We start from the raw sequence: 57,044 nt of genomic DNA, 5'->3' as shown, positions 1-57,044 counted from the left end.
CCCCGCCGCGCTCGCTGCGCGCCGCCGGGGCGAGCGGCGCCATGGCCCGGGCCCGCACCTGCTACGACCATCTCGCCGGCCGGCTGGCCACCGAGATCACCTCGGCCCTGTTCGCCCGCGGCCTGCTCCAGCAGGAGACCGGGTTCGCGCTGACCGACGCCGGCATGGGGTGGTTCGGCGAGCTGGGCATCGATCTGGCGGCCGCCCGCGGGCGCCGGCCGCTGGTGCGCAGCTGTCTGGACTGGACGGAGCGGAAGCCGCACCTGGCCGGGGCCGCCGGGGCCGCGCTGTGCCGTCACGCGCTGGACACCGGCTGGTGCGTACGCATCGGCAGCCGGCGGGCGCTGCGGGTGACGGAGGAGGGGCGGCGGGCGTTCCGGGAGCTGCTCGGCGTGCGCGTCCCGGACTGATCCGGCCGCCCGGCGCGCGCGTTCCCAGAGCTGCTCGGCGTCCGCGTCCCCGGCCCCTCCGTCCGCCCGGCCCGGAGCGGGGACGACCGCCCGGGCCACCGGACCCGGTGCCTCCGCCCGGCACGGAGCCGGGGTGAACGACGGGAACCGGCCATTAACATTGCTCCGATTTCCTCGAACACCCCCCGAACGGATGAAGTGGAGCAGTCATGGGCCTGGGCGTGCGCTGGACCCTGCACGGCGACGGGCGCACCCCCGCCCCGGGAGCCGTGGTCCGGCCCGATGAGCGGCTCTCCTGGCCGCGGACGGCGGGGCTGGGCGCGCAGCACGTGGTCGCGATGTTCGGCGCGTCGTTCGTCGCGCCGGTGCTGATGGGCCTCGACCCGAACCTCGCCATCATGATGTCCGGTGTGGCCACCATGCTGTTCCTGCTGGCCACCCGGGGCCGGGTGCCCAGCTATCTGGGCTGCAGCCTGTCCTTCGTGGGGGTGGCCGCGGTGATCCGCGCCCAGGGCGGCGGCAGCGCCGCCGTGACCGGCGCGATCCTGGTGGTCGGCGCCGTGCTGCTGCTGGCCGGTCTGGCGGTGCGGAAGTTCGGGGCCGGCATCATCCACGCCACCATGCCGCCGGTGGTCACCGGCGCGGTGGTGATGCTGATCGGCTTCAACCTGGCGCCGGTCACCGCCAGCACCTACTGGCCCACCGACCAGTGGACCGCGCTGCTGACCATGCTGTTCACCGGGCTCGCCGTGGTCTGCCTGCGCGGCTTCTGGTCCCGGATCGCGATCTTCCTGGGCCTGGTCTTCGGCTACGTCCTCTCCTGGGTGCTGGACCGCGTCTTCGGCCGGATCCACTCGGTCAACGGCGGCCCCGAGGCGGTGGACCACTGGCGGCTGGACCTGTCCGGTGTGGGCGAGGCCGACTGGATCGGGCTGCCGTCGCTGCACGCCCCGAGCTTCGAGTGGTCCGCGATCCTGGTCGCGCTGCCCGTGGTGATCGCCCTGGTCGCCGAGAACGCGGGCCATGTGAAGGCGGTCGGCGAGATGATCGGCGACCCGCTGGACGACAAGCTGGGCACCGCGATCGCGGCGGACGGCGTGGCCACCGTGCTGTCCACCTCCGTCGGCGGGCCGGCCAACACCACGTACTCGGAGAACATCGGCGTCATGGCCGCCACCCGGGTCTACTCCACCGCCGCCTACTGGGCCGCGGCCTGCTTCGCGCTGCTGTTCGGCCTCTGCCCCAAGTTCGGCGCCGTGGTGGCGGCGATCCCCGGTGGAGTGCTGGGCGGCATCACGGTGATCCTGTACGGCATGATCGGCCTGCTGGGCGCGCAGATCTGGGTGCACAACGACGTGGACCTGCGCAACCCGCTCAACCTGGTGCCGGTGGCCGCGGGCGTCATCATCGGCGTCGGCGGGGTGAGCCTGAAGATCAGCGACAACTTCGAGCTGGGCGGAATCGCGCTGGGCACCATCGTGGTCATCACCGGCTACCACGTGCTGCGCGCCCTGGCCCCGGCCCACCTCAAGCGGCAGGAGCCGCTGCTGGATTCGGGCACCAGCGCCTACGACGACCAGGAGGCGGCCGGCTCCTGACGCCGCCCGCTCCGGACGCCGCCGCCCGGCGGCGGGGCCGCCCCCGGTGCCCCCCGCCGCCCGCGGTGGCGTCCGTCAGCCCGGCCCCGTCCGGTTGGCCCTTTCCGGGGAAGCGGCGGCGCGCGGCCGCCGGAAGGCCGGGCGGCGCTGGGACGCTGGCCGGCATGACTTCGACCGGGGAGCGGATCCGGCCGCCCGTCGCGGCCCACGGGCCGGCGGCCGTGGACCGGGTGGTGGCGCGGATGCGCGGGATCGGCGCGGCGCTGCCCGCGCGCGACGGGGTGGCGGTCTTCAACCGGGTGTACCTCGAGGTCACCGAGGAACTGGGCCGCCGTCTGGACGGCGGGTACTTCCGGGATCCGGCGGCCGCCGGGGAACTCGCCGAACGGTTCGCGACGCGCTACCTGGACGCGCTGGACGCCGTGGCGGCGGGCCGGTCGGCGCCCGCCTGCTGGCGCCCGCTGTTCGAACTGCGGCGGCACCCGTCGGTACGGCCGCTGCAGTTCGCGCTGGCCGGCGTCAACGCGCACATCGGCCATGACCTGGCGCTGGCGCTGGTGGACACCTGCCGGGCCCGGGATGCCGAGCCGGCCGCGCTGGAGGCCGACTTCGACCGGGTCGGGGAACTGCTCGCCGGGATGGAGGAGCGGATCCGGGAGGAGCTGATGCCCGGCCCGGACCTGCTGGACGTCGCCGATCCGCTGACCCATGTGGTGGGGACCTGGAGCCTGGAACGGGCCCGGGAGGCGGCGTGGGCGGCGTTCCGGACCCTGTGGGGCCTGCGCGGACTGCCGGAGCTGGCCGCGGAGTTCACCGAACGGATCGACGCGGGCGTCGGGATGGTCGGCCGCCTCCTGCTGACCCCGCTCCGCTGAACGGCCCCGCCGGAGCGGCTGAGGCGGCTACGGCTACGGCTACGGCTACGGCTACGGCTACGGCTACGGCTACGGCTACGGCTACGGCTACGGCTACGGCTACGGCGGAACGCTATGGATCCCACGGACGGTACGCATCCGGCGGACGGTGTGCGGTGGACGGTACGGATCCGGCGGACGGTATGGATGCGGGCCGCTGCCACGCGCCTTCGCGGCGTGGCAGCGGCCCGGGTCGGGGGCCCGGCGGGCGGGCGGTGCCGTCAGTCCTCCGGCAGTTCCACCGGGGCGATGGCGTCGTAGACGTCGCCGGGGCCGGGGTTGGTGGCGTCGGTCGAGCCGCCGAGCTGGTGCATCACGCCCCACACCGCGTTCAGGGCGGTCTGCACGGCGCCCTCGGCCCAGCCCGCGGTCCAGGAGATGTCGTCACCGGCGAGGAAGATTCCGCGCTTGTCGGCCGGCAGCCGGTCCTGCATGAAGTGCGTGAACAGGCGCCGCTGGTAGCGGTAGTGACCGGGCAGGTTGGCCTTGAACGCGCCCATGAAGTAGGGCTCGTTCTCCCAGGAGACGGTGACCGGGTTGCCGATGATGTGCTTCCTGATGTCGACCTTCGGGTAGATCTCGCCGAGCGACTTCAGCATGACCTCCATCCGCTCGTTCGCGGACAGCGGCAGCCACTTCAGGCTGTCGTCGCACCAGGTGTAGGACAGGCAGATGACGGCGGGCTTGTCCGGGCCGTCGTCGAGGAGGTAGGTCCCGCGCGTCATCCGGTCGGTGAGGGTCATCGACATGACGTCCCGGCCCGTCTCCTCGTCCTTGTCCAGCCAGAACGGCCGGTCGACCGGGACGAACAGCTTGGAGGACTCCATGTAGTGGGTCCGCTCGATCGCCGTCCAGTGGTCGATGGGGAAGAGCGAGTCGTCGCACTCGATCTTCGACAGCAGCATCCAGGACTGCGCGGTGAAGATCGCCGCCGGGTAGGTGCGGATGTCCCCGGAGGCGTCGGTGACGGTGATCCGGTTCCCGGCGGTGCGGTGCAGGCGGGTGACGGCCGGACGCGGGTCGCCGCCGTGCAGCTTCGCCAGCGAGGTGCCCTGCTCCCAGTGCACGATCTTGCCCGGCTCGCGGTCCCACAGCCGCAGCGGGAGCTGCTGGCTGCCGCCGACGATGCCGCGGTGGTGGTCGTCGGCCTCGGTGTAGACGACGCGCAGGATCTCCAGGATGGAGTTGGGGAAGTCGGTGTCCCAGCCGCCGGTGCCGAAGCCGACCTGGCCGAAGATCTCGCGGTGGCGGAAGGACTTGAACGCGGTGGACTCGCAGAGGAAGCCGTAGAAGGTCTGGTTGTCCAGCTTCTCGACCAGCCGTGCCCAGATCTCACGGATCCGGGGCACGTCGCGCTCGCGCAGCGCGCGGTTCATGTCGGAGAAGTCCGCGCCCTCCTCCAGGCAGGCGTTCCACGCCTCGGCGACCTGGCGGTAGACCTCGGGGAGGTCGTCGATGGTCTCCGCGTAGTGGCTCTCGCCCTTGAGGTCGACCACGGTGGACGGGGTGTCCGGCGCCAGCGGGTTGGGGAACGGCCGGGTCTCCAGGTCCACCAGGTCGATGTAGTACTGCAGGGCGGTGGAGCTCGGCGGGAACCGCATCGCGCCCATCTCGGCGGTCAGCGAGTCGTCGCAGCCCTCGAACCCGATGGTGCGGAGCCGGCCCCCGATCCGGTCGGCCTCGTAGACGACCGGCTTCAGGCCCATCTTCATCAGCTCGTACGCGGCGATGATGCCGGACAGACCGCCGCCGATGACGGCGACCTCGGTGCCGTGCTCGGTGGCGGGGACCTGGCCGAGGCCCGCGGGGTGGGCCAGGTAGTCGTCGTAGGCGTACGGGAAGTCCGGGCCGAACATGGTGATCGGCGGCAGGGCGGTCTCCTGCTGCCGCTCGTGCTCGTCGTGGACGGCGGTGGGCACCGTGGACGTCATCGGGTACGGACTCCTTGCGAGGTGGTACGAGGGGGGAGGCAGGCGGGGACGGCGCGGGCGGGCCGTCAGGTCAGGGAGGTGTAGAGCCCGGGGCGGCGGTCGTCCAGATAGGGGTTCGCGGCGCGCGACGCGCTCAGCAGTTCCGGATCCACCTCGCCGAGCAGCAGTTCCTCGCCCCGCCCGGCCCGGGCGCGGGTGGCACCGTCGGGGCTCGCCAGGCAGCTGAGTCCGACGAACTCGAACTCCTCCTCCGGGCCGGTGCGGTTGACGTACGCGATGTACATCTGGTTCTCGAAGGCCCGGACCGGCACCAGGGACTCGGCCACGAACTGGAAGGGGTGCATCTGCGCGGTGGGCACCAGCAGCAGGTCGGTGCCGGCCAGCGCGTGCGCCCGGACGTTCTCCGGGAACTCCACGTCGTAGCAGATCATGACGCCCAGCCGGACGCCGTCCAGCTCGGCCTGGACGACCGGGTTGTCGCCGGGCGTGAACCAGGTGCGTTCGAACTCGCCGAACAGGTGGGTCTTGCGGTAGCCGGTCAACCGGCCGCCGTCCGGGCCGATCAGCTGGGCGGCGTTGTAGACGGCCGCGCCGTCCCGCTCCGGGTAGCCGTAGAGCACCGCGATGCCGTGCTCGGCGGCGATGGCCGCGACGGCCCGGGCACCGGGGCCATCGGCGGCTTCGGCGAGCCGGTGCACGCCGTCGCCGATGGCGTAGCCGGTCAGGAACATCTCGGAGGTGACCAGCAGGCGCGCCCCGGCGGCGGCAGCGGTGGCGGCGGCCTCGCCGAGCGCGGCGAGGTTCGCGGCCACGTCACCGGGGTGACCGGAGCTCTGGAGCAGGGCGGTGCGCAGCGGCATGGCAGACCTCGGATGGGACCGTCGGGGGACGCTTCGAAGGTACGGTCCGGCCCGATTTCCGGACAAGACGTGACCATTGCGGAGCGGCCGTCGATTCGTTTCGTGATCGCGCCATGCGGCGGTGATTCATTGCGTGGGGGCGGTCCGGGGTGGTGCGCGCCACACCGGGGGCCGGCCCGGACGGCCGCCCGGAGCCGCCGTCCGGGTCGGGACCCGCATGCGCCGGGCCTGTGCGCGGGGTCTGCACGCGGGCCTGTGCGCGGGCCTGTGCGCCGGCGCCAGGTGCCCGCGGGCCGGGGCGAAGGCGACGTCGTGGGTGCGGTCGGCGCGCGACGTGCGGGTGCGCGTCGGGCTCCGGGTCCGGCCCGGGCGCGGCTGCGGCTGCGGGCGTCGGGGGGCGCGTCGGGCTCCGCGTCAGGGAGGGGAGCGGCCCGGGTCAGGGCATGCGACTGCGCGTCGGGCTCCATGTCACGGCGGGGCGGCCCCAGCCGAGGGCATACGGGTGCGCGCGCGTCGGGCCCCGGACAGGCCGGGGAGCGGCCCCGGGTCAGGGCGTGCGGGTGCGCGTCGGGCTCCAGGTCAGGGCCGGAGGGGCGGCTCCGGCTGAGGGTGGGGAGCGGCTCCGCGTCAGGCCGGGCGCGTCAGGCCGGGCGCGGTCGGGCCGGGCGCGGCCCCAGCCGAGGGCCGGCATGCGGGGGCGCGGCGGGCTCCGCGTCAGAGCCGAAGGGGCGGCTCCAGGGCGTGGCGCGGCTCCGCGCCAGGACGCGGGGGCGCGGGCGAGCCGGACGGACGGGCCACGTCACCGCGCTCCCGGCCGCGGCGCCCCGCGCACGGGCCGGCGCCGCCGGGAGCGCGTGACCGGTTCGGCCCGGCCCGGGGAAAGCGCGGGCGCCGGGTGGACGGCGGGCGGTGGCCGGCGCGCCGGCCACCGGGGCCGCTACCGGCCGGGCCGGTCGCCCCGGCCGTAGTCCATACCGGGTTCGCCGGTGTCCTTGCCGTACTCCGTGCCGCGTGCGCGGCCGCGCCGCCCGCCGCCCCCGCGGGTCCCCGGCGGGGTCTCGTCCGTCTCGATGTCGATGCGCTCCCGGCGGACGTCGCCGGCGACCGTCTCCTCGGTGGTGTGCTCCTCGACGCGCAGGCGCACCCGCTCCTTGGGGACCACCTCGGTCCGCACGACGGCCCGCTCCCGGTGCAGGACGATCTCCTGGTCGCTCTCGGAGAGCTTCTGGGCACCGGTGACGCTGCCGCGGTTGGCGTCGGTGATCTCCTCCCGTTCGATCAGCAGCTCCTCGTGCCGCAGCGGGACGGTCCGCTCCACGTGCTCGGTCTCCACGTACCGGTGCAGCCGGGCCCGGCCCGCCTCGGTCTGCTCGACGCCGATGTGGAGCTCCTCCTCGGAGCGGGTCATCGACTGCTCGGCCTCCAGGTCCGCCCGGCCGCGGCGGCGTCCCGCGGTGGGCCGGCCGGCGCCGGTGCCCAGGTCGGCGGCCCGGCCCTCGTCGGCGGTCATCGCCGACCTGGTGCCGGTGTCCATGCCCTTACCGGTGCCCTCGGCGGTGCCGCGGGTGCCCATGCCGGCTCCCGGGTAGGGCTCGCCCATCCGGCCACGATCGCCGCGGCCGGCGGCTCCCGCCGCGCCGGTGCCCGTGGTGTCCGCCGGGCCGGTCCGGCGGCCGCCCTCGCTCCAGTCCATGTCGTAGTGGCGGTACAGCTTCCGTTCCTCGTCGACCGACAGGTGGCCACCGGAGTCCACATCCACGTGCGGCGCGTCCTTCACCTTGCTCTTCGTGAAGGGCACTTCGAGGTGATCCTGGACCAGCCTGGCGTCCTGGACCGGTACGAAGCTCTCGTTCATGCCGAAGAGTCCGGTACGCACGCTCACCCAGTCCGGCTTCCCGGTGACGTCATCGAGGAAGACGTGCTTCGCGTCCCCGATCTTGGTGCCCTCGGTGTCGTAGACAGGATGATCGAGCACCGCCGGGATCTGCTCCTTCGTGATCACTTCGTCCTCCTTCGGTCGGTTGTACTCCACCGATCGAGTTACCGCCCGCCCCACAACAAAACGGGATGAAGGGAGCGAGCAGTGACGAAACGATCTAGGCTGCCGCTACCCGGGAGCGCCCGAGGTGAAGCGGCGGAGCAGCGGCGACAGCACCAGCACCGACTTGGTCCGTTCCACGAACGGCTCGCCGGCGATCCGCTCCAGCACCCGCTCGAAGTGCCGCATGTCGGAGGCGAACACCTGCACCACGGCGTCCGCGTCGCCGGTCACGGTCGACGCGGACACCACCTCCGGGTAGCGGGCCAGGCCGCGCCGGATGTCCTCGGGCGAGGTGTTGTGGCGGCAGAACAGCTCGACGATGCCCTCGGTCTGCCAGCCCAGCGCCGCCGGGTCCACCCGCACGGTGAACCCGGTGATGGCGCCCTCGGCGCGCAGCCGGTCCACCCGGCGCTTCACGGCCGGGGCCGAGAGCCCGACCTCCGAGCCGATGTCGGCGTAGCTGCGCCGGGCGTCCTCGGCGAGGGCGTGCACGATGCGTTCGTCGAGTTCGTTCAGTCGCACTGCGGAGGGATCACTTCTCTGCTGGGGTCGCTGCCTGGACGGCGCCTCCGGTCGCCAGGCGGGACCGCCGGATGCCGTATCCGAAGTAGACCACAAGGCCCACCGCCATCCAGACCCCGAACACGATCCAGGTGATGGTCTCCAGGCCGTTCATCATCCACAGGCAGAGCAGGAAGCCGATGGCCGGGAAGAGCGGGGACAGCGGCACCCGGAAGGTGCGCGGCATCTCCGGCCGGGTCCGGCGCAGCACGATCACCGCGATGTTCACCAGCGCGAACGCGAAGAGGGTGCCGATGCTGGTGGCCTCGGCGAGCCGACCCAGCGGGACGGCGGCGGCCAGCCCGCCGCAGAACAGCGAGACGATCACGGTGTTCATGCGCGGCGCGCCGGTGCGGGGGTGGACCCGGGAGAAGACCCGGGGCACCAGGCCGTCGCGGGACATCGCGAACAGGATGCGGGTCTGGCCGTAGAGCACGGTCAGCACCACCGAGGCGATGGCGACCACCGCGCCGGCGGCCAGCAGCACCGCCCAGAAGCTCTGTCCGGTGACGCTCTCCATGATCCCGGCGAGCGCGGCCTCGGAGCCGTCGAACTGCTTCCACGGCAGGGCGCCCACCGCGACGGCGGCGACCAGGCAGTACAGCGCGGTGACCACGATCAGCGACAGCATGATGGCGCGCGGCAGGTCACGCTGCGGGTTCTTGGCCTCCTCGCCCGCGGTGGAGGCGGCGTCGAAACCGATGTACGAGAAGAACAGGGTGGCACCGGCGGCGCTGACGCCCGCCATGCCCAGCGGCATGAACGGCGCGTAGTTCCCGGCCCGTATGCCGCTGAACGCGACGGCGCAGAACAGCAGCAGCGCGGCGACCTTCACACCCACCATGACGGCGTTCGCCCGGGCGCTCTCCTTGGCGCCGCCGAGCAGGAAGGCCATCGCCAGCAGGACCACCAGCAGGGCCGGCAGGTTGAAGATCCCGCCGTCCTCGCCCGGCGGGGCGGCCAGCGCGTTCGGGATGGTGACCCCGATCGTGCCGTCGAGCAGCTCGTTGAGGTACTCCCCCCAGCCGACGGCGACGGCGGCCACCGACACCCCGTACTCCAGGATCAGGCACCAGCCGCAGATCCAGGCGATCAGCTCGCCCATGGTGGCGTAGGCGTAGGAGTAGGAGGATCCGGAGACCGGGATGGTGCCCGCCAGCTCGGCGTAGGACAGTGCCGAGAACAGGGCGGTCAGACCGGCGATCACGAACGAGATCACCACCGCCGGGCCGGCCTCCGGCACGGCCTCGCCGAGCACGACGAAGATCCCGGTGCCGAGGGTGGCACCGATGCTGATCATGGTCAGCTGCCACATGCCCAGGGTCCGGCGCAGCGAGCCGCCCGCCCCCTGGCCGCCCTCGGCGACCAGCCGCTCCACGGGCTTGCGCCGCATCACCTGGGAGGTGAGCCGCTCCGGCGCACCTCCCGGCCGGTCGCCGCCGGGCGGGGCCATGTCCTGGTCCAACAACACTTCGGGGGGCTCCTTCTGCCGATCAGGTTCTTCGGCGACGGCGCCCCACGACGGACGCGCGGGCGCGGCAACTGGACCACACAACCTTCGGACCGCCGAGCTGACGGTCTCCGCCACTCCACGTACAGCGCAAGACCCTACGATCTGGGTTGCCGCGCTCGTAATGCATCATTGTTGCGCATACGTGTACGAACATTGCGCACCGGGGTGACATCCGGGGAATCATTGCAGATCGCTCACACACGCGAATCGGCACGTTATTTCACCCGAATGCTTCGAAACGCCACCATTTTGGCCGTCGTTGGTGTGACGTGACGACGAAAGACGGCCGGCGGCACGAGGACCGCCACCACCCCATCGGAACCGGCGTCACCGGGCGCCGCACGACGACGGAACCAGGCGTGTGAACCATGACATACCCCCCACCGGGACAAGCCGGTTACGGGTCCTATCCCACCGGTCACGGGCCCGGTCCCGACGAGCGGCTCGACCTCGCCGCCGACTACGACCTGCACAGCCTGCCGCTGCCGGACCCGGAGACCCTGGAGGGCCGGTGGGACCTGGAAGGGGACCTGGCCCGGCTGCTCCAGAGTTCCGCCGAGGACCCGTCGGGCCTCGGCGATCCGCTGCGGCGGGCCGACCCGGTGACGCGGCCCGATCCGCTGCGGCACGAGGAGGCGCGGCACCCGGACGACCTGCTCCACCCCGACGAGGCACCGCGCCCCGGGGAGACGCTGCGCGCCGAGGCGGTACGGGCGCACCACGCCGCGGTCCGCGGGCGGGGGCGGCGCCGCCGGGTCCGCTTCCGGCTGCCCACCATGCCCTGGCTCCAGCTGGCCAGTCTGATCTTCGCCGCGACCACCGCGGCCATCGTCGCCATGCTGAGCGTGCTCAGCGGCATGATCTCCTACGGTCCGCTGCGCTTCCTGGCCACCCCGAGCACCACCGAGTCGCTCGCCGACTGGTGGCCGCTGCTGGTCTACGGGCCCTGGCTGGTCGCCTCGCTGTCGGTGCTGCGCGCCGCGCTGCACCACCGGGGCGCGGCCCACTCCTGGGTGGTCGTGGTGCTGTTCTCCGCCATCGCGGTGCTGCTGTGCGTGGCGCACGCGCCCAAGACGCTCGCCGGGGTCACCGTCGCCGGTCTGCCGCCGGTGGCCGCGCTGGTCTCCTTCCACCAGCTCGTCCGGCAGATCACCCTCAACAACCCGCCGCGCCACGCGCTGCCCCGGCAGCGCGGTACCCAGGCGCGCGGCTGACCGCTCCCCCGGTCCGGGCCGCGGCACGCCGCCGCGGCGACGATGGCTCCCGCCCCGCGGTCGCGGGGAACGGGAGCCATCGCGCCGTCCGGGAGGGGCGCCGGCGCACCGGCGGGGCCCGGTGGGACCCTCGCCGGGGCCCGGCCGCTCACCCCGCGGCGGCCGTCAGGTCCAGCTGGCGTGCAGCGGCTTGCCCTCGGCGTAGCCGGCCGCGCTCTGCACCCCCACCACGGCGCGCTGGTGGAACTCCTCCACGGAGTTCGCGCCCGCGTAGGTGCAGGAGCTGCGCACCCCGGCGATGATCGAGTCGATCAGGTCCTCCACCCCGGGCCGGGCCGGGTCGAGGAACATCCGGGAGGTGGAGATGCCCTCCTCGAACAGACCCTTGCGGGCCCGGTCGTACGCGGACTCCTCGGCGGTGCGGTTGCGGACCGCGCGCGCCGACGCCATGCCGAAGCTCTCCTTGTAGGGCCGTCCGTCGGCGGTGTGCTGCAGGTCGCCCGGGGACTCGTGGGTGCCCGCGAACCAGGAGCCGACCATGACGTTGGAGGCGCCCGCCGCGAGCGCCATGGCGACATCGCGCGGGTGCCGGACGCCACCGTCGGCCCAGACGTGCTTGCCGTACCGGCGCGCCTCGGCGGCGCACTCCAGCACCGCGGAGAACTGCGGCCGGCCGACACCGGTCATCATCCGGGTGGTGCACATGGCGCCGGGTCCGACGCCGACCTTGACGATGTCGGCGCCGGCCTCGATCAGGTCGCGCACCCCCTCGGCGGCGACCACGTTGCCCGCCACCACCGGCACCTGCGGGTCGAGGCCGCGCACCGCCTTCAGCGCGGCGATCATGGACTCCTGGTGGCCGTGGGCGGTGTCCACCACCAGGGTGTCGACACCCGCCTCCAGCAGCGCCCCGGCGCGCCCGGCGACGTCGCCGTTGATGCCGACCGCGGCGGCGATCCGCAGCCGCCCGGCGGCGTCGACGGCCGGGGTGTACAGGGTGGCGCGCAGCGCGCCCTTGCGGGTCAGGATGCCGGCCAGGCGGCCGTCCCGGTCCACCGCGGGGGCGAGCTTGCGGTGCGCGGCGTCCAGTCTGCCGAACGCCTCCCGGGGGTCGATGTCCGCGTCGAGCAGCAGCAGCTCCTTCGACATGACCTCGGTGAGCTGGGTGAAGCGGTCCACCCCGGACAGGTCCGACTCGGTGACCACGCCGACCGGCCGGCCGTCCTGGACCACCACGCCGGCCCCGTGCGACCGCTTGGGCAGCAGGGCCAGCGCGTCCGCGACGGTCGCCGTGGGGGCGAGCACGATCGGGGTGTCGAGCACCAGGTGGCGCTGCTTGACCCACGAGACCACATCCGCGACGACGTCGAGCGGGATGTCCTGCGGGATGACCACCAGACCACCGCGGCGGGCGACCGTCTCGGCCATCCGGCGTCCGGCGATGGCGGTCATGTTGGCGACCACCAGCGGGATGGTGGTGCCGGTTCCGTCGGGGGTGGACAGGTCCACGGCCTGCCGGGAGCCGACAGCGGAGCGGCTCGGCACCATGAACACATCGTCGTACGTCAGGTCGTACGAGGGCTTGGAGTCGTTCAGAAAACGCATGCTAACTCTCTCACCTGCGGTTTTGCTGGGTCAGCGGGCGGGAAGTCAGCTCAGCCGCGCAATGCGGATCAGGCTGCGGCTCCTGGACCAATCATCCACGATCCCCGCCCTTCCCCGCAGGGTCGGCGGATTTTTCCATGGCTTCGTCCAAAACGCTCCGGACCCGCCCGTAGCTTCCCCCAACACGATCGTCGCCGGGGGGACGGGGCCCGGGGGCGGCGTGCGGCGCCGCCGGCCGCCCGCCCGGTCAGGCGCCGTCCGGGTCGGCGCGGTCCAGCGCCGGACGCGGGCCCGGCCCGGTCTCCAGCAGCAGGTGGTCGGCGGCCGCGGTGTCCGTCACCAGGCTCGTCACCAGCCCGGAGCGGAGCACCGCGCCGATCGCCGCGGCCTTGCGGCGGCCGCCGGCGATGGCCACCACCTCCGGGATGCGCCGGAGCCGGTCGGCCTCCACGGTGATGCAGCGCTCGCCCAGGTCCCGGCCGATCCGGCGGCCCTCGCTGTCGAAGAGGTGCGCGGACATCTCCGCGGCCGCGCCCAGCGAGGCGTAGTGCGCGCGCTCCTCCTCGGAGAGCATGTCGTAGACCGTGGAGATGCCCGCCTCCCAGGAGCCGATGGACACGGCGGCCACGGTGACCTTGTCGAAGTACTCGAAGGCCCGCGCGATGCCGGTCTGGCCGCGCAGCGCGGCGGCGGTGGCCGGGTCGGGCAGCAGCATCGGGGCGTAGATGGGGTGCGCCTCTCCGCCGGAGACCGCGGCGGCCCGGCGGACCGCCTCGACCGAGCCGCGCTCGGCGGTGCCCGCGTCGTAGACCCCGGTGAGCTGGACCACGGTGCACGGCGGCAGCCGGTGCAGGGCCGCCGCCATGTGGATGGTGGACCGGCCCCAGGCCAGCCCGAGCACATCGCCCTCGGCGACCAGTTCGCCGAGCAGGTCGGCGGCGACCTCGCCCAGGTTCTCCGGGTCCGGGGCGTCGTCCTCGGCGTCGGCCGGCGCCTCCACGACCACGGCGTGCCGCAGGCCGTAGCGGGCACGCAGCGCGTCGGAGCGCTCCGCGTCCAGTTCCGCGGGCACCCGGATCTCGATGCGCACCAGATCGCGCTCCAGCGCGGTCTCCAGCACCCGCGCGACCTTGAAGCGGCTGACGCCGAACTCCTCGGCGATCTGGATCTTGGACTTGCCCTCGAGGTAGAAGCGGCGCGCCATGGCGGCCGCCTGCACCAGTTCGGCGGGTCCCATCCGCGTGGCTGAACGGCCGCCCGTCGACACCGCGGTCTCCTCACTGTTCACGTTCTGGACTCACCGTCATCCTGTCAGAAACGGCGGCCCCCGATGGACCTTCACCCATGCGTTCACCAACCGGTGACTCAATGGCCGCACGCCCAGCCGGCGGTGGCCGTCGCCGCCTGCGCCTGCGCGCGGAGCTTGCGGACCGCCTCGGCCGGATCCTGCGCCCCGTACACCGCCGAGCCGGCGACGAACACATCGGCACCCGCCTCAGCACACCGCTCGATGGTGGAGGCGGAAACCCCGCCGTCCACTTGCAGCCACATCTCCAGGCCGTGCTTGGCGATCAGCTCCCGGGTACGCCGGATCTTCGGCAGCATGATGTCGAGAAACGCCTGGCCGCCGAATCCGGGCTCGACCGTCATCACCAGCAGCATGTCCAGTTCCGGGAGCAGGTCCTCGTACGGCTCGATCGGGGTGGCCGGCTTGAGCGCCATCGCCGCCCGGGCGCCCTTGGCCCGGATCTCCCGCGCCAGCCGCACCGGGGCCGCGGCCGCCTCCGCGTGGAAGGTGACCGAGCCGGCCCCCGCCTCCACGTACCGCGGGGCCCAGCGGTCCGGATCCTCGATCATCAGGTGCAGGTCGAGCGGGGTGCCGGTGGCCCGGCTCAGCGACTCCACGACGGGCACGCCCAGCGTGAGGTTGGGGACGAAGTGGTTGTCCATCACGTCGACGTGCAGCCAGTCCGCACCGCGTACGGCTTCTGCCTCCTCCGCCAGGCGGGAGAAGTCCGCGGAGAGGATACTGGGGTTGATCTGAACGGCCATGGCGCCAAGGGTGCCACGGTCGTGGGCCGCCCGTGGCAGCGGGACTGCCGCAGCAGGTCTGCCGGCGGCCCGCACAGCGGATTCTCAGGTCCACTGTGGGTGCGCGGGGCCGCCGGGGACGCCGCCGTCCGCCCCCTGGCGCGAGGGATGTCGATGGCGGACGAACGGGACCCCGCGGCCGGCGCTCGTCGCCACGCCCCGGACCACGGGCGCGGCCGGGGGGTCGCCCGGCTGGTCTGCGGGCGCCGCACCAAGTGGCTCACCCTGCTGCTCTGGCTGGTGGTGATCGTCGCCCTGGCCCCGCTGGCCACCAGGCTCACCGACGCCCAGGACAACGACGCCCAGTCCTGGCTGCCCGGCAGCGCGGAGTCCACCCAGGTGCTGGAGACCTCCAAGGAGTTCCGGCCGGAGGTCGTCCACGCGGTGGTGATCTACGCCCGGGACGCCGGGCTGACCGCGGCGGACCGGGAGCGGATCGCGGAGGCGGCGGTGGAGATCCGCCCGCTGCGGGACCACGGCATCCGGGGCTGGGAGACCCGCGGCCCCTTCTTCGACCGGCCGCGCGACCCCCGCGCCGCGCAGATCTCCGTCCCGATCACCATGGACGAGCAGGGCTGGGAGCGCATCTCGCCCGCCGTGGACTCCATCCGGGAGGTCACCGGACGCGGGGGCGGCGGGCTGGCGGTGCACATCACCGGCCCCGGCGGCACCGCGGCGGACTTCGCCGAGGTGTACGAGGGCATCGACTCCACGCTGCTGCTCGCGGCGCTCGCCGTGGTGGTCGTGGCGCTGCTGATCACCTACCGCAGCCCCACCCTGCTGCTGGTGCCGGTGATCTCCGCGGTCGCCGCGCTGCTGGCGTCCCAGGCCATCATCTACCTGCTGGCGGAACACGCCGGGCTGACCGTGAACGGGCAGAGCGCCGGCATCCTCACGGTGCTGGTCTTCGGCGCCGGCACCGACTACGCCCTGCTGCTGGTCGCCCGGTACCGCGAGGAGCTGCGCCGCCACCACGACCGGCACGAGGCGATGGCGCTGGCCCTGCACCGGGCCGGCCCGGCGATCCTCGCCAGCGGCTCCACGGTGGGCATCAGCATGCTGGTGCTGCTGGTCGCGGAGATGAACTCCACCAGCGGTCTCGGTCCGGTCTGCGCCGTCGGGGTGGCGGTCGCGCTGCTGGCGATGCTGACCCTGCTCCCCGCACTGCTGGTGATCTTCGGCCGGTGGCTCTTCTGGCCGGTGGTGCCGCACGAGGGGTCCCCGGAACCGACCGAGCGCGGGCTGTGGGCCCGGGTGGGCAACCGGATCGCGCGGCGGCCGCGCACCGTGTGGCTGGTGACGGCCGTGGTGCTGGCGGGCCTGTCGTTCGGCATCATCGGGCTGCGCGCCGCGGGCATCAGCAACGCCGACGCCTTCACCGAGACCAAGGACTCCATCACCGGGCAGGAGGTGTCGGCCCGCTACTTCCCGGCCGGTAGTGGCGACCCGCTGGTCATCGTGACGGACGCGGACCGGGTCCCGCAGGTGCGGCGGGCGGTGTCCGGCACCGAGGGCGTGGTCCCCGGCACGGTCGGCCGCCCGCCGGGGGTGGCCGCCGTACGGGACGGCAAGGCCCTGCTGGAGGCGGTCATGACCGACCCGGCGGACAGCTCCGCGGCCAAGGACACCGTCGAGCGGGTGCGGGACGTGGTGCACGCCGTGCCGGGCGCCGACGCCCAGGTCGGCGGCGGCACCGCGGCGATGCTCGACGCCGACGAGGCATCCTCGCGCGACAACATGGTGGTCATCCCGCTGGTGCTGCTGGTGGTACTGGGTGTGCTGATGCTGCTGCTGCGCGCCGTGCTGGCGCCACTGGTACTGATCGCCACCGTGGTGCTGTCGTTCACCGCTGCCCTGGGCATCAGCGCGCTGGCCTTCCGCCACGTCTTCGACTACGCGGGCGAGGACACCGCCTTCCCGCTGTTCGTCTTCGTGTTCCTGGTGGCCCTGGGCATCGACTACAACATCTTCCTCGCCACCCGGGTCCGCGAGGAGTCGGCCCGCCAGGGCACCCACCGCGGCACGCTCACCGCGCTGGCCGCCACCGGCGCCGTCATCACCTCGGCCGGACTGGTGCTGGCCGGCACCTTCGCGGCCCTGGGCACGCTGCCCATCACCGGGTTCGCGGAAATCGGCTTCGCGGTCGCGGTGGGCGTCCTGCTGGACACCTTCGTCGTACGGTCGGTGCTGGTCACCGCGTTGTTCCTGGACATCGACAGGCGCATCTGGTGGCCCCACGCGCTGTCCCGGAGCGACGCCGAACGGCCCCCGCGGCAGCCCGTGCCACGGTGACCCGCCCCGCCGCGGCCGCCCGGCGGGGCGGACCGCCGGACGCCCGGGCCGCGGGACGCGCCGCGCGGGCCGGGCCCCGGGCCGCCCCCGCCGGCCCGGGGCGGTGCGCGGCGCGGACGCCGCGGCGCGCGCTCAGCCGGTACGGCGCAGCAGCGCCAGGTACATCGCGTCGGTGCCGTGCAGGTGCGGCCAGAGCTGGACGTCCGGCCCGTCGCCGAGGGCCGGGACGCCGGGCATCAGCGGCCGGGCGTCGATCCACTCGGCGGACGCCGCGGGCCCGCCGCGTCCCCTGAGCACGTCCTCGACCACCGCACGGGTCTCCGCCAGGTGCGGGGAGCAGGTCGCGTAGCCGACCACCCCGCCCACGCGCACCGCGGCGAGCGCCTCCCGCAGCAGCCCGCGCTGCAGCGGCGCGAAGCCGTCCAGGTCCTCGGGGCGGCGGCGCCAGCGGGCCTCGGGCCGCCGCCGCAGCGCGCCCAGGCCGCTGCACGGCACGTCGACCAGCACCCGGTCGAAGGTGCCGGGGCGCCAGGCCGGCCGGGTGCCGTCCGCCGTGATCACCTGGTACGGGCCCGGGTTCCCCGCCAGGGCCCGGGCCACCAGCCGGGCCCGGTGCGGCTGCTTCTCGGAGGCGACCAGCGCCGCGCCGCGCTCCGCGGCCAGCGCCGCGAGCAGCGCGGCCTTGCCGCCAGGGCCGGCGCAGCCGTCCAGCCAGCGGGTGTCCGGACCGTCCACGGCGGCGTTCGCCAGCGCAACCGCCACCAGCTGGCTGCCCTCGTCCTGCACCCCGGCCCGGCCCTCGCGCACCGCGTCCAGCGCGCCGGGCTCGCCGCCCTCGGCCAGCCGTACCGCGTACGGCGACCAGCGGCCGGCCTCACCGCCCTCGCCCAGCGTGTCCAGGAGTTCGGCGGCGCCGATCCGGCCCGGACGGGCCACCAGGGTCACCTCGGGCCGCTCGTTGTCGGCCTCCAGCAGGTCCTCGATGCCGGCCCGGCCGCCGCCGAGCGCGTCCCAGAGCGCGGACACCACCCAGCGCGGATGCGAGTGCACCACCGCCAGGTGGTCCTCGGGGTCGTCGTCGTAGTCCGGGGCGACCCGCGCCAGCCAGCCGTCCAGGTCCTCGGCGGCGATCCGGCGCAGCACCGCGTTGACGAACTTCGCCCGCCCGTCGCCGAGCACCACCCGGGCCAGCTCCACGGTGGCGCTCACCGCCGCGTGGCTGGGGATGCGGGTACCGAGCAACTGGTGCGCACCCAGGCTCAGGACGTCCAGCACCGGCGGGTCGACCTCGCGCAGCGGGCGGTCCACGCAGGCCGCGATGATCGCGTCGTAGGTGCCCTGCCGGCGCAGTGTGCCGTACACCAGCTCGGTGGCGAGCGCGGCGTCCCGGCCGTCGAAGTCGCCGCGCTCCCGGGCCTGCCGCAGCAGCGGCGGCAGAACCAGGTTGGCGTAGGCGTCCCGTTCGTCGACCGCCCGCAGCGCCTCGAACGCGAGGATGCGGACGGGATCCTTCTGGGGCCTGCGGTACGGCTTGCCGGGACGGCGGTGCGGTTGCTGACTCACGTGGAAAGGTGCTCCGGATCTGGGTGGACGTACCCGGCCAGCCTACGACGCCGGGGAGCGCCGGCCGGCCCCTCCCGGCGGACACCGCCCGCCGGTCGGGCCGTCAGGCGCCGACGCGCTCCCCCGCCGCGATCCGCACCCCGCGCGCCCAGTCCGCCGCGCGCATCGGCTTCTTGCCCTGCGGCTGCACCCACTGCAGCTCGACCGCGTGGCTGCCGGTCCCGGTGTACACCGCGTTCTTGGTCGCCGTGAGCTCCCCGGGTGCCGAGTCGGCCCGGTCCGGGGCCGGGACCACTGACATCACCTTCAGCCGCTCGCCGCGGAAGACCGTCCAGGCGCCGGGCGCCGGGGCACACGCCCGCACCAGGCGGTCGACCCGGAGCGCGGGGGCGGCCCAGTCGATCTCCGCGTCCTCCACGTTGATCTTCGGGGCCAGCGACACGCCCTCGGCCGGCTGCGGGACGGCCTGCAGCGTGCCGTCCTCGATGCCGTCCATGGTGGCCACCAGCAGCCCGGCCCCGGCGAACGCCAGCCGGGTCAGCAGGTCGCCGCTGGTGTCGGTGGGCCGGACCCGCTCGGTGAGGACGCCGTACACCGGGCCGGAGTCCAGTCCCTCCTCGATGAGGAAGGTGGACGCGCCGGTCATCTCGTCGCCGGCCAGGACCGCGTGTTGCACCGGGGCCGCGCCGCGCCAGGCGGGGAGCAGCGAGAAGTGCAGGTTGACCCAGCCGCGGGCGGGGATCTCCAGGGCCGCCACGGGCAGCAGCGCACCGTAGGCGACGACCGGGCAGCAGTCCGGGGCGATCTCCCGGAGCCGGGCCAGGAAGTCCGGGTCCCGCGGCCGGGCGGGCTTGAGCACCTCGATGCCCGCCTCCTCGGCGCGCTGCGCGACCGGGCTGGCCACCAGCCTGCGGCCGCGGCCGGCCGGGGCGTCGGGCCGCGTGACGACGGCGGCCACCTCGTGCCGGTCGGAGGCCAGCAGGGCGTCCAGGGCGGGTACGGCGACCTCGGGGGTACCGGCGAAGACGAGCCTCATGGGTGGCGAACTACCTCTCACGCGCAGCGGGACGACGCATCAGTCTATGGGGCGGACGCACCGGCGCCCGGATTCCGGGGGCGTGCACCGCGGGCGGGCGCACGCCCCCGCACCGTGACCAAGAGGACCGGTGCCGCGTTGGTCAAGAGAGATTGACCGCATCGGGCCGCTGCAGCGGCCCGATCGCTTTCCCGTCCCTTGCAACGCCGGTTCGAGAGGCTTGTTCATGGCCGACCACGCAACTCACGACGCCCAGGCACGCGCCAGTCTGCACCTCCTGGTCCGGGACATCGAGCGGGTCCGACGGCAGGTGGACGCGCTGCGTACGCTCACCGCCCAGCTCGGCAACGTCTACCGCCCGCGCCGCGCCGGCCCGTCCACGGGCTTCGTCGTCTACGGGCGGGCGCCCGCGCCGACCGTGCGGCTCGCCCAGGAACTGCGGGACAGCGTGGAGACGCTGGTGACCGCGGCGGTGGACTTCGACCGTTCGCTCGGCTTCTCCTGGGACGCGGTGGGCTCGGCGCTGGGGGTCACCAAGCAGGCGGTGCACCGCCGCTACGGCGCCCGCCGGGCCACCGCGCAGAACACCGCGGACCCTGGCCCGGAGGCCGCCGCCGCCGGGCGGGCCGGCACCGCCACCGCCGCGCCGCCCGCGGTGCCGGTCGTCCCCTCGGTACCCGCCGCCCGCCCGATGCCGACCGTGCCGGGGCAGTCCGCCGCGACCGGCCTCCGCGAGGAGGCCCGGCACGGCGCCCTGCCGGGTCCGCGCAGCGGCTGACGTGCCCACGCCCCGCACCGGGGCCGGCCCGGGCCGGGATGCGGGCGGGGCCGCCCCCAGCCGATGCACACCCGACGGGCCCGGGGTGGACCGGCGGCGGGCCGCCATCGCCGCGACCGGCCGTGCTCGGCCGTGTCCGGCCGTGACCGGGACCCCGGAGCGCCGCAGTGGAGGCCGAAGCCGCCGCCCCGCACGGAACGGGCCCACCCCCACCGGGCCCGGTACGGAGACCCCGCCCACGCACGCAGCCGGTCAGCACCCGACGATGCGCACCCGGCGGCCCCGGCACGGAGACACCTGCCTGCGCGGAAGCCGCGCCCCGGTGGGGAAGCCGAAGCCGTCCCGGCGCAGGGGCCGCACCCCGGCACGGAGACCGCGCCCCCACGCCCAGCCGGTCGGCACCCGACAGGCCTGGCACGGAGGCCCCTCCCCCGCACGGAAGCCGAAGCCATCCCGGCGCAGGGGCCGCGCACGGGCCCCACTCCGGCACGGAGACCGCGCCCCCGCACCCAGCCGATGCGCACCCGACGGGCCCGGCGCGGGAGGCCGCGCCCCCGCGCCCCGACCGGGTCAGCACCCGACGGGCCCGGCACAGAGACCCTGTCGGCGCGGAAGCCGCGCCCCCGCACGGAAAGCGGAAGCCGTCCCGGCGCGGGGCCGCGCCCCCGCCCCCGGCCGGTCGGCACCACCCCACCCGGCGCGGGGACCCCGCCCGGCGACGAGGACCCCTGCCGGCGCGGAGACCGCGTTCCCGTGCGGAAGCCGAGGCCGCGTCCCGGTGCGAGGCCGGGTGGGCGCGCGGCGCGGCCGGTGGGTTCCGGCGTTCCGCGGAGGTCCGCTCAGCCGATGTCCGGCGGGTCGATCCGGACCTGTACCGCCGCACCCTCGCGTTTGACCAGCCGGGCCGCCTGCGCGGTCTTCAGCGCCGCCGCCAGTGCCGCGCCGCTGCCCGGCCGGACCCGCAGCAGGACCCGGGCCCAGGTGTCCCCCGGAGCGGCCTCCCGGGTGCGGCGGGCCGGCTGCCGGCCACCCCCGCGGGCGGCGGGTGCCGGGTCCCCGGCGCGCCGCTGCCGCGTCCCCGGTTCGTCGGCGGGCACCGTCACCGGGCCCAGGATCTCGGTCCCCGCGGGGAGTTCGAGGGTCTCCAGCAGCCCGTCCACCGCCTCCGCCGGTCCGGTCACCGCCGCCATCCGGGAGACCGGCGGGAAGCCCAGCTGCGCGCGCTCCCCCAGCTCCCGGGCCGCGTGGCCCGCCGGGTCCCACCGCATCAGCGCCTGCACCGGCCGCAGGGTCGGTTCGGCCACGACCACCACGGTGCCGCCCTCGTCGTGCCCGCGCACCAGCGCCGCCGCGTCCAGCCAGCGGCGCAGCGCCTCCTCGCCCGCCCGCAGGTCGGGCCGGCCGAGCAGGACCCAGCCGTCGAGCAGCACCCCGGCCGCGTAGCCACCGGCGGCCACCGGCTCGGCGCCCGGCGTGGCGACCACCAGCGCCGGCTCGGCCGGGACGGTGTCGAGGACATGATCCCGGCCGGAGGTGCGCACCGGCACTCCGGGGAAGGCACGGCCCAGCTCCTCGGCGGTGCGCCGGGCGCCCACCACCTGTGCCCGCAGCCGGGTTCCGCCGCACTCGGCGCAGGTCCAGTTCTCCTCGGTCCGGCCGCACCAGGAGCAGGTGAGCGTGTCCGCGTCGGTCGCCTCCAGCGGCCCGGCGCAGTGCGCGCACCGGGCGGGCTCGCGGCAGCGTTCGCAGGCCAGCCGGGGCACATAGCCGCGCCGGGGCACCTGGACCAGCACCGGGCCCTGCCGCAAACCGTCGCGCAGTGTCTGCCAGGCGATCGAGGGGAGCCGGGCGGCGCGGGCGGCCGGGTCGCGGGCCTGGTCGGTGTCGGAGACGGTACGGATCCGCGGCGCGGCCGCCCGTACCTGGTCGCGGGGGGCCTCCAGGGGCAGCGCCCAGCCGTTCTCCACCAGCTGGGCGGCCTCCACGGTGCGGCTCAGGTCGCCGGCGAGGAACGCGGCCCGCTCCTGGACGGCGCGGAGCAGCAGGACGTCCCGGGCGTGCGGCCGGGGGGCGTTGGGGTCGCTGTGGCTGGTGTCGCCGTCGTCCCAGATGGCCACCAGCCCCAGGTCGCGCACCGGTGCGAACATGGCGGCCCGGGTGCCCACCACGGCACGGACCGAGCCCCGGCTGACCGCCAGCCAGCGGCGGTACCGCTCGCGCGGCCCGGCCTCCGCGAGCAGCAGGGTGTGCCGGCCCTCGCCCAGCAGCTCGGTCAGCGCGGCGTCCACCCGGGCGGCGGACCGTCCGTCGGGCAGCACGGCCAGTGCTCCGCGCCCGGAGGCGAGGGTGGCGGCGATGGCGGTGGCCAGTTCACCGGGCCAGTGGGGCCCGGGCAGCGCGGTCCACACGGCGCGCGCCGCGTCGCCGCGGGCGAGCGCGCCGAGGAAGGCCGGCCCGGCCGGGTAGCGCGTCCAGCTGCCGGGCCGGGGGCGGGGCGGCGGGGGCAGCGGCGGAGGGGAGGCTTCGGCCTCCGCGCCGGCGTTGCGCGGCGGCACCGCGAGCTGGAGCACGTCGGCGAGCGATCCGGCGTACCGGTCGGCGACCGCGCGGCACAGGCCGAGCAGCGCGGGGGTGAGCACCGGTTCGGGCGAGAGGACCTGTGCGATCGCGGCGAGCGGTCCGGTGTAGTCCGAGGTGGCCACGCGCTCGACGATGTACCCGTCCAGCAGCCCGCCGCCCTCCCGGCGGCCGGAGTGCACCTGGCCGGTCCCGGCCCCGAACCGCACCCGCACCCGCACGCCGGGCCGCGCCCGCGTGTCCAGCTCGGCGGGCACCGCGTAGTCCCAGAGCTGGTCGAGGTGGACCGGCCCCTTGTCGACCAGCACCCGCGCCACCGGGAGGTTCTCGGCGAGCGGCGCCCCGCGCCAGGTCCGCGGCCTGGCCTTGGGGGCCTTCGTCCGGCGCACCGTCTCCCGGATGAGTGCGAGCTGCTCCCCTGCCGACGGCTCCGCCGGGGCCCCGTCCTGCTCGTTCTCGCCGCTCACAGCTCCAGTCCTACCAGAGGTCACGGACAGCCGACCGGGCGGCGGGAGCCCGCGGGCGCGCGGGACCGGTCGGCAACGGACACGGCCCCGGACCACAGGGGTCCGGGGCCGTGTCGCCGGCTGTCCGGGTGGTGCGGGCCGGCGCGCCGCGGCGGGCGGGCCGGCCCTCGGGGTGACCTACAGGCCCGCGGCCCTGCGGAGCGCGTCCACGCGGTCGGTGCGCTCCCAGGTGAAGTCCGGCAGCTCGCGTCCGAAGTGGCCGTACGCGGCGGTCTGGGCGTAGATCGGGCGGAGCAGGTCCAGGTCGCGGATGATCGCGGCCGGGCGGAGGTCGAAGACCTCGCCGATGGCCTGCTCGATCTTCTCGGCCTCGATGGTGGCGGTGCCGAAGGTCTCCACGAACAGACCCACCGGCTCGGCCTTGCCGATCGCGTAGGCGACCTGGACCTCGCAGCGCGAGGCGAGGCCGGCCGCGACGACGTTCTTGGCGACCCAGCGCATCGCGTACGCCGCCGAGCGGTCGACCTTGGACGGGTCCTTACCGGAGAAGGCGCCACCGCCGTGGCGGGCCATGCCGCCGTAGGTGTCGATGATGATCTTGCGACCGGTGAGGCCGGCGTCACCCATCGGGCCGCCGATCTCGAACCGGCCGGTGGGGTTCACCAGCAGGCGGTAGCCCTCGGTGTCGAGCTTGATGCCGTCCTCGACCAGCTCCTTGAGGACGTGCTCGACGACGAACTCCCGGATGTCCGGTGCCAGCAGCGAGTCCAGGTCGATGTCCGAGGCGTGCTGGGAGGAGACGACGACGGTGTCCAGGCGGACCGCCTTGTTGCCGTCGTACTCGATGGTGACCTGGGTCTTGCCGTCCGGGCGGAGGTAGGGGATGGTGCCGTTCTTCCGCACCTCGGACAGCCGGCGGGAGAGCCGGTGGGCCAGGTTGATCGGCAGCGGCATCAGCTCGGGCGTCTCGTCGCACGCGTAGCCGAACATCAGGCCCTGGTCGCCCGCGCCCTGCCGGTCGAGCTCGTCCTCGTCGCCCTCGACGCGGTTCTCGTAGGCCGTGTCGACGCCCTGCGCGATGTCCGGCGACTGCGCGCCGATGGACACCGAGACACCGCAGGAAGCGCCGTCGAAGCCCTTCTTCGACGAGTCGTACCCGATCTCGAGGATCTTGTTGCGCACCAGCGAGGCGATCGGAGCGTACGCCTTGGTCGTGACCTCACCGGCCACATGCACCAAGCCGGTGGTGATCAGCGTCTCGACGGCCACGCGGGAGGAGGGGTCCTCCTTGAGCAGAGCGTCGAGGATCGTGTCGCTGATCTGGTCAGCGATCTTGTCGGGGTGACCTTCGGTCACGGACTCCGAGGTGAACAGGCGGCGGGACACATCGCTCCCTGGGGTTGCAGCGGCTGCTGGCTGATCATTGGCGGAACCCTCCGGGGGCTGCGCCCGGCTCGATTCCTGGGCCAGTTTATCCGGCGTTTCCGCCGGTCGGGCATCCTGTCTCGCAGAACAGACACGCCGTGACCATGACCATACCCTTCCGGCGGAGGAAATGGCCGCGGCGCGTCGCGGGGGGCATGACTCGACCTGATTCCCACGGTGGGCGGCCGGACACGAGTACTTGACATGTACCAGGCCGAATGTCGGGGGTTCGGGGGGTTCAGCCGAGGCGCGGCGCCACCAGGTCCCAGACGGTGTCGGCCAGGGCTTCCTTCGGGCCGAACGGCACCGGGGTCTCGGAGCCGTCCGCGCCCAGCACCACCGCCTCGTTCTCGGCGGAGCCGAAGGTCTTCGCCTCCCCCACCTCGTTGACCACCAGCAGGTCGCAGCCCTTGCGGCGGAGCTTGGCACGGCCGTTGGCGAGGACGTCGTCGGTCTCGGCGGCGAACCCGACGACCACCTGGCCCGGGTGGGCCCGGTCGGCCGAGATCTCGGCCAGCACGTCCGGGTTCCGGACCAGCGCGATCGGCTCGGGCTCCTGCCCGTCCCGCTTCTTGATCTTGCCCTGGGCGTAGACCGCGGGCCGGAAATCGGCCACCGCGGCCGCCATCACCACCGCGTCGGCGTCCGCGGCGGCCTTGAGTACCGCCTCCCGCAGCTGCACCGCGGTGCCGACCCGCACCACGTCGGCGCCCGCCGGGTCGGGCAGGTCGCTGTTGGCGGAGACCAGCGTCACCCGGGCGCCCCGGGCGACGGCCGCCCGGGCCAGCGCGTAGCCCTGCCGGCCGGAGGAGCGGTTGCCCAGGTAGCGCACCGGGTCCAGGGGCTCCCGGGTGCCGCCCGCGCTGACCACCACATGGCGCCCGGCCAGGTCCGCGACGGTGGCCGCGGCACCGCGGGCCAGCACCCGGCGGCAGACCTCGAAGATCTCGCCCGGCTCCGGCAGCCGGCCCTTGCCGGTGTCCACCCCGGTGAGCCTGCCGACCGCGGGCTCGATGACCACGGCACCCCGGCGGCGCAGCGTGGCGACGTTCTCCTGGGTGGCCGGGTGCTCCCACATCTCGGTGTGCATCGCGGGCGCGAACACCACCGGGCAGCGGGCGGTGAGCAGGGTGTTGGTCAGCAGGTCGTCGGCGAGGCCGTGCGCGGCCTTCGCCAGCATGTCGGCGGTGGCGGGGGCCACCACCACCAGGTCGGCGGCCTGCCCGATGCGGACGTGCGGGACCTCGTGCACGCTCTCCCAGACCCGGGTGTCGGCGGGGTTGCCGGACAGCGCGGACCAGGTGGCCTCGCCCACGAAGTTCAGCGCCGAGGCGGTCGGCACCACCCGGACGTCGTGACCGGATTCGGTGAGGCGGCGCAGCAGCTCACACGCCTTGTAGGCGGCGATCCCGCCGCTGACTCCCAGGACGACCTTCGGCTTGTCCATCGCTCGCTCTCCCACGCGGTCGTGTGTCCGGTTCCATGACACCCCACTCCATGACACACCACGGGCCCGGCAGTGGTGCTGCCGGGCCCGTGGTGAGATATCTCGGTGCCTGCGGGGTGCTACTGGGCCGGGCCCTCGATGGCCTCGGAGGTCAGCAGACCCGCGTTGATCTCGCGCAGCGCGATGGAGAGCGGCTTCTCGTGCACATGGGTGTCCACGAGCGGACCGACGTACTCCAGCAGGCCCTCGCCGAGCTGCGAGTAGTACGCGTTGATCTGACGCGCCCGCTTGGCGGCGTAGATCACGAGGCTGTACTTCGAGTCGGTCGCCTCGAGCAGCTCATCAATCGGCGGGTTGATGATGCCCTCGGGCGCGGTGATGGAAGAGGACACGCTCTGCCTTCCGAATGGGGTGAAAGTTCTCGAGCGGAGGTGACCGGAAAGGGTCGCCCCAGCTCAGCACAGCAAGGCTAGCAGCTCACGCGCCACGTCCTCGACCGAGGTGTTGACCAGCGTCACGTCGAACTCCGCCTCGGCGGCCAGTTCGACCTTGGCGGCCGCCAGCCGGCGCTCGATGACGTCCGGCTCCTCGGTGCCGCGGCCGGTGAGCCTGCGGACCAGCTCGTCCCAGCTGGGCGGAGCGAGGAAGACCAGCTGGGCGTCCGGCATGGACTCCCGGACCAGCCGGGCGCCCTGCAGATCGATCTCCAGCAGCACCGGCTCACCCGCCTCCAGCCGGTCCAGGACCGCCTGCCGGGGGGTGCCGTAGCGGTTGCCCGCGAACTCGGCCCACTCCAGCAGCTCACCGTTGGCGATCAGCTTGTCGAACTCCTCGCCCTCGACGAAGAAGTACTGGACACCCTCCCGCTCACCGGGTCGCGGCTTGCGGGTGGTGGCCGAGACCGAGAGCCAGACCTCGGGGTGCGCCTTGCGCAGATGCGCGACGACCGTGCTCTTGCCGACCCCGGAGGGGCCGGAGAGCACGGTCAGCCGCGGGCGTCTGACCGGGGGGACCGGGGACTCCTCCCGCGAAGCGAGGGGGCTGGCCGTTCCCGGGGAGACCGTATTACTCATGCAGCGATTATCCAGGTTCCGGAGAGTGCCTGGAAACGTCAGGCGGCGCCGCCGCCGAACTCACGCTCCAGCGAGGCGATCTGGTTGGAGCCCAGACCGCGCACCCGCCGGCTCTCGGAGATCCCGAGCCGCTCCATGATCTGCTTGGCGCGCACCTTGCCGACGCCCGGCAGGGATTCCAGCAGGGCGCTGACCTTCATCTTGCCGATGACGTCGTTCTCCTGGCCCTGCTTGATGACCTCGTGCAGGGAGGCGCCGGAGTGCTTGAGTCGATTCTTGACCTCGGCGCGCTCCCGGCGAGCCGCGGCGGCCTTTTCGAGCGCGGCTGCGCGCTGTTCAGGGGTAAGGGGCGGAAGAGCCACGCCTACGTCACCTCGGATGTCGAACTGTCGGATATGGACCGGTGAGGAACCTAGTCGCCCCTCACCTGCGGAGCAACGAGCAACGCGCTTGCGCGGTCGCTCGTCACGGAGACTAGCGTCCGACGCCGCTCCAGTCAGCGAGAACAGAGGAAAAGTCCTGGTCAGACTCGATCGACCAGGACTTTTCAGGGCAAAGCGACCGCGTTATCCGGCCGCGGCACGTACTTCGTCAGCGAAACGTTCCGCGGCGGACACCAGTGCGGCCGCGTCGGGACCGTGCCGGAGCACCCCCCGGCTGACGCTCGGGACGACGTCGCGGACCGCCGCGCCGAAGACCGCGGGCAGATCGGCCGGGGTCGCCCCCTGGGCGCCGATGCCGGGAGCGAGCAGCGGCCCGCCGATCCCCAGGTCGTAGGAGGACAGGTCGCCGAGCGTCGCGCCGACGACCGCCCCGAACGAACCGAGCCCGCCGGCCGCGGCCGCCGCGTTCTCGGCCCGCAGGTGGTCCAGCACGGTCGCGGCCACTGTGGCGCCGCCGGACCGCACCGCGTGCTGCACCTCGGCCCCCTCCGGGTTGGAGGTGAGGGCGAGGACGAAGACCCCCGCGCCGTTGCGCCGGGCCAGGTCCAGCGCCGGGCGCAGCGAGCCGAAGCCGAGGTAGGGGCTGACCGTGACGGCGTCGGAGAACAGCGGCGAGGCCGGGTCCAGGTAGGTCGCGGCGTAGGCGGCCATGGTGGAGCCGATGTCCCCGCGCTTGGCGTCCATCAGCACCAGCGCGCCGGCCGCGCGGGCGTCGGCGACCGCCCGCTCCAGGACCGCGACGCCCCGGGAGCCGAACCGCTCGAAGAACGCCGACTGCGGCTTGAGGACGGCGACCCGCCCGGCCAGGGCGTCCACCACGGTATGGGTGAAGCGCTCCAGGCCGGCGATGTCGTCGTCCAGCCCCCAGGCGTGCAGCAGCGAGGCGTGCGGGTCGATGCCGACGCACAGCGGCCCGCGGGTGTCCATGGCCCGGCGCAGGCGGGCACCGAACGGCTCGGCGCCGTCCCGCGGCCCGGCGGGCTCGGTGGTGGGGTGCGCGGTCATGCGGTGCCCTTCCGGGTGTCGGCGCCGACGGCCTCGGCGAGGGTGGCGTACGGGCTCGCGGCCAGCCGCTCGGCCAGCCCCTGGTGGATCCTGCGGCACCAGAACGGGCCCTGGTAGATGAAGGCGCTGTAGCCCTGGACCAGCGTGGCGCCGGCCAGGATGCGCTCCCAGGCGTCGTCGGCGGTCTCGATGCCGCCGACGCCCACCAGGGTGATGCGGTCGCCGACACGGGCGTACAGCCGCCTCAGCACCTCCAGCGAGCGGGCCTTGAGGGGCGCTCCGGACAGCCCGCCGGTCTCGGCGACCAGCGCCGGGTCCGAGGTGAGGCCGAGGCCGTCGCGGGCGATGGTGGTGTTGGTGGCGATGATGCCGTCCAGCCCGAGCTCGACGGCGAGGTCGGCGACGGCGTCCACGTCCTCGTCGGCGAGGTCCGGGGCGATCTTCACCAGCAGCGGGACCCGGCGGCCGGGCACGGTCCGGTCGGCGGCCTCGCGGACCGCGCTGAGCAGCGGCCGGAGCGCCTCGGTGGCCTGGAGGTTCCGCAGCCCGGGGGTGTTGGGCGAGCTGACGTTGACGACGAGGTAGTCGGCGTGCCGGGCCAGCCGCTCGGTGGAGGTCACGTAGTCGGCGACGGCCTCTGCCTCGGGGACGACCTTGGTCTTGCCGATGTTGACGCCCAGGGTGGTCCGGAAGACCGGCCGGCGCTCCGCGAGCCGCCGGGCGACCGCGGCCGAGCCGTCGTTGTTGAAGCCCATGCGGTTGATCAGCGCCCGGTCCGGCACCAGCCGGAAGAGCCGCCGGCGGGGGTTGCCCGGCTGCGGCTGGGCGGTCACGGTGCCGATCTCGACGTGGTCGAAGCCGAGCATGGACAGGCCGTCGATGCCGGTGGCGTTCTTGTCGAACCCGGCGGCCAGGCCGAACGGGCCGTGCATCCGCAGGCCCAGCGCCTCGGTCCGCAGCGTCTTGTGGCGGGGGGCGAGCACGGCGGCGACGAAGGTGCGCAGCACCGGGACGCGGGCGGCCCGGCGGATCCAGCCGAACGCCAGGTGATGGGCCTTCTCCGCGTCCATGCGCCGGAAGAAGAGCCGGAAGAAGAACGGGTACATACAGGAGCTTTCTACGCGCGGGGGTGGGGTTCGCGTGCGCGAGGGGGACGCCGGCCGCCGGCGTCCCCCTCGGTCACTCACTCCTGGGTGGCGGACGGGCGGGCGGCGGTCAGCCGGCTCGCGTGCTCCTGGAGCGACCGGACGCCGATGTCGCCCCGGGTGAGGGCCTCGATGCCCTGCACCGCCGCGGCGAGCGCCTGCACCGTGGTCAGGCAGGGCACGCCCCGGGCGACCGCGGCGGTGCGGATGTCGTAGCCGTCCAGGCGGCCGCCGGTGCCGTAGGGGGTGTTGACGATCAGGTCCACCCGGCCGTCGTGGATCAGCTGGACGATGGTCTTCTCGCCGTTGGGGCCCTCGCCCTCGCTCTGCTTGCGCACCACCGTGGCGTTGATGCCGTTGCGCTTGAGGACCTCGGCGGTGCCGGAGGTGGCCAGCAGCTCGAAGCCGTGCGCGACCAGCTCGCGGGCCGGGAAGATCAGCGAGCGCTTGTCGCGGTTGGCGACCGACACGAAGGCGCGGCCCTTGGTGGGCAGGGCGCCGTACGCCCCGGCCTGCGACTTGGCGTAGGCCGTGCCGAAGACCGAGTCGATGCCCATGACCTCGCCGGTGGAACGCATTTCCGGGCCGAGGACGGTGTCGACGCCGCGCCCGTGGATGTCGCGGAAGCGGCTCCACGGCATCACGGCCTCCTTCACCGAGATCGGCGCGTCCAGCGGCAGCGTGCCGCCGTCGCCGACGGCCGGCAGCAGCCCCTCGGCGCGCAGCTCGGCGACGGTGGCGCCGAGCGAGATCCGGGCGGCGGCCTTCGCCAGCGGCACCGCGGTCGCCTTGGAGGTGAACGGCACCGTGCGGGAGGCGCGCGGGTTGGCCTCCAGCACGTACAGGATGTCGCCCGCCATCGCGAACTGGATGTTGATCAGCCCGCGGACGCCGACGCCCCGCGCGATGGCCTCGGTGGAGGCGCGCAGCCGCTTGATGTCGAAGCCGCCGAGGGTGATCGGGGGCAGGGCGCAGGCGGAGTCGCCGGAGTGGATGCCGGCTTCCTCGATGTGCTCCATGACGCCGCCGAGGTAGAGCTCGGTGCCGTCGTAGAGCGCGTCCACGTCGATCTCTATGGCGTCGTCCAGGAACCGGTCGACGAGCACCGGGTGCTCGCTGATCAGGCCCGCGTGCCGCTCCAGGTAGCCGGCCAGGGACGGCTCGTCGTAGACGATCTCCATGCCGCGGCCGCCGAGCACGTAGGACGGGCGGACCATGACCGGGTAGCCGATCTCGGCGGCGATGCGCTTGGCCTCGTCGAAGGAGAAGGCGGTGCCGTACTTGGGGGCGGGCAGCCCGGCCTTCTCCAGCACCCGGCCGAAGACCCCGCGGTCCTCGGCGGCGTGGATGGCCTCCGGCGAGGTGCCGACGATGGGCACGCCGTTGTCCTTGAGCGCCTGCGCCAGGCCCAGCGGGGTCTGGCCGCCGAGCTGCACGACGACCCCGGCGACCGGTCCGGCCTGGGTCTCGGCGTGCACGATCTCCAGGACGTCCTCCAGGGTGAGCGGCTCGAAGTAGAGCCGGTCGGAGGTGTCGTAGTCGGTGGAGACGGTCTCCGGGTTGCAGTTGACCATCACGGTCTCGTAGCCGGCCTCGCTGAGCGCGAAGGAGGCGTGGACGCACGAGTAGTCGAACTCGATGCCCTGGCCGATCCGGTTCGGGCCGGAGCCCAGGATGATCACCGCGGGCTTCTCGCGCGGGGCGACCTCGCTCTCCTCGTCGTAGGAGGAGTAGAAGTACGGGGTCCGCGCGGCGAACTCGGCGGCGCAGGTGTCGACGGTCTTGTACACCGGGCGGACGCCGAGGACGTGCCGGACCTGCCGGACGACCTGCTCCTCCAGGCCGCGGATGCCGGCGATCTGGGCGTCGGAGAAGCCGTGGCGCTTGGCCTCGGCGAGCAGGTCCGGAGACAGCTCGGAGGCGGCCGCCAGCTCGTCGGCGATCTCCTTGATCAGGAAGAGCTGGTCGACGAACCACGGGTCGATCTTGGTGGACTCGAAGACCTCCTCCGGCGTGGCGCCGGCCCGGATCGCCTCCATGACGGTGTTGATCCGGCCGTCCGTGGGGGCGGTGGCCTTGGCCAGCAGCGCCGCCCGGTCCCCGGGCTCACCGGTGAAGGCGAACTGGCTGCCCTTCTTCTCCAGCGAGCGCAGCGCCTTCTGCAGGGCCTCGGTGAAGTTGCGGCCGATGGCCATGGCCTCGCCGACCGACTTCATGGTGGTGGTGAGGGTGGCGTCGGCGGCCGGGAACTTCTCGAACGCGAAGCGCGGCACCTTGACCACGACGTAGTCGAGCGTGGGCTCGAACGAGGCCGGGGTCTCCTGGGTGATGTCGTTCGGGATCTCGTCCAGGGTGTAGCCGACGGCCAGCTTGGCGGCGATCTTCGCGATCGGGAACCCGGTGGCCTTGGAGGCGAGCGCCGAGGAGCGGGACACCCGCGGGTTCATCTCGATGACGATGATCCGGCCGTCCACGGGGTTGACGGCGAACTGGATGTTGCAGCCGCCGGTGTCCACGCCGACCTCGCGGATGACGGCGATGCCGATGTCGCGGAGGACCTGGTACTCGCGGTCGGTCAGCGTCATCGCCGGCGCGACCGTGATGGAGTCACCGGTGTGCACGCCCATCGGGTCGAAGTTCTCGATGGAGCAGACGACCACGACGTTGTCGTGCTTGTCGCGCATCAGCTCCAGCTCGTACTCCTTCCAGCCGAGGATGGACTCCTCCAGGAGCACCTCGGTGGTCGGCGACAGGGTCAGGCCCTGGCCGGCGATCCGGCGCAGTTCCTCCTCGTCGTGGGCGAAGCCGGAGCCGGCGCCGCCCATGGTGAAGGAGGGGCGGACGACCACCGGGTAGCCACCGAGCGTCTCCACGCCCGCCAGCACCTCGTCCATGGAGTGGCAGATGACCGAGCGGGCCGACTCGCCGTGGCCGATCCGGGCGTTGACGGCCGCCACGACCTCCTTGAACCGGTCGCGGTCCTCACCCTTGTGGATCGCCTCGACGTTGGCGCCGATCAGCTCGACGCCGTACTCCTCGAGGGTGCCGGCCTCGTGCAGGGAGATCGCGGTGTTGAGGGCGGTCTGGCCACCGAGCGTGGGCAGCAGCGCGTCGGGGCGCTCCTTGGCGATGATCTTCTCGACGAACTCCGGGGTGATCGGCTCGACGTAGGTGGCGTCGGCGATCTCCGGGTCGGTCATGATCGTGGCGGGGTTGGAGTTGACCAGGATGACCCGCAGGCCCTCGGCCTTGAGGACCCGGCACGCCTGGGTACCGGAGTAGTCGAACTCGGCGGCCTGGCCGATGACGATCGGGCCGGAGCCGATGACCAGAACGGACTGGATGTCGGTGCGCTTAGGCACGCTCGCCCTCCATCAGGGAGATGAAGCGGTCGAACAGGTACGCGGCATCGTGCGGACCTGCGGCTGCTTCCGGGTGGTACTGGACGCTGAAGGCGGGGACGTCGAGGCACTGCAGTCCCTCGACCACGTTGTCGTTGAGGCAGACGTGGGAGACCTCGACCCGGCCGTAGGGGGTGTCGGCGGGGCCGTCGAGCGGGGCGTCGACGGCGAAGCCGTGGTTGTGCGCGGTGATCTCGACCTTGCCGGTGGTGCGGTCCTGTACCGGCTGGTTGATACCGCGGTGGCCGTACTTGAGCTTGTAGGTGCCGAAGCCGAGGGCGCGGCCGAGGATCTGGTTGCCGAAGCAGATGCCGAACAGCGGGGTCTTCCGCTCCAGCACGGCCTGCATGACGGAGACGGCGTGGCCGGCGGTGGCCGGGTCGCCCGGGCCGTTGGAGAAGAACACGCCGTCCGGGTTCACCGCGTAGACGTCCTCGGCGGTGGCGGTGGCCGGCAGCACGTGCACCTCGATGCCGCGCTCGGCCATCCGGTGCGGGGTCATGCCCTTGATGCCGAGGTCGACGGCGGCGACGGTGTAGCGCTTGGTGCCGATGGCCGGGACCACGTACGCCTCGGTGGTGGCGACCTCGCCGCTGAGGTCGGCGCCCTTCATCTGGGGGGCGGACCGGACCCTGGCGAGCAGTGCGGCGTCCTCGACCGGGGTGCCGGCGGCGGAGGTGAGCGCGGGACCGGAGAAGATGCCGACCCGCATCGCGCCGCGCTCGCGCAGGTGGCGGGTGAGCGCACGGGTGTCGATGCCGCTGATGCCGACCACGCCCTGGGCGGACAGTTCCTCGTCCAGCGAGCGGCGGGAGCGCCAGTTGGAGGGGGTGCGGGCCGGGTCGCGGACCACGTAGCCGGCGACCCAGATGCGCCGGGACTCGGGGTCCTCGTCGTTGACGCCGGTGTTGCCGACGTGCGGGGCCGTCATCACGACCACCTGGCGGTGGTACGAGGGGTCGGTGAGGGTCTCCTGGTAGCCGGTCATGCCGGTGGAGAACACGGCCTCGCCGAAGGTCTCCCCCACGGCCCCGTAGGCGCGGCCACGGAAGGTGCGGCCGTCCTCCAGGACAAGTACGGCGGGGGTCCTGGCCCCCTGGGTGGAGGTGGTCATGATGCGCCTTCCTGGTGGTGCTGGGCGGCGACCGCGCTGTCGCCGTGTTCGGTGGTGAGGGTTTCGACCCACGCCCGGTGGTCGGCGACGTGGTCGGAGCGGAAGCCGGAGTCGATCAGCCGGTCGCCGTGCTGCCAGGTGATCACCAGCAGACCGCCCTCGGCGAGGACCTTCCCGGCGATCCCCTTGTCGAGGCGGGCGCCGCGCAGTGCCGCGGCCGGCACCCGGAAGTCCGTCGCGCCCGGCCGGACGACGAGCAGGTCGCCCTGCTCCGTCAGGGTGAGGTCGGCCCGGCTGCGGGTGCCCAGGCCCCGGGCGACGATCCGGTCCAGCCACTGCCCGGCGGTGGTGGAACCGTGGTAGCGGCCGGTCATCCGCAGCCGGGAGGTGCCCGGCTCGGACTCGATCTCCGGCAGCGGGGGCAGGTCACCCTGGAGGGTGCCGCGCCACTTCCATCCTTCGCGCATCAGCCAGTACACCAGGCCGACCAGCAGGAGCAGGCCGACGACCCAGCCGATACGGGCGGCCCAGTCGGTGACCTCCTGGGATTCCTGCTTCGCCGCCAGATGGATGAGAGGTGTCACGTCAGCTTCCCGTCTTCGACCGTGGCCCGGCCCCGCAGGAAGGTGTGCGTCACCCGGCCCGGCAGCTCAAGGCCCCGGTAGGGGGTGTTGCGGCTGCGGGAGGCGAACTCCGCGGGGTTCACCACACCACGGTATGACGGATCGAGCAGGGTGAGGTTCGCGGGCTCCCCGGCGGCGATCGGGCGGCCGTGGCCGGCGAGCCGGCCGATGACGGCCGGCCGGAACGACATCCGGTCGGCGACCTGCGACCAGTCGAGCAGACCGGTGTCGACCATGGTGTGCTGCACGACCGACAGCGCGGTCTCCAGGCCGACCATGCCCATGGCGGCCGCGCCCCACTCGCAGTCCTTGTCCTCGTGCGGGTGCGGGGCGTGGTCGGTGGCCACGCAGTCGATGGTGCCGTCGGCGAGCGCCTCCCGCAGGGCCAGTACGTCGGCCTCGGTGCGCAGCGGCGGGTTGACCTTGTAGACGGGGTCGTAGGAGCGGACCAGTTCGTCGGTGAGGAGCAGGTGGTGCGGGGTGACCTCGGCGGTGACGTCCCAGCCCTTGGACTTCGCCCAGCGCACGATCTCCACGGATCCGGCGGTGGACAGGTGGCAGATGTGCACCCGGGAGCCGACGTGCGCGGCGAGCAGCACGTCGCGGGCGATGATCGACTCCTCGGCGACGGCGGGCCAGCCGGCGAGGCCCAGCTCGGCGGAGACCACGCCCTCGTTCATCTGGGCGCCCTCGGTGAGGCGGGGCTCCTGGGCGTGCTGGGCGATGACGCCGTCGAAGGCCTTCACGTACTCCAGGGCACGGCGCATGATCACCGCGTCGTCGACGCACTTGCCGTCGTCGGAGAAGACCCGGACGCCGGCGGCGGACTCGTGCATCGCGCCCAGCTCGGCGAGCTTCCGGCCCTCCAGGCCGACGGTGACCGCCCCGACCGGCTGGACGTCGCAGTAGCCGGACTCCCGGCCCAGCCGCCAGACCTGCTCGACGACACCGGCGGTGTCGGCGACCGGGAAGGTGTTGGCCATGGCGTGCACGGCGGTGTAGCCGCCGACCGCGGCGGCCTTGGTGCCGGTCAGGACGGTCTCGGAGTCCTCCCGCCCGGGCTCCCGGAGGTGGGTGTGCAGGTCGACCAGGCCGGGCAGCAGGATCCGGTCCCCGGCCTCGACGACGGCCGCGCCCTCGGGGGCGTCCAGCCGCGGTCCGACGGCGGCGATGGTCTCGCCGTCGATGAGCACGTCCTGCGGCTCGCCGCCGAGGATCCGCGCGCCGCGGAGCAGAGTCTTCACGGTGGTGGCGGTCATGATTACTTGTTCTCCTCGGTGCGGGATTCGTCGGGGGCGGACGGCTCGTCGAGCACGGCTCCGCCGAGCAGCAGGTAGAGCACGGCCATCCGGATGCTGACGCCGTTGGCGACCTGCTCGACGGCGGTGCAGCGCGGGGAGTCGGCGACCTCGGCGGTGATCTCCATGCCGCGGTTCATCGGACCGGGGTGCATCACCACGGCGTGCTCGGGCATCCGGGCCATCCGGGCGCCGTCCAGGCCGTAGCGCCTGGCGTACTCGCGCTCGGTGGGGAAGAAGGCGGCGTTCATGCGTTCGCGCTGGACGCGGAGCATCATCACGGCGTCGGACTCGGGGAGGACCGCGTCCAGGTCGTAGGAGACCTCGCAGGGCCACCGCTCCACGCCGATGGGGACCAGGGTGGGCGGGGCCACCAGGGTCACCTCGGCGCCGAGGGTGGTCAGCAGGTGCACGTTGGAGCGGGCGACCCGGCTGTGCAGCACGTCGCCGACGATGGTGATGCGGCGGCCGGACAGGTCGCGGCCGGCGCCGGCGGCGAGGTGGCGGCGCATGGTGAAGGCGTCCAGCAGCGCCTGGGTGGGGTGCTCGTGGGTGCCGTCTCCGGCGTTGACGACGGAGCCGCCGATCCAGCCGGAGGTGGCGAGCCGGTGCGGGGCGCCGGAGTCGTGGTGGCGGATGACGACCGCGTCGGCGCCCATCGCCTCCAGGGTGAGCGCGGTGTCCTTGAGGGATTCGCCCTTGGAGACCGACGAGCCCTTGGCGGAGAAGTTGATGACGTCCGCCGACAGCCGCTTGGCGGCCGCCTCGAACGAGATGCGGGTGCGGGTCGAGTCCTCGAAGAAGAGGTTGACCACGGTACGGCCGCGCAGGGTGGGCAGCTTCTTGATCGGCCGGTCCGCGACCCGGGCCAGTTCCTCTGCGGTGTCGAGGATCAGGACGGCGTCGTCGCGGGTGAGGTCGGCGGCCGAGATGAGGTGGCGCTTCATCCGGTTACTCCGTGTGTGTTGCGGGTGGTCGGCGTGCGGGACCGCGCCCGGCTCCTTGCGCAGGGCGGCGGGCGGCGGCCGCTTGGAGCGCCCTCGGGGGCGTGGCGGGCGGCTGCGTCCGCGGGTCGGCAGTGGCGCGCGGCGGGGCGGCACGGGACGGTGCGGGGCGTGGCGGCGGCGGGGTGGCCCCGCCCTCCGTCCGCCGCCGCGGCGGCCGGCGCGTTCCCGGGGCGGCCCCGGGGGCCGGCCCCGCCATGCGTCGCTACCGGCCGGCGGGCGGCGGAGGCTCGCTCAGACCCAGGAGGACGCTGTCGCGCCCGTCCTCCTCGGTGAGGTGCACCTTGACCGTCTCGCGCAGCGAGGTGGGGAGGTTCTTGCCGACGTAGTCGGCGCGGATCGGCAGTTCCCGGTGGCCCCGGTCGACCAGGACCGCGAGCTGCACGGCGCGCGGGCGGCCGATGTCGTTCAGCGCGTCCAGGGCGGCGCGGATGGTGCGGCCGGAGAAGAGCACGTCGTCGACGAGGATGACCACGCGCCCCTCGATCCCGTCACCCGGGATCTCGGTGCGGGCCAGCGCCCGGGCCGGGCGCAGCCGCAGGTCGTCGCGGTACATGGTGATGTCGAGCGAGCCCACCGGGATGTCGCGGCCGGTGATCTCCGCGAGCTTGGCGGCCAGCCGCCGGGCGAGGAAGACCCCGCGGGTGGGGATGCCCAGGAGGACCACGTCCTCGGCGCCCTTGGCGCGCTCGACGATCTCGTGGGCGATGCGGGTGAGCACCCGGGCGATGTCCGGCGCCTCCAGAACGGCGCGGGCCTGGCTGCCCTGCATCGAGTGCGGGCTGATTGCGTCCATACGAAACGGACCTCCTTCTCCGCCTCACGGGACGGACTTTAAAGGACGTCGGAATTGCGCCATTCACAGTAGCAGGGTCAACCGGGCAGGCCTTCATCACCCCTGACGGCGGACCCCGGGGTTCATTCGGCTTGACGAATGGAAATTACGCTGCGTAATCTCACAGTGAGTTACGAGCCGCGCGGCGGAGCCGCACGTCGATACAGCGTCCGGGGAGCTTTATGTCCAGCGAATACGCCAAACAACTCGGGGCCAAGCTTCGCGCCATCCGCACCCAGCAGGGCCTTTCCCTCCACGGCGTCGAGGAGAAGTCCCAGGGCCGCTGGAAGGCCGTGGTGGTGGGTTCTTACGAGCGCGGCGACCGTGCCGTGACCGTTCAGCGCCTTGCCGAGCTGGCGGACTTCTACGGCGTCCCGGTCCAGGAGCTGCTGCCGGGCACCACGCCCGGCGGGGCTGCCGAGCCGCCGCCGAAGCTCGTCCTCGACCTTGAGCGCCTGGCCCATGTGCCGGCCGAGAAGGCGGGGCCGTTGCAGCGGTACGCCGCGACCATCCAGAGCCAGCGGGGCGATTACAACGGCAAGGTCCTGTCGATCCGCCAGGACGACCTGCGCACCCTCGCCGTCATTTACGACCAGTCGCCGTCGGTGCTGACCGAGCAGCTGATCAGCTGGGGCGTGCTGGGCGCGGACGCCCGTCGTGCGGTCCAGCACGAGGACGTCTGAGCCGGGGCCGGATCACCGGTCGGCGGGCCGGCAAGCCCACCGCTCCGATTGCAGAAACGTGCCGCCGGGGGCGGCGGAATCCGGCTGGGATTCCGCCGCCCCCGGCGGCATTTCCGCCGCGGCGAGCCGGGTACGCCCGCCGGTGCGCAGCGTGGCGCCGGACACGGCGAAACGGGCCCGGTGCCTCCCCCTCGGCAAGGGAGGCACCGGGCCCGTCCGCAGCCGTACGGCCGCCGTCGCCGCGTGCGACTACTGCTCGCGGCGCAGGCCGGGCTTCAGTTCCTTGAAACGGCCGAGAAGGCCGTTGACGAAGGCCGGGGAGTCGTCGGTGGAGAACTCCTTGGCGAGCTGCACCGCCTCGTCGATCACCACCGCGTCCGGCGTCTGGTCCTCCCAGAGCAGCTCGTAGGCGCCGAGCCGGAGGATGTTCCGGTCCACGACCGGCATCCGGTCCAGCGTCCAACCCACCGCGTAGGTGGCGATCAGCTCGTCGATGCGGTCCGTGTGCTGCGCGTACCCCTCGACCAGCTGCATCGTGTACTCGGTGACGGGCGGCTGCCGGTCGTCGGTCCGGGCGTGCCGGATCCAGTCCGCGAGGACGGTCTGCACGGAGCTGCCGCGCTGGTCGGCCTCGAAGAGGATCTGGAAGGCGCGCTTGCGGGCCTTGTTACGGGCTGCCACGGTTAGCTGTTCACCCGACCGAGGTACTCACCGGTACGGGTGTCGACCTTGATCTTCTCGCCCGTGGTGATGAAGAGCGGGACCTGGATCTCGTAGCCGGTCTCCAGCGTGGCCGGCTTGGAACCGCCGGTGGAGCGGTCGCCCTGCACACCGGGCTCGGTGTGCTGGATGGTGAGCTCGACGGCGGCCGGGAGCTCGACGTAGAGCACCTGGCCCTCGTTCTGCGCCACGACGGCTTCGAAACCCTCGATCAGGAAGTTCGCGGCGTCGGCGACCGTCTTGCGGTCGATGTGCAGCTGGTCGTACGTGTCCATGTCCATGAAGACGAAGTAGTCGCCGTCCATGTACGAGAACTGCATCCCACGCTTGTCGACGTTGGCCGTCTCGACCTTCACGCCGGCGTTGAAGGTCTTGTCGACGACCTTGCCGGAGAGCACGTTCTTGAGCTTGGTGCGCACGAAGGCCGGGCCCTTACCGGGCTTGACGTGCTGGAACTCGACGACGGACCACAGCTGGCCGCCGTCGAGCTTGAGCACCATGCCGTTCTTGAGGTCGTTCGTGGATGCCACGGTTGCGGGATCTCCTGGGCTGAGGCTGGTGGGACCAGGAGATGCCGCGCGCCGACGCCGGTGACGGCTAGAGCGCGAGCAGCTCCTTGGTCGTGATGGTGAGTAGCTCGGGCCCGCCATCCGCCTCGGGGCGGACGACGAGCGTGTCATCGATCCGGACGCCGCCCCGGCCCGGGAGGTGAACCCCGGGTTCGACGGTGACCGGCACGCAAGCGTCCAGTTTACCCATGGCCGACGGTGACAGCCGAGGGTCCTCGTCGATTTCCAGGCCCACACCGTGCCCGGTACGGGCCCCGAAGCCCTCCCCGTACCCGGCGGCGTCCAGCACATGGCGGGCCGCGGCGTCCACGTCCCGGTACGCGGTGCCCGGCGCCAGCGCCTCCCGGCCCGCCCGCTGCGCCTCGAACACCAGCTCGTAGAGCTCGATCTGCCAGTCCGCCGGGGTGGTGCCGATGACGAAGGTGCGCCCCACCTCGCTGCGGTAACCCCGGTACCCGGCGCCCAGGCAGATGCAGAGGAAGTCCCCCTCCTCCACCCGCCGGTCGGTCGGGGTGTGCCCGGGGCGGCCCGCGTTGACCCCGGTGCCCACCACGGTGGGGAAGGCCGGACCGTCCGCCCCGTGGTCGATCAGCCGGCGCTCCAGTTCCAGCGCCAGATGGCGCTCGGTCCGCCCCACCAGGATCGACTCCAGCAACTCGCCGAGGGCCTGGTCGGCGATCTCCGCGGCGATCCGCAGGCAGGAGATCTCCTCCTCGTCCTTGACCAGCCGCTGCTGTTCGACGGCGCAGGCGAGGTCGGTCAGCCGCAGCCGGGGCGCGGCGGCTGCCACCGCCCGGTGCCGGGCGACGCTCAGATGGTGCTCCTCGACGGCGAGCGAACCGGCCCCGGCCGAGGCCGCCAGCCCGGCCGCGGTGACCACCGGGTCGGCCTCCGCCTCCGTCATCGGCAGCAGCAGCGTCCGCAGCGGCTCCTCGACGCGCTCGCGGCCCGGCTCCCGCACCGGATCCGGCGGGCAGACCAGCAGGTCCTCGGGGCCGGCGGCGGGACCGAGCAGCAGGGCCGCCCCGGCGGGCGCGCCGCCGCACAGGTACCGCACGTTGGCGGGGCGGGAGACGACGGCGGCCTCGGCTCCGGCCGTCGCGTACCGCTCGCGCAGGAGCGCACGTCGGGCCGCGTACACCTCGGACATGTCTTCGAGCGTACGGAGGGCGGGGGCGGACGGCCGGTTGAGCGGGGCCGGATGGGCGTCATCGCGTCATGGGCCGCCCCCGGCGGCGCGCCGGGCGACCGGCCGGCACCGGTCCGGTGGGGCGGCACCGGCCCCCACGGGACCGGCCCGGCGGGGCGGCTACCAGTTCGGCGGGCTGGCCAGGGAGCGGGCGACCACCTCGTCCAGCACCCGTGCGGTGGACTCGACGTCGTGGCCGGAGTTGTCGATGATGGGCAGGCCGGAGCCGTACCACCCGGCCATCCGGCCGTGGATCCGGGCGACCTCCTCGTCGCTGAGCCGCCGGTTGCCGCTGCGCTTGGCGTTCCGCTCCAGCACGATCTCCAGGCCGGGCAGGATCACCACCGGCAGCAGCCCGGGGCCGACGTGCCGTTTCCAGCCGCCGAGTCCGACCACCGGCCGGTCCGGGAAGACGGCGTCGTCGAGGATGCAGGAGATGCCGTTGGCCAGGAAGTTGCGGGCGGCGAAGCCGCAGGTGCGCCGGGCCAGCCGGTACTGCGCCTCGGAGTTGTCGTTCCACCCCGACTGGGGGTTGGCGAAACCGGACCGCACCCACTCGCGGACGTCGTCCAGGCTGATGTGCGCGGTGGGCACCCGGCGGCGGTCCGCCCAGTGCCGGGCGACGGTCGTCTTGCCGGCCCCGGCGGGGCCGATGAGCAGTACCGCCACGGCGGCCTGGGCGGCGTCCACCACGGCCGTGCCGGCCGGGGCGTGCTGCGGCATCTGCACCGGTCCGCCGGGCGGCAGCTGGATGTGGCCGGTCGTCACCGAGCTCTCGATCTGCCCGGCCGCGGGCGGCGGCGCGGGAGCGGACTGGGGCGGCGCCGAAGGGGCCGGGTGCGGCGCCGGGTGCGGTGCCGGGTGGCCCGGGTGGGGCGGCGGCGCGGCGGGGTGGCCGGGTGCGGGAGCCGGGTGGCCGGGGGGCGCGGGCTGGGCCGGGTGCGCCGGAGGCGGAACGGGATGGTGGCTCGCGTCCTGGGTCCAGCCCCCACCGGGGCGCTGTCCTGGCCCGTGAGGTGGTGGCAGCGGGGCTCCCACTGCGTGCTGCATCCGGTGGCTCCGTTGAGGGTGGTGGCGGGCGACGGGGAAATCGTACTGGCGTGCGGCATGGTGACACGGCCTGGCCGTTCCTACCGAACCGTACCTGCCCCGGCCGCCGCTGTGTGCACGGCCGGGGCAGTTCGTCAGTTGCCCCGGGATGCCCGCCGGTACCCCGTCAACCAGCCATTTCGCTGGCCAGCGCGCGCAGCGCGAGCCGGTAGGAGCCGATCCCGAAGCCCGCGATGGTGCCGCTGGCCACCGCGGCGATGACAGAGTTGTGACGGAACTCCTCGCGCGCGTGCGGGTTGGAGATGTGCACTTCGATCAGCGGCGCGGTCCGCTGCGCCGCGGCGTCCCGCATCCCGTAGGAGTAGTGGGTGAACGCCCCGGGGTTGATCACGACGGGGATGCGGCCGTCCGCGGCCTCGTGCAGCCAGCGGATGATCTCGCCCTCGTCGTTGGTCTCCCGGACCTCGACCTCGAAGCCCAGTTCCCTGCCGAGCGCGGTGCACTCGCCGACCAGCCCGGTGTAGGAGGTGGCGCCGTAGACGTCGGGCTCCCGGCTGCCGAGCCGGCCCAGGTTGGGCCCGTTGAGCACGAGGACCCGCCGCCCGGCGGCCGGACCGCCGCTCACGCGGAGACCTCGCCGTAGGCGGCGAGCAGCACCGCCGGGTCCGGCCCCTCCAGCACGGTGGGCCGGGCGAGCCCGTCCAGCACGATGAAGCGGAGCCGGTCGCCGCGGGACTTCTTGTCCACCTTCATGGTCTCCAGCAGCCGGGGCCACTGGTCGCCCCGGTAGGTCAGCGGCAGCCCCACCGATTCCAGTACGGCGCGGTGCCGGTCCGCGGTGGCGTCGTCCAGCCGGCCGGCGAGCCGGCCCAGCTCGGCGGCGAAGACCATGCCGATGGAGACCGCCGCGCCGTGCCGCCACTTGTAGCGCTCGTTCTTCTCGATCGCGTGCGCCAGGGTGTGGCCGTAGTTGAGGATCTCCCGCAGCCCGGACTCCTTGAGGTCGGCGGAGACCACCTCCGCCTTGACCCGGATGGAGCGTTCGATCAGCTCCGCGGTGTGCGGGCCCTCGGGGGTGCGGGCCGCGGCCGGGTCCGCCTCGATCAGGTCCAGGATCACCGGGTCGGCGATGAAGCCGGCCTTGATGATCTCGGCGAGGCCGCTGACGTACTCGTTGACCGGCAGCGACTCCAGCGCGGCCAGGTCGCACAGCACACCGGCGGGCGGGTGGAAGGCGCCCACCAGGTTCTTGCCCTCGGCGGTGTTGATCCCGGTCTTGCCGCCGACCGCCGCGTCCACCATGCCGAGCACGGTGGTGGGGACCGCGATCCAGCGCACCCCGCGGAGCCAGCTGGCGGCCACGAAGCCGGCCACGTCGGTGGTGGCGCCGCCGCCGACGCCGACGATCACGTCGCTGCGGGTGAAGCCGGTCTGTCCCAGCGCCTTCCAGCAGTAGGCGGCGACCTCGACGGTCTTGGCCTCCTCGGCGTTGGGCAGCTGGATCGCGATGGCCTCGTAGCCCTGGTCGGCGAGGTCGGCACGGATCGCCTCGCCGGTCCCGGCCAGCGCCTCGGGGTGGAGCACCGCGACCCTGCGGACCCCGCCGTTGCCCGCGGCGCCGCCGCCGATGAGACCGGGCAGCTCGCCGAGGAGCTGCCGGCCGACCAGGACCTCGTACGGGTCGCCGCCCTGGCTGCCGCCGACCTGGATACGGGTGACGTGTTCGGTCACGGGTGTTCCTCCCGGCCGGGGGTGACGCCCCCCGGCGATTGCGCCTTCAGTTCCAGTGCGTCGAGCACCGCCTCGGCGACGGCCTCGGGGCCGCGGCCCTCGGTGGAGACCACCGCGCGCGCCACCTCGGTGTAGAACGGGCGGCGCTGCTCCATCAGTTCACGCCAGCGCTGCCGGGGGTTGACCGCCAGCAGGGGGCGCGGAGCGTCCAGGCCGGTCCGCTTGACGGCTTCGGAGACGCCCATCTCCAGGAAGACGACCGGCAGTCCGGCGAGCAGGGCGCGGGTGCCCTCGTCCATGACGGCGCCGCCGCCGAGCGCCAGCACCCCGGTGTGGCCGGCGACGGCGTCCCGGACCGCCTGCCGCTCCAGCGCACGGAAGTGCGGCTCGCCCTCGTCGATGAAGATCGCGGAGATCTCCTTGCCGGTGGCGGCGACGATGTCGGCGTCGGTGTCGCGGAACGCGGTGCCCAGCCGTTCGGCGAGCAGCCGCCCCACGGTGGTCTTGCCGACCCCCATCGGTCCGACCAGGACCACGGCCGGGCCGGTCATCGGATGGCGAGGTTGTCGAGGAAGCCGCGCACGTTGCGCCGCGTCTCGGTGACGCTGTCGCCGCCGAACTTCTCCGCGACCGCGTCGGCCAGCACCAGCGCCACCATCGCCTCCGCGACGATGCCCGCGGCCGGCACCGCGCACACGTCCGAGCGCTGGTGGTGGGCCTGGGCCGGTTCGCCGGTGGTGACGTCGACGGTGGCCAGCGCCCGGGGCACGGTGGCGATCGGCTTCATCGCGGCACGGACCCGCAGCAGTTCGCCGGTGGTCAGGCCGCCCTCGGTGCCGCCGGAACGCCCGGAGGCCCGCCTGATCCCCTCCGGGGTGGTGAGGATCTCGTCGTGCGCCTGGGAGCCGGGCACCCGGGCCAGGTCGAAACCGTCGCCGACCTCGACGCCCTTGATGGCCTGGATGCCCATCAGGGCGGACGCCAGCCGGGCGTCCAGCCGCCGGTCCCAGTGGACGTGCGAGCCGAGGCCCACCGGCACGCCGTAGGCCAGCACCTCGACGACGCCGCCGAGGGTGTCGCCGTCCTTGTGCGCCTGGTCGATCTCGGCGACCATCGCCGCGCTCGCGTCGGCGTCCAGGCAGCGCACCGGGTCGGCGTCCAGCCGTTCGACGTCCGCCGGCCCGGGGAGCACACCGTAGGGCGCCTTGGCGGCGGCGAGTTCCACCACGTGCGAGACGATCTCGATGCCGGCGGTCTCCTTGAGGTAGGAGCGGGCCACCGCGCCCAGCGCGACCCGGGCGGCGGTCTCCCGGGCGCTGGCGCGCTCCAGGATCGGCCGGGCCTCGTCGAATCCGTACTTCTGCATCCCCGCGAGGTCCGCGTGGCCGGGGCGGGGCCGGGTGAGGGGCGCGTTGCGGGCCAGTCCGGCGAGCACCTCGTCGTCCACCGGGTCGGCCGCCATCACCTGCTCCCACTTGGGCCATTCGGTGTTGCCGACCATGATCGCGACCGGGCTGCCGAGGGTGCGTCCGTGGCGCACCCCGCCGAGGAAGGTGACCTCGTCGCGCTCGAACTTCATGCGGGCACCGCGGCCGTAGCCGAGCCGCCGCCGGGCGAGGGCGTCCGCCACCATGTCGGTGGTGATCGGCACACCGGCGGGCAGCCCCTCCAGCGTCGCCACCAGTGCGGGGCCGTGCGACTCCCCCGCGGTCAGCCAGCGCAACCTGCTCAACGGTGCTCCTCTTGCTCGCGCCTTAAGCGGTAGGTGACGCGCCGGGTGCGCGGCCCGGGCCCGCCACCTCAGATCCTCCCACGTCCATGGGGACGCCCTGGACGCGGTCTCAGCAAGTGGGACCGGTGTCCGCATGGGGATACGGCACCTCGCCGGCCCGGGCCTCGCCGTCCGGCGGCGGCCGGTCCCGCGGCTGCCGCCCGGCGGTCACCGGCGACGCGCCGCGAGCGCCGCCTCCCCCGCCGCGCGCATCGCCGCCAGCGGCCCCGGCGACCGCCCGGTCATCTGCTCGACCTGCAGCACCGCCTGGTGGACGAGGAGGTCGAGACCGCCCAGTACGGTGCCGCCGCGCGCCGACCAGGCCGCGGCCAGCGGCGTCGGCCAGGGGTCGTAGAGCACGTCGAACAGGGCCCCGGGACGCTCCGGGACGGCCCCGGCCAGCGCGTCGGTGGCGCCGGCCGGGGTGGTGGCGATGACCAGCGGCGCGCTGAACGCCTCCGCGGCGTCCGCCCAGTCGGCGATCCGCACCGGCGTCCCCAGCCGCTCGCCCCAGCGGCGCATCTCCTCGGCGCGGGCCGCGCTGCGGACGTAGGCGGTGACCTCGCCGGGGCAGATGCCGGCCAGCGCGGCGAGGGCCGAGGCGGCGGTGGCCCCGGCGCCGAGCACCGCCGCGCGATCCGCCTTCTCCGCCCCGCGCTCGGCGAGGGCCGCCGTGATCCCCGGGATGTCGGTGTTGTCGCCGGTCCCGCGGCCGTCCTCGGTGAACACCACGGTGTTCACCGCCTCCACGGCCGCGGCGGTGGCGGTGATCTCGTCGAGCAGCGGGATGACCGCGCGCTTGAGCGGCATGGTCAGCGACAGCCCGGCCCAGATCCGGCGGTCCAGCCCGGTGATGAAGTCCGGCAGCCCCGCCTCGTCCACGTCGAAGCGGTGGTAGGTCCACCCGGTCAGCCCCAGGTCCGCGTAGGCGGCGCGGTGCAGCACCGGGGAGAGGGAGTGGGCGATCGGCGAGCCGAGGACCGCCGCGCGGTGGGTGTACGTCATGTGCGGGTGTTCCTCAGTCGTTCCGACGGCTCTCGTTGAACTGGTCGACGAGCTTGTCGTGTTCGGCGTAGGTCCGGGTGAACTTCGTGGTCTTGCCGTCGAGGGAGATGAAGTAGTACCAGCCGTCGTGGGTCGGGTTCTGCGCGGCGTTCAGCGCGTCCGCGCCCGGGTTCCCGATCGGTCCCGGCGGCAGCCCCTTGTAGAAGTAGGTGTTGTAGGGGTGGTCCAGGTTCTTGATCTCTTCCAGCGTGATGTCGATCTCGCTCTGGTTCTTCGCGTAGTTGTACGTCGAGTCGAACTGGAGCTGGCCGACGGTCTCGGCGTTACCCGGCTTGAGGCGGTTGTAGATGACCTCGGACATCTTCCGGAAGTCGTCGTGGGTGACGCCCTCGGCCTGCACCAGGCTGGCCACGGTGATCAGTTCCATCGGGGAGTCCAGGCCGAGCTCCTCGGCCTTGCCCGCCAGGTCGTGCCTGGCGTACTCCTTCGTGGCGTTCTGCACCATCTGGCGCAGCACCGCCTCGGGCTTGGCGTCCTTGCCGACGCTGTAGCGGGCCGGGAAGAGGAAGCCCTCCAGCGGGTCCTTGACCTTGGGGCCGTGTTCGACCCAGTCGGGCAGGCCGAGGTCGTCCGCCTCGCGCTTGGCGACGCCCTCGGTGGTGCCCGCCTTGAGGCCGATCTTCTTGTCGATCGCGGCGTAGACCTGCACGTTGCGCATGCCCTCGGTGACGATCAGACCGTTCATGCTGGCCGGGTCGGTCATCATCTCGACGGCCGCCTCGGCGGACATCTCCTTGCGCAGGGTGTACGCCCCGGGCTGGATGCTGCCGCCCTTGGGGTGGTCGTTGGCGGCCTCGATGAAGGCGTCGGTGCTCTTGACCACCCCCTCGCCCTTGAGGATGTTGCCGATGTCCGCGATGACGGCACCCTCCGGCACCTCGACGGCGACCTCCCCGGTGCCGTCGCCGGAGTAGTCCGGGGGCGCGCCGAAGTGGCTCTGCCAGAGCCCGTAGCCGACGTAGGCCACGCCGCCGGTGAAGCCGGTCAGCACGACCGCCACGACCAGGCAGGCGAGACCGCTGCGGCGTTTGGGTTTCTTGCCGCGGCGGTCCCGGCCGCCGTCGGTGGACTCGTCGTCGAAGTCGTCGTCGTCGGTGGAGTGCCGGGGCAGCGCACCGCCGGGCAGGCGGTCGGCCTCCGGGGCGCCGCCGTCGGTCCGCTCCGCCGGGGAGGCCGCGGTGTCCGGGCCGGCCGCGGCCATGGCCGCGACGGGCTCCGGTTCCCCGGCGGGGTGCCCGCCGTCCGGCTCCCGGTACGGCTGCCCGGGGTGGCCCGGCTCGGCCGGCGCACCGTCCTCGTGACGCGCGTAGGGCGGCTCAGGCGGCGGGTAGGCGTCCGGGGTGGCGTAGTAGTCCGGCTGGGCGCCGGTGTACGGATCGGTGGGCTGCTGGTACGGGTCGGTGGGGTCCGCGGCCCCGTAACCGGGGTCCCAGCCGCCGCTCCCGCCGTCGCCGTAGTGCGCCTGCCCGGCCGGGACGGATCCGTCGGCGTAGGCCGGCCCGGGCTGCCCGGGGTAACCGGCCTGCTGCCCCTGCCCCTGCCCCTGCCCCTGCCACTGCGCCTGGGCGGGGTCGGGGTCCGGGGAGTGCGGGTACCGCTCGCCGTGCTGCGGGTACTGCGCGCCGTGCGGGGCGTGCTGCCCGCCGTGCTGCTGGTACGGCTCCGGATGCTGATCGGGGTAGTGCCCGGGGTGCTGGTGCTGCGGGACGCCGTAAGGATCCTGCGGGTAGGACTGCTGCCCCAGCGGATCCGCCGCGTAGGGATCGTGACCGGCCCCGGGCTGCTGCCCGTGCCATCCCGGATCCCCGTACAGCGGGTCCTCGGGATGCCACGGTTGGGAGCCGGGGCCCCGGCCATACTCAGTCATCGATCCCCTAGTGCCGCGGGACGGCAGCCGGGGTGGTGTGCGCGCGTGGCGCGGGCGTGCGGCTGCCCTGGACGCGCGGAACGTTACCGTATCGCGATCAGATGACCACTTCGACGCCCTCGCCCGGCGGCTCGCCGGACACCCGTTCGGTCTCCAGCGCGTTCTGCAGGATCACCACCGCGGCGGCCTGGTCGACCGACGCCCGGCCCTTCTTGCTGCTGACCCCGGAGGCCCGCATGGACTGGGTCGCCGTGACGGTGGTCATGCGCTCGTCCACCAGCCGCACCGGGACCGGCGCGACGCGCTGGGCCAGGGTGCGGGCGAACGCGCGCACCTTTGCCGCGGCCGGGCCCTCCCGCCCGCTGAGCGAGCGGGGCAGCCCGACCACCACCTCGATGGGCTCGTACTCCTCCACGATCGCCGCCAGGCGCCGGTGGGCGGCCGGGACGTCACGTCCCGGCACGGTCTCCACCGGCGTGGCGAGGATCCCGTCGGGGTCGCACGAGGCGACCCCGACCCGGGCGTCCCCGACGTCGACCGCGATGCGTCTGCCGCGCCGCAGCGTCATGCCTGCTCGGCCACGAGACGCTCGACGGCCTCGATGGCCTCGCCGATGGCCTGCGGGTTCTGACCGCCGCCCTGGGCGACGTCCGGCTTGCCGCCACCGCCGCCGCCGAGCGTCTTGGCCGCGGTACGGACCAGCTCGCCGGCCTTCAGCCCGCGCTCGCGGGCAGCCTCGTTGGTGGCGATGACGGTCAGCGGGCGGCCGCCGGAGGTGGTGAAGAGGGCGACGACGGCGGGCCGGTCACCGGGGATGCGGCCGCGCACGTCCAGCACCAGCCTGCGCAGGTCGTCGGCGCCGGTGCCGTCCGGCACCTGACCGGTCACCACGGCGACGCCCCGGACGTCCCGGGCGCTCTCGGCGAGCCCGGCGGCGGCGGCCAGCACCTTCTCCGCGCGGAACTTCTCGATCTCCTTCTCGGCGTCCTTGAGCTTGGCCAGCATTCCGGCGATCCGGTCCGGCAGCTCCTCCGAGCGCCCCTTGAGCAGCTCGGTGAGCTGGGCGACGACGGTGTGCTCCCGGGCGAGGAAGTTGTAGGCGTCCACGCCCACCAGGGCCTCGATACGGCGCACGCCGGAGCCGATCGACGACTCGCCGAGCAGCTTCACCAGGCCCAGCTGGGCGGTGTTGTGCACGTGGGTGCCGCCGCACAGCTCCTTGGAGAAGTCGCCGATGGTGACCACCCGCACCCGATCGCCGTACTTCTCGCCGAACTCGGCGATGGCGCCCTGCTTCTTGGCGTCGTCCAGGCTCATCACCTCGGCCTGCACGTCGAGTTCCCGGGACAGCACCTCGTTGATCTTCTGCTCGACGTCGGTGAGGACCGTGCCGGGCACCGCGCTCGGGGAGCCGAAGTCGAAGCGGAAGCGGCCGGGCGAGTTCTCCGAGCCGGCCTGGGCGGCGGTCGGGCCCAGGGCGTCCCGCAGCGCCTGGTGGGTGAGGTGGGTGGCGCTGTGGGCGCGGGCGATGGCACGCCGGCGCGTGACGTCGATGGCGGCGTGGGCGGAGGCGCCCACGGTCACCTCGCCGACCTGGACGACGCCCTTGTGGACGTGCACGCCCGGGACCGGCTTCTGGACGTCCCGCACCTCGATGACGGCACCGGTGTCGAGCCGGATCCGGCCGGAGTCGCCGATCTGGCCACCGCCCTCGGCGTAGAACGGGGTGCGGTCCAGGATCACCTCGACCTCGTCGCCCTCGGAGGCGGCCGGGGCGGGGACACCGTCGACCAGCAGGCCGACGACGGTCGACTCGCCCTCGGTGGAGAGGTAGCCGGTGAAGTCGGTGGCGCCGGCGGTGTCGGCGATCTCGCGGTAGGCCGACAGGTCGGCGTGGCCGGTCTTCTTGGCCTTGGCGTCGGCCTTGGCGCGCTCCCGCTGCTCCTTCATCAGGCGGCGGAAGCCGTCCTCGTCCACGGACAGCCCCTGCTCGGCGGCCATCTCCAGGGTGAGGTCGATCGGGAAGCCCCAGGTGTCGTGGAGCAGGAACGCCTTGTCACCGGGGAGGACGGCACCGCCGGCGGCCTTGGTCTCGGTGACGGCGGTGTCCAGGATGTTGGTGCCGGCCTTGAGGGTCTTCAGGAAGGCCCCCTCCTCGGCGAGCGCGACGGTCTCGATGCGCTTGCGGTCGGTGACCAGCTCCGGGTACTGCTGCCCCATCGTCTCGATGACCGTGCCGACCAGCTCGCCGATCACCGGTTCGGTGGCGCCCAGCAGCCGCATGTTGCGGATGGCGCGGCGCATGATGCGGCGCAGCACGTAGCCGCGGCCCTCGTTGCCGGGGGTGACGCCGTCGCCGATGAGCATCACCGAGGTGCGGATGTGGTCGGCGACCACGCGCAGCGAGACGTCGGAGGCGGCGTCGGCACCGTAGCGGACCCCGGTCAGCTCGGTGGCCTTGTCCATCACGACGCGCAGGGTGTCGGTCTCGTACATGTTCTGCACGCCCTGCAGGATCATGGCGAGGCGTTCGAGGCCGAGACCGGTGTCGATGTTCTTGCTGGGCAGGTCGCCCAGGATCGGGAAGTCCTCCTTGCCGGAGCCCTCACCGCGCTCGTACTGCATGAAGACCAGGTTCCAGATCTCCACGTAGCGCTCGTCGTTGACCGCCGGGCCGCCCTCCTCGCCGAACTCGGGGCCGCGGTCGTAGTTGATCTCGGAGCAGGGGCCGCACGGGCCGGGGACGCCCATCGACCAGAAGTTGGGGCCCATGCCCAGGCGCTGGATGCGCTCGGCGGGCACGCCGATGACGTCGCGCCAGATGCGCTCGGCCTCGTCGTCGTCCTGGTAGACGGTGATCCACAGCTTCTCCGGCTCAAGCCCGTAGCCGCCGTCCGCCACCGGGGCGGTCAGCAGCTCCCAGGCGAGCTTGATGGCGCCTTCCTTGAAGTAGTCGCCGAAGGAGAAGTTGCCGCACATCTGGAAGAAGGTGCCGTGCCGGGTGGTCTTGCCGACCTCCTCGATGTCCGGGGTGCGGACGCACTTCTGCACGCTGGTGGCGCGCGCGAAGGGCGGCTTGACCTCGCCGAGGAAGTACGGCTTGAAGGGGACCATGCCCGCGGGGACCAGCAGCAGCGTCGGGTCGTCCGCGATGAGCGACGCCGACGGCACGACGGTGTGCCCACGCTCTTCGAAGAAGCGCAGCCAGCGGCGGCGGATTTCAGCCGACTCCATCAGTGGTCCTCTTTTCCGGTGGTGCGGTTGTTGGCGGGGTGGGTCGGATCGAGCGGGACGGCGGCGGGCCGTGCGGTGATTTCGCGGGCCTCGCGGGCGTCGGGTGCGCCGGTCAGGCCCAGCGCGTCGCGGAGTGCCGCCTCACGGTCGGCCATGCCCTCGCGCACGTCGAGCGCGAAGAGCTTGACCCGCCGGCCCGCCAGCACCGCCCGGTCGGCGGCCTGCGCCGCCAGGCTCTCCGGGGTGAGCTGGTTGAGCTTGCGGTTGACCTTGGTGGTGGCCCAGACGCCGGCTGCGATGCCGGTGCCGAACCAGAACGTGCGGCGGAACATAGCGGTCCCTCAGCCCTTCGATCCACGGTTGCGGCGCCCGCCCCGGCGGGCGGACGGCAGGGTCTTGCCGACGATGACGGTGCGGTCCGGGCGCGTCTCGGCCTCGGGTGCCTTGCGGCCGATCGCGCGCCGTACGCCGTAGCCGAAGGCCGCGACCTTCACCAGCGGCCCGCCGAAGGCGGAGGAGACCGTCGAGGACAGCGCGGAGGCGTTCGCGGTGACCTCCTGGACGTCCGCCGTGATCGAGTCCACCCGGGCGAGCTGGGTGTTGGCGGAGCGGACGGTCGCGGACGCCTCGCCGAGCAGCGGCACGGCCTGTTCCGTCACGTCCGCCACCAGTTTGGTGGCCGCCTTGAGCGTCTGCGCGAGCCTCACCAGCGCGAGCGCGAGGAACGACACGAGGATCGCCCAGAAGACGGCCACGAGAATCCCGGCCACCTCTCCACCGGACACGTTGCACCGCTCCTTGCAGGTCGTCGTTTGGCAGGTATCGACCTTATCGCGCCGGGAGGGCGCCCCCGTAACGGATAAGGAGCGGCTCCGGACGCCACGGCCGGTCCGGATTGTACGGTGCGCATACCGTTCAGTACGCTCCGTGTTCCATGGGACGACCTTCGCACCCGGCCGCCCCGGGCGACCTCCCGGCCCCGGTCGACCGGTTCGTCGGCCGGACCGCCGAGCTCGCCGCGCTGGACGGGCTGCTGGCCCGCGCCCGGCTGGTGACCGTCACCGGGATCGGCGGGGTGGGCAAGACGCGGTTGGCACTGGAGCTGGCCCGGCGGGCGAAGGATCGCTTCTGCGCCGGGGTGTGGCTGGTCGCGCTCTCCGACCTGCGCTCCGGGGACGACCTGTGCCGGGCGGTGCCGGCGGCGCTCGGCCTGGAGCCCGCGGAGCCGGACCCGGCGGCGGACCTGGTCGCCGGGCGGGTGGCGGACGGTGCGGCCCTGCTGGTGCTGGACGGCTGCGAGCACCTGGCCGACGAGTGCGCGGCGCTGCTGGGCACCCTGCTGGGCCGGGCGCCGGGGCTGCGCGTCCTGGTGACCGGCAGGCGTCCGCTGGAGGCGCCGGGCGAGCACTGCTTCCCGCTGGGGCCGATGCGCACCGAACCGGACGCGGCCGCCCTGTTCGCCGAGCGGGCGGCCGCCGTGCTGCCCGGCTTCACCGGCGATGGGCAGCGGCGCCGGGCCGCGGTGGCCGAACTGTGCCGCCGGCTGGACGGCATCCCGCTGGCGCTGGAGCTGGCCGCGCGGCGGCTGCGCGCCCTGACCGTGGAGCAGCTCGCGGCGCGGCCGGAGGACCCGCTGACGCTGCTGGACGCGGCGGGCCGGGGCGGGCACCACCGGCACCGGACGCTGCGGACGGCGATCGGCTGGAGCCATGAGCTGTGCACCCCGCAGGAGCGGCTGCTGTGGGCGCGGCTGTCGGTGTTCGGCGGCGAGTTCGACCTGGAGGCGGTGGAGTACGTCTGCGTGGGCCCCGGCCCCGCGGAGGAGGACACGCTCGCCACGCTGGCCTCCCTGGTGACCCAGTCCCTGGTGGTGCGCGAGGAGGCGGCCGGGCAGGTCCGCTACCGGATGCTGGGCACGGTGCGCGCCTACGGTGCCCGCTGGCTGGCCGAGCTGGGCGAGACCGAGCGGCTGCGCCGGCGGCACCGCGACTGGTACCTGGGCGTGGCGACCTGGTGCGAGCTGGAGTGGAACAGCGGCCGGCAGGCGGAGGTGGCGGAGCGGCTGGAGCGGGAGCTGCCCGACCTGCGGCTGGCGCTGGAGTACTGCCTGCGGACGCCCGGCGAGGCGCACGTGGGCCAGTACCTCGCCGGCACCCTGTGGTTCTGCTGGATCGGCTGCGGCCGGCCGGCCGAGGGCGGCGGCTGGCTGGAGCGGGCGCTGGCACTGGACTGCGGGCGCCCGGAGGCCCGCGCCAAGGCGCTGTGGGTGGCGGGCCTCACCGCGGTGGCGCGCGGGGAGGCGGGGGCCGCACTCGGACTGCTGCGCGAGTGCGCCGCGGTGGCAGCCGACCGCGGGGACCGGACGGCCGCCGCGCACGCCACCCAGGTCCTGGGGGCGGCCGCGCTGATCGGCGGCGACCTGCGCCGGGCGGCCGCCCTGCTGCGCGAGGCGCTGGAGCATTTGGGGGCCCAGGACCCGCGGCAGCCGCTGGTGCTGATGGCGCGGGTGCAGCTGGCGCAGGCGCTGGCCTTCGATGGGGACCTGGCGGCGGCCCGCGCGCTGTGCGAGGAGGCGGCCGGGACCGCGGGTGCGGCCGGGGAGCGGTGGGCCCGGTCGTACGCGTTGTACGTGCTGGCGTTCGTCCGCCGGGCGGAGGGGGACGACCAGGGGGCGCGGCGGCTGCTGCACGAGTGCCTGGCGCTCAAGCAGCCGGTCCGCGACGAGGTCGGCATGGTGGTGGCGCTGGAACTGCTGGCGTCGCTGGTGGCGGAGGCGGACCCGGAGCTGGCGGCCCGGCTGCAGGGCGCGGCCGAGGCGGGCTGGCGGGGGCTGGGCACCGAGCGGTTCGGCTCCCGGCACTTCGACGCCCCGCATCTGATGTGCGCGGAGCAGGCCCGGGCCGCGCTGGGCGAGGAGGGGTACCGGCGGGCGGTGGCGGCCGGGCGGCACGCCGGCCCGGCGGCGACGGTGGCCCGGGTGCTCGCCGGGCCGGCCGGGGACGACGACGGCCCGCGGCCCCCGCGCCGACCGGAGTCGGCGGGAGGCACGCGGGCCGCGTGCGGAGAGCTGTACGTACCGCCGGGTCAGCGGGCGTAGTACTCGACGACGAGCTGCTCGTCGCAGATCACCGGGATCTCCTTGCGCTGCGGGTCGCGGTCCAGGCGGAAGGCCAGGGCCTTGAGGTTGACCTGCAGGTAGCGCGGGGTCTCACCGTCGAGGGCGTAGCCACCCTCGCGGGCGACCTGGAAGGGGTGCTTCTCGCGGCTGCGCTCGCGGACCATCACGACGTCGTCGGGACGGACGCGGAAGGACGGCTTGTCGACCTTGCGGCCGTTGACCTCGATGTGGCCGTGGACGACCATCTGGCGGGCCTGGTAGATCGTGCGGGCGATACCCGACCGCAGGACGAGCGCGTCCAGACGGCGCTCAAGCTCGATGATCAGCGCCTCGCCGGTCTTGCCTTCGACCTTCCGAGCGCGGTCGTAGGCACGCGCCATCTGGCGCTCGCTGATGTCGTACTGGGCACGCAGACGCTGCTTCTCGAGCAGACGGACCTTGTAGTCACTGTTCTGCTTGCGGCCCCGGCCGTGCTCGCCCGGCGGGTAGGGGCGGGCCTCGAAGTACTTGACGGCCTTGGGGGTCAGCGCGATGCCGAGCGCACGCGACTTCTTGACCTTGGGACGCGACTGGTTCACGTGGAACGAACCTCCATGTAAGTTAGGTGAGCCTTACCTTAGCCGAGGAGAACGCATGATTCGACCTGGGATCCCCCTGCCCAGCGCTGGTCAGAGCGCTGCGAAGGGTCAGCCGCGTCCCGTGGAAGACGCCCCGCGGCCCACAGCGGCGGAGCGTGTACGCACTCTCGTGGAGTCCAAGGCTACGGCGTCCCTCGCGATTCCCGGAATCGGGGACGGGGACGACCTCATCGGCCGGGAACCCGCCGCGCGCACCGTCACACCCCGCGGTGACCTGCTATTGCTGGTATCCAGCCACTCCGTGGTCGCCCGGGCGGCCCTCCACGCCCAGGACGACGAGCTGACCTGCGTGATGCATATCACGGACGTCGCTCCGGTTTCGGTGCCGCACCGCATCCGCGGCCGGGCCTCGGTCGCCGGCTGGCTGACCCCCGTGCCGTTCGAGGAACGCGCCGCCTGCGCCATGCTGCTGGCCGAGCGCCACCCGGTCGGGGAGATCCTCGCGGTGGAGGACCCCCGGCGCCCGGCCTGGACACTGCTGCGGCTGGAGGTCGGCGAGGCGTACGTGGACGATCTGTGGGGGGCTCAGGAGGTGGAGCCGGACGAGTTCGCCGCGGCCGCCCCCGACCCGATCGCCCCGCACGAGACCGACCTGCTCCAGCACCTGCACGCGGCCCACGCCGACGAGCTGCGCACCCTGTGCGGACTGCTCGGCGACCGGGCCTGCGCGGCCGGCTCGGCCGTCCCGCTGGCCCTGGACCGGTTCGGTCTGCGGGTCCGCTTCAGTGGTGCCGCCGGGCGGCCCTTCGACGCCCGCTTCGACTTCCCCGAGCCGGTGTCCGGCGTCACCGGCCTGCGCCGGGCCATGCGGGTGCTGTTCGAGTCGGCGGCGGACTGACCCCCTCAGGAGGATTCGCCCTGGTCGGGCCGCTCGCCGCGGAGCCGCTGCCGGACCCGCTCCACCACGTCCGCGTAGCGCGCCTCGGCGCCGTACCGCGTCGGCTGGTAGTAGCGCTTGCCGTGCAGCGCGTCCGGGGCGTACTGCTGGGCCGCGATGCCGCCGGGCAGGTCGTGCGGGTAGAGGTAGCCCTGGGCGTGCCCCAGCTTCCTGGCGCCCTGGTAGTGGCCGTCCCGCAGATGCGGCGGCACCGGCCCGGCCAGCCCCTGGCGGACGTCCTCCAGCGCGGCCCCGATCGCGGTGGTCG

General features: G+C 73.7%; 49 protein-coding genes (2 of these 49 running past the window's edge). 9 read left to right on the top strand and 40 right to left on the bottom strand.

Going from position 1 to position 57,044, the window contains the following annotated elements; translation table 11 throughout:
• The 3 genes from ACH4B3_RS09785 to ACH4B3_RS09775 form a co-directional block, all read left to right on the top strand.
• A protein-coding gene (locus ACH4B3_RS09785; protein ID WP_398462213.1) for an ArsR/SmtB family transcription factor crosses the window boundary here: on the top strand, window positions 1-410 show its 3' portion. The gene continues 292 nt to the left of window position 1, outside the view; only the last 410 of its 702 coding nucleotides appear in the window; the start codon falls outside the window, past its left edge; the stop codon is at window positions 408-410.
• A 209-nt stretch (window positions 411-619) separates the two neighbouring features.
• Window positions 620-2,008, top strand: a complete 1,389-nt coding sequence (locus ACH4B3_RS09780) for a uracil-xanthine permease family protein (protein WP_398462212.1) — start codon at window positions 620-622, stop codon at window positions 2,006-2,008.
• A 164-nt stretch (window positions 2,009-2,172) separates the two neighbouring features.
• Window positions 2,173-2,883, top strand: a complete 711-nt coding sequence (locus tag ACH4B3_RS09775) for a DUF5995 family protein (protein WP_398462211.1) — start codon at window positions 2,173-2,175, stop codon at window positions 2,881-2,883.
• Between the two features lie 260 nt (window positions 2,884-3,143).
• Here ACH4B3_RS09775 and ACH4B3_RS09770 read toward each other — a convergent pair whose 3' ends face one another.
• From ACH4B3_RS09770 to ACH4B3_RS09750, 5 genes are all read right to left on the bottom strand, one after another.
• Window positions 3,144-4,853: a flavin monoamine oxidase family protein gene (locus ACH4B3_RS09770; RefSeq protein ID WP_398462210.1), complete on the bottom strand. Its 1,710-nt coding sequence runs from the start codon at window positions 4,851-4,853 to the stop codon at window positions 3,144-3,146.
• Window positions 4,854-4,918: 65 nt separating this feature from the next.
• The gene (locus tag ACH4B3_RS09765; protein WP_398462209.1) at window positions 4,919-5,713 is read right to left on the bottom strand and encodes a carbon-nitrogen hydrolase family protein; all 795 of its coding nucleotides are present in this window, start codon (window positions 5,711-5,713) and stop codon (window positions 4,919-4,921) included.
• Between the two features lie 937 nt (window positions 5,714-6,650).
• Window positions 6,651-7,715 (bottom strand): DUF2382 domain-containing protein, encoded by a 1,065-nt coding sequence (locus ACH4B3_RS09760; protein ID WP_398462208.1) that lies wholly within the window; start codon window positions 7,713-7,715, stop codon window positions 6,651-6,653.
• A 105-nt stretch (window positions 7,716-7,820) separates the two neighbouring features.
• Complete coding sequence (locus tag ACH4B3_RS09755; protein ID WP_398462207.1) at window positions 7,821-8,276, bottom strand: Lrp/AsnC family transcriptional regulator; 456 nt, start codon at window positions 8,274-8,276, stop codon at window positions 7,821-7,823.
• Between the two features lie 10 nt (window positions 8,277-8,286).
• On the bottom strand, window positions 8,287-9,768 hold the full coding sequence (locus ACH4B3_RS09750) for an amino acid permease (protein ID WP_398462343.1): 1,482 nt from the start codon (window positions 9,766-9,768) through the stop codon (window positions 8,287-8,289).
• A 428-nt stretch (window positions 9,769-10,196) separates the two neighbouring features.
• Between ACH4B3_RS09750 and ACH4B3_RS09745 the strand changes: the two genes are divergently transcribed.
• A complete protein-coding gene (locus ACH4B3_RS09745; RefSeq protein ID WP_398462206.1) occupies window positions 10,197-11,042 on the top strand; it encodes a DUF2637 domain-containing protein in 846 nt (281 codons plus the stop codon).
• Window positions 11,043-11,207: 165 nt separating this feature from the next.
• On the opposite strand, the gene ACH4B3_RS09740 is transcribed toward ACH4B3_RS09745, so the two are convergent.
• From ACH4B3_RS09740 to rpe, 3 genes are all read right to left on the bottom strand, one after another.
• Window positions 11,208-12,647, bottom strand: coding sequence for a GuaB1 family IMP dehydrogenase-related protein (locus ACH4B3_RS09740; RefSeq protein ID WP_398462205.1), 1,440 nt, complete (start codon window positions 12,645-12,647; stop codon window positions 11,208-11,210).
• 247 nt (window positions 12,648-12,894) lie between these two features.
• A complete protein-coding gene (locus tag ACH4B3_RS09735) occupies window positions 12,895-13,884 on the bottom strand; it encodes a sugar-binding transcriptional regulator (RefSeq protein ID WP_398462342.1) in 990 nt (329 codons plus the stop codon).
• Between the two features lie 128 nt (window positions 13,885-14,012).
• Window positions 14,013-14,699, bottom strand: a complete 687-nt coding sequence (gene rpe / locus ACH4B3_RS09730; RefSeq protein WP_398462204.1) for a ribulose-phosphate 3-epimerase — start codon at window positions 14,697-14,699, stop codon at window positions 14,013-14,015.
• Window positions 14,700-14,852: 153 nt separating this feature from the next.
• On the opposite strand from rpe, the gene ACH4B3_RS09725 reads away from it, so the two are divergent.
• Window positions 14,853-17,030, top strand: coding sequence for an MMPL family transporter (locus ACH4B3_RS09725; RefSeq protein ID WP_398462203.1), 2,178 nt, complete (start codon window positions 14,853-14,855; stop codon window positions 17,028-17,030).
• Window positions 17,031-17,162: 132 nt separating this feature from the next.
• Here the strand turns inward: ACH4B3_RS09725 and ACH4B3_RS09720 are convergent, their stop codons facing one another.
• Both ACH4B3_RS09720 and fmt read right to left on the bottom strand, forming a co-directional pair.
• On the bottom strand, window positions 17,163-18,593 hold the full coding sequence (locus tag ACH4B3_RS09720) for an RsmB/NOP family class I SAM-dependent RNA methyltransferase (RefSeq protein ID WP_398462202.1): 1,431 nt from the start codon (window positions 18,591-18,593) through the stop codon (window positions 17,163-17,165).
• Between the two features lie 103 nt (window positions 18,594-18,696).
• A complete protein-coding gene (fmt, locus tag ACH4B3_RS09715; protein ID WP_398462201.1) occupies window positions 18,697-19,629 on the bottom strand; it encodes a methionyl-tRNA formyltransferase in 933 nt (310 codons plus the stop codon).
• 226 nt (window positions 19,630-19,855) lie between these two features.
• On the opposite strand from fmt, the gene ACH4B3_RS09710 reads away from it, so the two are divergent.
• Window positions 19,856-20,407, top strand: a complete 552-nt coding sequence (locus tag ACH4B3_RS09710) for a hypothetical protein (protein ID WP_398462200.1) — start codon at window positions 19,856-19,858, stop codon at window positions 20,405-20,407.
• A gap of 839 nt (window positions 20,408-21,246) precedes the next feature.
• On the opposite strand, the gene ACH4B3_RS09705 is transcribed toward ACH4B3_RS09710, so the two are convergent.
• The 14 genes from ACH4B3_RS09705 to pyrR form a co-directional block, all read right to left on the bottom strand.
• A complete protein-coding gene (locus ACH4B3_RS09705) occupies window positions 21,247-23,451 on the bottom strand; it encodes a primosomal protein N' (protein ID WP_398462199.1) in 2,205 nt (734 codons plus the stop codon).
• A gap of 177 nt (window positions 23,452-23,628) precedes the next feature.
• Entirely contained in the window at window positions 23,629-24,837 is a 1,209-nt protein-coding gene (gene metK, locus ACH4B3_RS09700) for a methionine adenosyltransferase (protein ID WP_398462198.1), read from the bottom strand.
• A 277-nt stretch (window positions 24,838-25,114) separates the two neighbouring features.
• Window positions 25,115-26,323: a bifunctional phosphopantothenoylcysteine decarboxylase/phosphopantothenate--cysteine ligase CoaBC gene (gene coaBC / locus ACH4B3_RS09695; protein ID WP_398462197.1), complete on the bottom strand. Its 1,209-nt coding sequence runs from the start codon at window positions 26,321-26,323 to the stop codon at window positions 25,115-25,117.
• A gap of 119 nt (window positions 26,324-26,442) precedes the next feature.
• Window positions 26,443-26,715: a DNA-directed RNA polymerase subunit omega gene (gene rpoZ / locus ACH4B3_RS09690; protein ID WP_005319902.1), complete on the bottom strand. Its 273-nt coding sequence runs from the start codon at window positions 26,713-26,715 to the stop codon at window positions 26,443-26,445.
• Window positions 26,716-26,778: 63 nt separating this feature from the next.
• Window positions 26,779-27,396: a guanylate kinase gene (gmk, locus tag ACH4B3_RS09685; RefSeq protein WP_398462196.1), complete on the bottom strand. Its 618-nt coding sequence runs from the start codon at window positions 27,394-27,396 to the stop codon at window positions 26,779-26,781.
• A gap of 38 nt (window positions 27,397-27,434) precedes the next feature.
• Window positions 27,435-27,758, bottom strand: a complete 324-nt coding sequence (locus ACH4B3_RS09680; RefSeq protein WP_005319887.1) for an integration host factor — start codon at window positions 27,756-27,758, stop codon at window positions 27,435-27,437.
• 204 nt (window positions 27,759-27,962) lie between these two features.
• Window positions 27,963-28,844 carry an orotidine-5'-phosphate decarboxylase gene (gene pyrF / locus ACH4B3_RS09675; RefSeq protein ID WP_398462195.1) on the bottom strand — a complete coding sequence of 294 codons (882 nt, stop codon included), beginning with the start codon at window positions 28,842-28,844 and terminating at the stop codon, window positions 27,963-27,965.
• Window positions 28,841-29,950 (bottom strand): quinone-dependent dihydroorotate dehydrogenase, encoded by a 1,110-nt coding sequence (locus ACH4B3_RS09670; RefSeq protein WP_398462194.1) that lies wholly within the window; start codon window positions 29,948-29,950, stop codon window positions 28,841-28,843. The genes pyrF and ACH4B3_RS09670 overlap by 4 nt, the downstream gene beginning before the upstream one ends.
• 77 nt (window positions 29,951-30,027) lie before the next feature.
• Window positions 30,028-33,351: a carbamoyl-phosphate synthase large subunit gene (carB, locus tag ACH4B3_RS09665; protein ID WP_398462193.1), complete on the bottom strand. Its 3,324-nt coding sequence runs from the start codon at window positions 33,349-33,351 to the stop codon at window positions 30,028-30,030.
• Window positions 33,344-34,504, bottom strand: coding sequence for a glutamine-hydrolyzing carbamoyl-phosphate synthase small subunit (gene carA, locus ACH4B3_RS09660; protein ID WP_398462192.1), 1,161 nt, complete (start codon window positions 34,502-34,504; stop codon window positions 33,344-33,346). Before carA ends, carB begins: the two co-directional genes overlap by 8 nt.
• Complete coding sequence (locus tag ACH4B3_RS09655) at window positions 34,501-35,088, bottom strand: hypothetical protein (protein WP_398462191.1); 588 nt, start codon at window positions 35,086-35,088, stop codon at window positions 34,501-34,503. The genes carA and ACH4B3_RS09655 overlap by 4 nt, the downstream gene beginning before the upstream one ends.
• A complete protein-coding gene (locus ACH4B3_RS09650; RefSeq protein WP_398462190.1) occupies window positions 35,085-36,386 on the bottom strand; it encodes a dihydroorotase in 1,302 nt (433 codons plus the stop codon). Before ACH4B3_RS09650 ends, ACH4B3_RS09655 begins: the two co-directional genes overlap by 4 nt.
• Before the next feature lie 2 nt (window positions 36,387-36,388).
• Window positions 36,389-37,372 (bottom strand): aspartate carbamoyltransferase catalytic subunit, encoded by a 984-nt coding sequence (locus ACH4B3_RS09645; protein ID WP_398462189.1) that lies wholly within the window; start codon window positions 37,370-37,372, stop codon window positions 36,389-36,391.
• Window positions 37,373-37,634: 262 nt separating this feature from the next.
• Window positions 37,635-38,225: a bifunctional pyr operon transcriptional regulator/uracil phosphoribosyltransferase PyrR gene (gene pyrR, locus ACH4B3_RS09640; protein WP_398462188.1), complete on the bottom strand. Its 591-nt coding sequence runs from the start codon at window positions 38,223-38,225 to the stop codon at window positions 37,635-37,637.
• Between the two features lie 221 nt (window positions 38,226-38,446).
• On the opposite strand from pyrR, the gene bldD reads away from it, so the two are divergent.
• Entirely contained in the window at window positions 38,447-38,947 is a 501-nt protein-coding gene (gene bldD, locus ACH4B3_RS09635; RefSeq protein WP_135337455.1) for a transcriptional regulator BldD, read from the top strand.
• Between the two features lie 249 nt (window positions 38,948-39,196).
• On the opposite strand, the gene nusB is transcribed toward bldD, so the two are convergent.
• The 14 genes from nusB to ACH4B3_RS09565 all read right to left on the bottom strand — a co-directional run bounded on the left by nusB (window position 39,197) and on the right by ACH4B3_RS09565 (window position 52,928).
• Complete coding sequence (gene nusB / locus ACH4B3_RS09630; protein WP_398462187.1) at window positions 39,197-39,628, bottom strand: transcription antitermination factor NusB; 432 nt, start codon at window positions 39,626-39,628, stop codon at window positions 39,197-39,199.
• Between the two features lie 2 nt (window positions 39,629-39,630).
• Window positions 39,631-40,197 (bottom strand): elongation factor P, encoded by a 567-nt coding sequence (efp, locus tag ACH4B3_RS09625; protein WP_398462186.1) that lies wholly within the window; start codon window positions 40,195-40,197, stop codon window positions 39,631-39,633.
• Between the two features lie 67 nt (window positions 40,198-40,264).
• The gene (locus tag ACH4B3_RS09620) at window positions 40,265-41,386 is read right to left on the bottom strand and encodes a M24 family metallopeptidase (protein WP_398462185.1); all 1,122 of its coding nucleotides are present in this window, start codon (window positions 41,384-41,386) and stop codon (window positions 40,265-40,267) included.
• A 159-nt stretch (window positions 41,387-41,545) separates the two neighbouring features.
• Window positions 41,546-42,475, bottom strand: coding sequence for a Pro-rich N-terminal domain-containing protein (locus ACH4B3_RS09615; protein WP_398462184.1), 930 nt, complete (start codon window positions 42,473-42,475; stop codon window positions 41,546-41,548).
• A 166-nt stretch (window positions 42,476-42,641) separates the two neighbouring features.
• Complete coding sequence (aroQ, locus tag ACH4B3_RS09610) at window positions 42,642-43,100, bottom strand: type II 3-dehydroquinate dehydratase (RefSeq protein ID WP_398462183.1); 459 nt, start codon at window positions 43,098-43,100, stop codon at window positions 42,642-42,644.
• Window positions 43,097-44,206, bottom strand: coding sequence for a 3-dehydroquinate synthase (aroB, locus tag ACH4B3_RS09605; protein WP_398462182.1), 1,110 nt, complete (start codon window positions 44,204-44,206; stop codon window positions 43,097-43,099). Before aroB ends, aroQ begins: the two co-directional genes overlap by 4 nt.
• Window positions 44,203-44,757: a shikimate kinase gene (locus tag ACH4B3_RS09600; RefSeq protein ID WP_398462181.1), complete on the bottom strand. Its 555-nt coding sequence runs from the start codon at window positions 44,755-44,757 to the stop codon at window positions 44,203-44,205. The genes aroB and ACH4B3_RS09600 overlap by 4 nt, the downstream gene beginning before the upstream one ends.
• A complete protein-coding gene (aroC, locus tag ACH4B3_RS09595) occupies window positions 44,754-45,938 on the bottom strand; it encodes a chorismate synthase (protein WP_398462180.1) in 1,185 nt (394 codons plus the stop codon). Before aroC ends, ACH4B3_RS09600 begins: the two co-directional genes overlap by 4 nt.
• 207 nt (window positions 45,939-46,145) lie before the next feature.
• Window positions 46,146-46,982, bottom strand: coding sequence for a shikimate dehydrogenase (locus ACH4B3_RS09590; RefSeq protein WP_398462179.1), 837 nt, complete (start codon window positions 46,980-46,982; stop codon window positions 46,146-46,148).
• Window positions 46,983-46,995: 13 nt separating this feature from the next.
• Window positions 46,996-48,909 carry an endolytic transglycosylase MltG gene (gene mltG / locus ACH4B3_RS09585; RefSeq protein ID WP_398462178.1) on the bottom strand — a complete coding sequence of 638 codons (1,914 nt, stop codon included), beginning with the start codon at window positions 48,907-48,909 and terminating at the stop codon, window positions 46,996-46,998.
• A 97-nt stretch (window positions 48,910-49,006) separates the two neighbouring features.
• Window positions 49,007-49,477 carry a Holliday junction resolvase RuvX gene (gene ruvX / locus ACH4B3_RS09580; RefSeq protein WP_398462177.1) on the bottom strand — a complete coding sequence of 157 codons (471 nt, stop codon included), beginning with the start codon at window positions 49,475-49,477 and terminating at the stop codon, window positions 49,007-49,009.
• Entirely contained in the window at window positions 49,474-52,143 is a 2,670-nt protein-coding gene (gene alaS, locus ACH4B3_RS09575; protein ID WP_398462176.1) for an alanine--tRNA ligase, read from the bottom strand. Before alaS ends, ruvX begins: the two co-directional genes overlap by 4 nt.
• On the bottom strand, window positions 52,143-52,475 hold the full coding sequence (locus ACH4B3_RS09570; RefSeq protein WP_398462175.1) for a DUF6167 family protein: 333 nt from the start codon (window positions 52,473-52,475) through the stop codon (window positions 52,143-52,145). The genes alaS and ACH4B3_RS09570 overlap by 1 nt, the downstream gene beginning before the upstream one ends.
• Window positions 52,476-52,484: 9 nt before the next feature.
• A complete protein-coding gene (locus ACH4B3_RS09565; RefSeq protein ID WP_398462174.1) occupies window positions 52,485-52,928 on the bottom strand; it encodes a DUF948 domain-containing protein in 444 nt (147 codons plus the stop codon).
• A 149-nt stretch (window positions 52,929-53,077) separates the two neighbouring features.
• Between ACH4B3_RS09565 and ACH4B3_RS09560 the strand changes: the two genes are divergently transcribed.
• On the top strand, window positions 53,078-55,240 hold the full coding sequence (locus tag ACH4B3_RS09560) for an ATP-binding protein (RefSeq protein WP_398462173.1): 2,163 nt from the start codon (window positions 53,078-53,080) through the stop codon (window positions 55,238-55,240).
• On the opposite strand, the gene rpsD is transcribed toward ACH4B3_RS09560, so the two are convergent.
• On the bottom strand, window positions 55,228-55,839 hold the full coding sequence (gene rpsD, locus ACH4B3_RS09555; RefSeq protein ID WP_197991176.1) for a 30S ribosomal protein S4: 612 nt from the start codon (window positions 55,837-55,839) through the stop codon (window positions 55,228-55,230). The two genes, ACH4B3_RS09560 and rpsD, sit on opposite strands and share 13 nt — an antisense overlap.
• A gap of 55 nt (window positions 55,840-55,894) precedes the next feature.
• Here rpsD and ACH4B3_RS09550 point away from each other — a divergent pair, with 55 nt between their 5' ends.
• Window positions 55,895-56,737: a DUF2470 domain-containing protein gene (locus ACH4B3_RS09550; protein WP_398462172.1), complete on the top strand. Its 843-nt coding sequence runs from the start codon at window positions 55,895-55,897 to the stop codon at window positions 56,735-56,737.
• Between the two features lie 5 nt (window positions 56,738-56,742).
• On the opposite strand, the gene ACH4B3_RS09545 is transcribed toward ACH4B3_RS09550, so the two are convergent.
• On the bottom strand, window positions 56,743-57,044 hold the end of the coding sequence (locus ACH4B3_RS09545) for a replication-associated recombination protein A (RefSeq protein WP_398462171.1). The gene runs 1,069 nt beyond the window's last position; only the last 302 of its 1,371 coding nucleotides appear in the window; the start codon falls outside the window, past its right edge — the gene reads right to left on this strand; the stop codon is at window positions 56,743-56,745.

The organism is Streptomyces sp. NPDC018031, assembly GCF_044327625.1.
Lineage (GTDB): Bacteria > Actinomycetota > Actinomycetes > Streptomycetales > Streptomycetaceae > Streptomyces.
This window is presented reverse-complemented; position numbering and strand designations above follow the sequence as displayed.

Coding starts and splice junctions, on each gene's coding strand:
- pyrR (WP_398462188.1), bottom strand. CDS start 38,225: ATGGACGCAATCAGCCCGCACTCGATGCAGGGCAGCCAGGCCCGCGCC.
- coaBC (WP_398462197.1), bottom strand. CDS start 26,323: ATGGACAAGCCGAAGGTCGTCCTGGGAGTCAGCGGCGGGATCGCCGCC.
- ACH4B3_RS09745 (WP_398462206.1), top strand. CDS start 10,197: ATGACATACCCCCCACCGGGACAAGCCGGTTACGGGTCCTATCCCACC.
- ACH4B3_RS09645 (WP_398462189.1), bottom strand. CDS start 37,372: ATGAAGCGCCACCTCATCTCGGCCGCCGACCTCACCCGCGACGACGCC.
- ACH4B3_RS09600 (WP_398462181.1), bottom strand. CDS start 44,757: ATGACCGGCCCGGCCGTGGTCCTGGTCGGACCGATGGGGGTCGGCAAG.
- ACH4B3_RS09735 (WP_398462342.1), bottom strand. CDS start 13,884: ATGGGACCCGCCGAACTGGTGCAGGCGGCCGCCATGGCGCGCCGCTTC.
- ACH4B3_RS09740 (WP_398462205.1), bottom strand. CDS start 12,647: ATGCGTTTTCTGAACGACTCCAAGCCCTCGTACGACCTGACGTACGAC.
- ACH4B3_RS09775 (WP_398462211.1), top strand. CDS start 2,173: ATGACTTCGACCGGGGAGCGGATCCGGCCGCCCGTCGCGGCCCACGGG.
- rpe (WP_398462204.1), bottom strand. CDS start 14,699: ATGGCCGTTCAGATCAACCCCAGTATCCTCTCCGCGGACTTCTCCCGC.
- alaS (WP_398462176.1), bottom strand. CDS start 52,143: ATGGAGTCGGCTGAAATCCGCCGCCGCTGGCTGCGCTTCTTCGAAGAG.
- ACH4B3_RS09560 (WP_398462173.1), top strand. CDS start 53,078: ATGGGACGACCTTCGCACCCGGCCGCCCCGGGCGACCTCCCGGCCCCG.
- ACH4B3_RS09765 (WP_398462209.1), bottom strand. CDS start 5,713: ATGCCGCTGCGCACCGCCCTGCTCCAGAGCTCCGGTCACCCCGGTGAC.
- gmk (WP_398462196.1), bottom strand. CDS start 27,396: ATGAGTAATACGGTCTCCCCGGGAACGGCCAGCCCCCTCGCTTCGCGG.
- ACH4B3_RS09710 (WP_398462200.1), top strand. CDS start 19,856: ATGGCCGACCACGCAACTCACGACGCCCAGGCACGCGCCAGTCTGCAC.
- mltG (WP_398462178.1), bottom strand. CDS start 48,909: ATGACTGAGTATGGCCGGGGCCCCGGCTCCCAACCGTGGCATCCCGAG.
- bldD (WP_135337455.1), top strand. CDS start 38,447: ATGTCCAGCGAATACGCCAAACAACTCGGGGCCAAGCTTCGCGCCATC.
- ACH4B3_RS09550 (WP_398462172.1), top strand. CDS start 55,895: ATGATTCGACCTGGGATCCCCCTGCCCAGCGCTGGTCAGAGCGCTGCG.
- ruvX (WP_398462177.1), bottom strand. CDS start 49,477: ATGACGCTGCGGCGCGGCAGACGCATCGCGGTCGACGTCGGGGACGCC.
- ACH4B3_RS09650 (WP_398462190.1), bottom strand. CDS start 36,386: ATGACCGCCACCACCGTGAAGACTCTGCTCCGCGGCGCGCGGATCCTC.
- ACH4B3_RS09780 (WP_398462212.1), top strand. CDS start 620: ATGGGCCTGGGCGTGCGCTGGACCCTGCACGGCGACGGGCGCACCCCC.
- ACH4B3_RS09570 (WP_398462175.1), bottom strand. CDS start 52,475: ATGTTCCGCCGCACGTTCTGGTTCGGCACCGGCATCGCAGCCGGCGTC.
- fmt (WP_398462201.1), bottom strand. CDS start 19,629: ATGAGGCTCGTCTTCGCCGGTACCCCCGAGGTCGCCGTACCCGCCCTG.
- ACH4B3_RS09590 (WP_398462179.1), bottom strand. CDS start 46,982: ATGACGTACACCCACCGCGCGGCGGTCCTCGGCTCGCCGATCGCCCAC.
- carA (WP_398462192.1), bottom strand. CDS start 34,504: ATGACCACCTCCACCCAGGGGGCCAGGACCCCCGCCGTACTTGTCCTG.
- ACH4B3_RS09615 (WP_398462184.1), bottom strand. CDS start 42,475: ATGCAGCACGCAGTGGGAGCCCCGCTGCCACCACCTCACGGGCCAGGA.
- ACH4B3_RS09620 (WP_398462185.1), bottom strand. CDS start 41,386: ATGTCCGAGGTGTACGCGGCCCGACGTGCGCTCCTGCGCGAGCGGTAC.
- pyrF (WP_398462195.1), bottom strand. CDS start 28,844: ATGACCGCGCACCCCACCACCGAGCCCGCCGGGCCGCGGGACGGCGCC.
- ACH4B3_RS09770 (WP_398462210.1), bottom strand. CDS start 4,853: ATGACGTCCACGGTGCCCACCGCCGTCCACGACGAGCACGAGCGGCAG.
- ACH4B3_RS09670 (WP_398462194.1), bottom strand. CDS start 29,950: ATGTACCCGTTCTTCTTCCGGCTCTTCTTCCGGCGCATGGACGCGGAG.
- ACH4B3_RS09750 (WP_398462343.1), bottom strand. CDS start 9,768: ATGGCCCCGCCCGGCGGCGACCGGCCGGGAGGTGCGCCGGAGCGGCTC.
- ACH4B3_RS09725 (WP_398462203.1), top strand. CDS start 14,853: ATGGCGGACGAACGGGACCCCGCGGCCGGCGCTCGTCGCCACGCCCCG.